The sequence below is a fragment of the Nocardioides sp. P4_G4 genome, from assembly GCF_056401085.1.
On the sequence record NZ_JBFUKA010000031.1, the window covers coordinates 1 to 41318 of the forward strand.

Genomic DNA, 41318 nt, shown 5'->3' on the forward strand with positions numbered 1-41318 from the left:
CGCCCTCCCCGAACTGCAGCGGGTTGACGAAGACGCTCACGACCACGGTGTCGGCGTGCTCGCGCGCCGTGCGCATGAGGCTGGCGTGCCCCTCGTGCAGGGCACCCATGGTGGGCACGAGGGCCACCCGGCCGGGGCGTTGCGCGCGCCAGGACCTCAGCTCCTCGCGGGTGGCCGCGAGGACGGGAGCGGTCGTCATCGAGCCTGGGTCTCCGGGCGGTGCTCCGGCACGGGAGCGGCCGACGCCGCCCGCTCGGCCGCGTCGAGGACCGAGGCCAGCTTGGCCGCCCGGATGGGCAGCACGCGACCGTCCGTGACCACGCGGTCGAGCGTGTCGCGGCCCAGCGCGACGTACGACGGGAGGGTGTGCGGGGCCGTGGCGGCGATCTCGGCCAGATGGGCCCGGACGGTCTCCACGTCGCCGCGCACGATCGGGCCGGTGAGGGCGGAGTCGCCCTGGGCCAGCGCGTTGTCGAGGGCGGCGGTCAGGAGCGGGCGCAGCGTCTCGGCGGGGCTGACGGCGCCACCCCCGGTGGTGTCGAGCCCGGCCTCGGGGCTGGTCTCCATGGCCTGCGACAGCAGCTCCATGGCCTGGGTGACCAGGGTGACCAGGTGGTTGGCGCCGTGCGCGAGACCCGCGTGGTAGAGCGTGCGGCGGTCCTCGGGCACCCACATGGTGCGCCCGCCGAGGTCGGCCACCAGGCGCTCGGTGAGCTCGCGTTCGGCGTCATCCGCGGTGACGCCGAACACGCAGCCGGCCAACCGGGGCAGGTCGACCTCCGTGCCGGTGAAGGTCATCGCGGGGTGCAGGGCGAGCACCCGGGCACCCACGGCGGCCGCCGGCTCGAGGACGGCGAGGCCGTGGCGACCCGAGGTGTGCGCGACGTACTGGCCCTCGCGGATGGCGCCGGAGGCGCTGAGCATCGCCACGACGTTGGGGAGCATGTCGTCGGGGACGGTGAGCAGCAGCAGGTCGCAGGCGCGGGCGACGTCGGACGGCTTCGCGACCGGTACGCCGGGCAGCAGCGCCTCGACGCGTCCGCGGGAGGCGTCGGACTCGCCGGCCACGGCGACGATCTCGTGGCCTGCGCGGCCGAGGGCAGCGGACAGGATCGCGCCGACGCGACCGGCGCCGATGGCGCCGACCCGCAGGCCCGTGCTGGGCTGGGTCATCTGGGGCGAACCTCTCGTTTCAGTCCCTCTGCCCCCGGGAGGCAGGTCGGGTACCGCTCGATGTGCTCGATCATCGAGAGGGTACGCCCCGTGAAACGCGCGTGTGAACAGTCCGTGAACGTGACGTACCCGACACGCGTCGCGGGCGGCGTCAGGCGCGCAGGTGCAGCTTGGCGTGGTCGGGGTCGTCGACGGCGAAGGGGCGCGGCGCCCGGGGCAGCCACGCGTGCGTCACGTGGTCGACCACGTGCACGCCCTCCGGTGCCACGATCTCGGTGACTCCCTCGGGGACCTCGCCGTGGTTGAGGGCGTTGAAGACGGTCCACTCGCGCCGCTTGCGTCGGTTGCGGATGCTCGTGGCGAACGACGCGGGGTCGGTCCAGTGCGCGAACTCGTCACCGTCGAGGTACTTGAGCTCGACGACGAGGCCCTGCGGGAGCGCGAACATCCGGAACGTCGGGGGCGTCGTACGGATCTCCCACTCCGGGGCCTTGGAGTAGACGAAGTCCGGGCTCATCGGGAAGCCCCACTCCTCGATGTTGCGCAGGCCGAGGTCGAGGTAGGCGGTGGTCTCGTCCTTGATGTAGAGGCCGTGGCGCGGGATGCGGATCACCGCGTCCGTCATCCCGACCTGCCAGGACAGGTCGGCCAGCGAGACCTCGCCCTCGGTGGTCAGCACCATGTCGCCGTCCCACTTCCACGAGTAGCGGGTCCGCACGTGGCTGAAGCACCAGTTGTAGAAGTAGGCGAGCGAGTGCACCGACCGCTCGTTGACGGCCAGGTGCTCGGCGCCGGCGCGCGCGACGGAGAACGGGTACTCCGCGAGCGTGAGCCTGTCGCCCAGCCCGGCCCCGGCCGCTGCGGCCCGGGCCGCCTCGCCGGTGCCGTCGTCGGAGCCGTTGTCCACGACCAGCACGTGGTCGCAGGCCCGGAGCAGCGGCGGCAGCACGAAGCGCATCGACGGCGCCTCGTTCTTGACGCGCAGCACCGCCGTGGCGCCGCGCCGCAGGCCGCCCTCACGGTTCCAGGGCCAGACGATGTCGTAGTCGGTGTGCCCCTCGATGTTGCTCAGGCCGTGGCCCGAGCCGATCGGGATGCTCATCCCTGCGTCCGCTCCCGGCCGAGCGCCTTGCGTACGCCGCGTCGTACGGACGGGGGGATCTTGGCGCGCACGTCGTGCGGGATCCGGTCGGTGAGGCCTCCGGTCGCGGGCGGCGCGTCGGCGGCGGCCACCTGGGCGCCGGCGATGCGGGCCGCGACGACCGAGGACCTGCTGATCGCCTCGGCCTCCTCGTAGAGGTCGGTGTAGGCGTCGCGCAGCTCGTCCAGGGTCGCGTGCACCTCGGTGGTGTCGCCGTCCGGCTCGGCGAGCTTGTTGAGCTCCTCCCACGTGGTCGCGGTGAGCTCGTGCAGGCGGGGCGGCAGGCCGAGGTCGTCGAGGGTCTGGCTCACGCGGCGCAGGTTGGGGTCGATGAAGCGGTGCACCTCGCGGATCTGGTCGCTACGGGTGTGGATGATCGTCTGGAGGTCCAGCTCCCGGCCGACGCGCATCGTGGTCTTGACCCAGTCGGTGAGCAGGTCGTCGTACCGCACGAAGACCCGCGCCCCGCCCGCGCTCTCGCGGGTGGCCCGCTCGGTGTGGAGCAGCATGTTGAGCCAGCTGGCCGCGAGGTGGGACGCGCCTAGCTTGTTGGCGTAGTACTTCTGCTTGCTGCCCACCACCTCGGCGGGCGGGCGCAGCATCGTCGCGAAGACCGGCGTCGCGCCGGTACGGATGGCCGCGACCCGCCACAGGCCCAGGAACCAGCTCAGCCGCGGGTCCTTGACCACGAGCTCGGGGTGCACGTCGAAGTGCGGCTCGAGCCACTCCGTCACCCGGATCCGGGCCGGCTCGCGCGTCGAGATCCGACCGGTCTCGAACCACGCGCTCGGCCGGCTGTCGCTCACCTGGACGCCGGCCTCCTTGAGGAAGCGGTCGTGCAGGTCGACGACCCACTGCGGCTCGCTGAAGCCGCGCGGGTTGGAGGCGTCGGGGGGGACCTCGGGCAGCGGGACGTGCATGCCGAGCAGGCTGGAGATGCCGGCCATCGTCGAGGTGCCGCTACGACCGGCACCGGCCACGAAGAGCACCTTGCGGGGCACCCCGTCGGGGTTCATCTCGTCGATGGCCCGAGCCTGCCGCTCGGTCGTCGATCGGGCCGTCGCCCCGGTGGTCCCGCTCGCCTCAGTCACGGTCGGTGAGCCTACAACTCGCTACTGTCCCCACCTGTGAAGTGGTTTGGTCGACGACAACCCCTCGTCAGCGTGGTGGTGCCCGTGTACGCCGTCGAGGAGTGGCTGCCCACCTGCCTGGCCTCCCTGGTGGCCCAGACGCACACCCGCTGGGAAGCCGTGGTCGTGGACGACGGCACCCCGGACCGGTCCGGCGCGATCGCCGACGAGTGGGCCTCCCGCGAGCCGCGCATCCGCGTCGTGCACACCCACAACGGCGGCCTGGGCGCGGCCCGCAACGAGGGGCAGCGCCACGTGCGCGGCGACTACCTGGCCTTCCTGGACTCCGACGACGTGCTGCCGCCGACCGCGCTGGCCTCCCTGGTGGCCTCGCTGCAGTCCTCGGGCTCGGACTTCGCCACCGGCTCGGTGCTGCGCTGGGAGGACGGCTCGCTCTCCGAGCCGCCGTGGATGCGGCGCCTGCACCGGCCCGCCCTGACCGGGGTGCGGGTCCACGACCACCCCGAGATCCTCGGCGACGTCTTCGCCTGGAACAAGCTCTTCCGGCGCTCCTTCTGGAAGTCGGCCGGCCTGTCGTGGCCCGAGCGGATCCGCTACGAGGACCAGCCGACCACCACGCGGGCCTACCTGGCCGGCACCTTCGACGTGCTCGACGAGCCGGTCTACCACTGGCGCATCCGCACCGACGGCACCTCCATCACCCAGCAGCGGGCCTCCGTGCCGGATCTCGTCGACCGCTGGGAGACCAAGCGGATGACCCTCGCCTCCGTCACCGAGCACGGGGACCCGGTGGTGACGTCGTACGTCGTGGACCGGGTGCTCGCCGGCGACCTGTGGCGCTACTTCCTGCTCATCCCCGGGGCGAGCGACGAGTGGTGGCGGCTGCTGCGCGCGGGGGTGCTCGAGCTGTGGGGGCAGCGCTCGCTGGTGCACAGCGGCCTGCCGCCGGTGCACCGGCTCTGCGGGTGGCTGGTCGAGCAGGACCGCCGTCCCGAGGCCGCGGAGCTGATGACGTGGGTGGCCGATCTCGACGGGCCCGCGGACCGGGTGCAGGACGTCGCCAGCGGCACGTGGCGGCTCGCCGTACCGCACCGGGTGCTCGACACCTCGACGGTCGATCCGGCGGCGCTGGCCCTGCGCCCCCACGAGAGCTGACCTCCCCCGTTTCCTGGCCGTACGCGCGTGCTGACCGGGCACCGCCGGACGTGAGAAGGGCCCCCCGCCGAGGCGGGAGGCCCTTCGTTCCACGCGGTGCGACTGTCAGGTCAGAGCAGGCCCTGGTCGGACAGGAAGGCGGCGGCGACGTCCTCGGGCTTCTCCCGGTCGACGGCCATCCGGCCGTTGAGCTCGGTGAGCCCCTCGGTCGTCAGCGCGGCCATCAGCGGGTTGAGGATGTCGGCGACGTCCGGGTTGTCGGCCAGGAAGTCGGCGGACACGGCCGGCACGAGGTTCTGGGCCGGCTGGATCTGCTTGTCGTCCTCGAGGATGACGAGGCCCTGCGACTCCAGGGTGCCGTCGGTGGTCGAGGTCTCGCCGAGCTCGGACTCGCCGTCGAGCACCGACTGGTAGGTCTGGTCGGAGGCGTAGCCCAGACCGAGCACCTTGGTGATGTCGATGCCGTACTCGTCGGTGAGGCCGCCCGCGCAGTCGAGCCGGCCCTCGCAGTCGGGGGCCGCCGCGAGCGTGACCGACTGGCCCTCGAGGTCCGAGAGCGTGGTGACGCCCTCGGCGTCGCTGAACTCCTGGGTCACGAAGAACGCGTTGGTGTCGGTCGCGGGCGAGATGTCGAGGAGCTCGATGCCGGCGTCCTCGAGCAGGGAGGCTCCGTCGGTGGCGAGCTGCTCGCCGTCACCGGCCTCGAAGGGCTTGGCCTTGGCGCCGTTGGCCTGGGTGTTGAGGAAGTTGACGATGCCGCCGACGTACTCCGGGACGATGTCGACGTCGCCGGGGAAGGTCGGCATGTAGGCGTCGCGGGAGTCGACGAGCTTGGTCTCGACGGTGTAGCCCGCGTCCTCGAGGAGCTGCTCGTACATCGAGGCGACGAGGGTCGCCTCGGGGAAGTTCTGTCCGGCGAGGGTGATCGACCCCTTGTCGGCGGAGGCGGAGGACGAGTCGTCGGAGGCCGAGTCGTCGGAGAGGTCGTCGCCGGCACAGCCGGTGAGGGTGAGGGCGCCGGCGGCGAGGACGGCGGCCAGCGTGCGAGCGAGGTGCATGGTGTTCCTTCTGTGTCCCGCATCCCAGGGGGTGCGCGTGTCCGGATGCTGCGCTCAGCCGACGGGTTCGGCGGAGGGCTCAACGGTAGCCCCGCTCACCGACAGCGCATCGTCGCGCCCACCTCCCGGGGTGGCCGCCCCGGTACGACGCGTGGGGTCGACGGCGCGCTGCGCCATCGCCGCCAGCAGCTCGAGCACGAGCGCCACCGCGGCCACCACGACCGCGCCGGCGATGCCCTTGCCGTAGTTGGAGCGGAAGAACCCGTCGGTGATGATCTGCCCCAATCCGGGGCCGGCCACCAGCGCGGCGATCGTGGCCGTCGCCCAGACCTGCACCAGCGCGAGCCGCAGGCCCGACATCACCAGTGGCAGGCCGAGCGGCAGCTCCACCCGCCAGAACTGCTGGCGGCCGGTCATGCCCATCCCCCGCGCCGCCTCACGGACGTCGGGCGCGACCTCGCGCATCGCGACGTACGAGTTGGTGATGATCGGCGGCAGCGCGAAGAGGGTGAGCGCGATCAGGGTCGCCAGGCCGGCGCGGCCGTAGGGGCCCAGGGAGTCGGTGCCCGGCCACGGGGCCACCACCAGGAGCGCCAGCAGCGCGAAGGTCGGGACGGCGCGGCCGATGTTGGAGATGTTGATCGCCAGGAACCCGCCGCGGCCGAGGTGTCCGAGCCACAGCGCGAGCGGCAGGCCGATGGCCATCGCCATCAGGAGCGCGGTGACGGTCAGCAGCAGCTGTTGACCGAGGAGGGCCGCGATGCCGTCGCTGCCCGACCAGTTGCCCGGGTCGCTGAGGTAGTCCCACATGTCGCCGAAGACGGTCATGCCCGCACCCCCCTGGTCCACGGGGTGAGCGCCCGTTGGGCGAGCACCAGAAGCACGTCGAGGACCACGGCCAGCAGCACGCAGAGCACCGAGGCGGTGAAGAGCTCGGCACGGAAGTTGGTGAGCACGCCGTCCTTGATGAGGTTGCCCAGGCCGCCGTAGGCCACGAGCGAGCCGACCGTGGTCAGCGCGACGGTGGACACCGTGGCGACCCGCAGTCCGGCCATGACCACCGGGAGGGCCAGGGGCAGCTCGATCCTCATGAGTAGTCCACCGCGGCCGTAGCCCAGCCCGATGGCGGACTCGCGCACCTCGTCGGGCACCGAGCGCAGTCCCTCGAGCAGGCTGCGCACCAGGATGGTGAGGGCGTAGAGGGCGAGCCCGATCACCACCGTCGTGGCGCTCAGCCCGGTGAAGGGCACCAGCAGCGGGAACAGCGCGAGGGAGGGCACCGTGTAGATGCCCGTGGTGACCGCCAGGATCGTCGACTCGAGCCGTGGGATGCGGCGGGCCACCAGCGCCAGGGGGAACGCGATGAGCAGGCCCAGCACGACCGCCACGACCGTGATGCCGATGTGCTGGACGGTGGCGTCGACGATCTCGGACCGGCGATCGGTGACGTAGGCGCCGCACACCCAGTCGTTGACCAGGCGGCTGTAGCAGCTCGGCTCGTCGGCGCTCGGGAGCCGTAGCTGCGCGGCCTGCACCAGTAGGGTCACCGCATGGACGCTACCGCCTCCGACCACGGATCCCCCTCAGCCGAGGCGAGCCACGACGCGATGCCCGACACGGACGCGGACACCATGATCCGACTCTCGGGAGTCGGCAAGACCTACCCCGACGGCACGGTCGCGGTGCACGAGCTCGATCTCGACGTACGCCGTGGCGAGATGGTCTGCCTCGTCGGCCCGTCGGGCTGCGGCAAGTCCACGACGCTGAAGATGATCAACCGGCTCATCGAGCCCACCACGGGCCGCATCTGGCTCGACGGCACCGACGTGACCGACGTCGACCCGGTGCAGCTGCGCCGCGGGATCGGCTACGTCATCCAGCAGATCGGCCTCTTCCCGCACCAGAAGATCATCACCAACGTGATGACCGTGCCGCTGCTGTACGGCGAGTCGAAGTCGACCGCGCGCGAGCGGGCCCGCGAGCTCATGGACACCGTGGGGCTCGACCCCGACCAGTACGCCGACCGCTACCCGCACCAGCTCTCCGGCGGTCAACGCCAGCGCGTCGGCGTGGCCCGCGCCCTGGCCGCCAACCCGCCGGTGCTGCTGATGGACGAGCCCTTCGGGGCCGTCGACCCCGTGGTGCGCACCAAGCTCCAGGACGAGTTCCTGCGGCTGCAGCGCGAGCTGGGCAAGACGGTCGTCCTGGTCACCCACGACATCGATGAGGCCGTCCGGATGGGCGACCGGGTCGCGGTGTTCGCGACCGGGGGCCGCCTGGCCCAGTTCGCCACGCCGATGGAGCTGCTCGCGCACCCGGCCGACGACTTCGTGGCCGACTTCGTGGGCTCGACCCGCGGGTTGCGCCGGCTCGCGGTGACGCCGCTGCGCGAGGAGCACCTCGAGCCCCTCGACGGCGTGCAGGGCGGTCAGCTGGGCGCGGCGATCGACATCGACTCGACGCTGGAGGAGGCCCTGGCCGCGCTGTTGCGCGACGACCGGCCGATGATCGGCGTCAAGCGGGGTGCTGCCTTCGTGGGCGTGCTCACCCCCGCCGGGGTGCACCGCGCCCTGCGCGAGTCACTGCGCTGAGGAGACCTGCACGTCCCGATGCCAGGACTCGGTGACGTAGCGCGTGGCCCAGCCCATCGCGACGTACAGGCCGTCGGCGCCGGTCGGGGAGTCGGCGTCGACCTCGAGCCCCACACGGTCGCGCCCACGGGCCGCCGCGTCGGCGATGATGGTGCGCAGCAGGCCGGTGGCGACGCCCCGCCCGCGGGCGGAGCCCAGGACGCCGAGGTAGGACACGTAGGACCCGTCGGGTCCCTCGCCGCCCTCGGACACGGTGCCGACCAGGGCCCCGACCGGCTCGGGGGCCTCGGGGTCGTCGAGGAGCTCGGCGAGCCACCAGTGGTCCCACCGGTGCCCGGGGTCCTCACGCACGCGGTGGATGAACTCGTCGAAGGTCTCCTCCGCCGAGTTGAAGTGGTCGGTGAACGCGCCCTCGAGGACGTCGTGCACGGCGCGCAGGCACGACTCGTCGGGCATCCCGTCGTCCTCGCGGCCGACGAGGCGGAACCGCACGCCGCGTCGCTCCCACGCCTCCGGGGCGGGCACCAGGCCGGCCTCGTCGGCGGTGACGGCGCGACTCATCTGCCACCACGTGCGGACCTTGGTGAAGCCGGCGCCCTCGAGGAACCGGTGCTGGCGCTCGTCCCCGGCGAAGGACCCCGTGTCGATCTGCTGGACGTCGAGCCCACGCCCCTCGCCGACGGAGCGGGCCTGGGCCTCCGCCCACTCGACGAGGACGTCGGAGCAGGCCAGCGCGGTGGCGTCGTCGAGGTCGCGGTCGACGACGTGGACGAAGAGCATCCGCCCCTCGGCCCGGTCGTGGACGCTGCCCCAGGCCCGGATCGTGCCGTCGGCGTCGCGGACGGCGACGTTCTCGCGGGTGGCGAGGCCGTGCTCGGAGACCTCGACGCGCACGTCGTCCTCGGAGGCGCTCGCCCAGCCCCGTCCGGCGGCCTCGTGGCCCCGCAGCAGCTCGGTCAGGCGGGCGACCGTGGCGGCGTCCTCACCATCGACCGGGCCGGGCTCCCAGCCCTCGGGCAGCGGGTGATCGCCGGGGATGACGTTGGCGGGGTCGCTCTCGAACCGGTTGTCCTCAGGGATCACATCGGTTGATTGTGCCGTACGCCGACCGGGTCACCGCGAGGAGCGTCCCGCCGTCTCGCCACCGCGCGGCCGGGGACGCGAACGGCCGGCCGCTCGAGCGAGGGGCCGGCCGGTCAGGTGAGCGAGGTTCAGGCGGACTCGGCGCGCCTCGCGGCTGCCGCGGCCTTCCAGGAGGTCAGCTCGGACCGCAGCACGTCGAGCTCGGCCTCGAGCTCGGCGACCAGGACGATCGCCTCGGCGGCGCGGTCCTCGGAGGAGTCGAGCAGGCGGGCGGACTCGGCGACCTCGCGCTCGGCGACGTCGGCCCGACGGGCCTCGGCGTTGAGCTTGCGAGTCTGGTCGGCGGCGTGGCGCTGGGCCTTGCTGAGTGCCACCTCGAGGCCGTCGATGACCTCCTCGCGGTCCGCGATCTTGCGGCGCATGTCCGTGGCGAAGGCGGCGTTCTCGGCGGTGCGCTCGGCGGTCAGGGCGGCGTACTCGGCGGCCTGCTCGGCCCGGTCGCGGGCGGCGTCACGGCGGGCCTGCATCACCTCGCTGTGGGTGATGCGGGTGGCCGCGGCACCGAGGACCAGCGCAGCGACGGCGACGAGCGAGGTCAGCCAGCCGATGCCGGCGACCAGGGCCCACCCGACCAGCACGGTCGCCACCACGAGCAGGGCGACGGCCACGGTCAGCCGCGTGCTGCGCTGGCGACGGCGGGCGGCGCTGCGCGCCTGTGACTGCTGAGGCTGGAGGGAAGGCATACCAGCAGGTTAGGGCCCCTTCTTCTGCGAGGGCAGCCGACACGCACGCTCGAGCAGCAGCGACGAGATGACGATCGCCACTCCCCCGAGGGCCGCGACGCCCGAGCGCAGGACCCGCTGGCCGGCCAGCTGGGAGGGATCACCGATCCAGGTCACGGCGTACGCCGCGTACCCGGCGGCCACGAGGGCGCCCACCAGGGCGCAGGCGCGGGCCAGCACCAGTCGGTTGACCGCGCGGTGGGGCTCGAGCCGCTCGTGGCGCACGTGCAGCGTCCGCCAGGTGTCCCAGGCCAGCGCGCCGACGAAGCAGGCGACGAAGACCAGGGCCAGGGCCTGGATCCAGGTGACGATCGGCGCGGTCCCGTCGATCGCGACGGAGACGGTGCGCAGCAGCCCTCCCCCGACGAGACCGATCGCCGCCGCGACGGCCAGCGACGTGGCCGACGTGGGGCGCAGCCGCCCCTCAGGCTCCTGGTCGGGCTCGGGCTCGCCCCCCGGGCCCGACTCGTCGTCGGGCGCGCGGCCGCCGGGGTCCCCCTCAGGAGGGACTCCGGTCACTGGACCTCGAGGGCCAGGTCGTCGCGGCGCGCGACGCCCGAGACGTCCGTCCGACCGAGCAGGTCGGCGATCGGACCGTGGTCGGGCAGCTCCGCGTCGGGCTCGAGGTCGTGCCAGGGCTGCAGCACGAAGGCGCGCTCGTGGGCCCGCGGGTGCGGCAGGCGCAGGAAGTCGTCGTCGGCGCGGCGGTCGCCCACCACGATCAGGTCGACGTCGAGGGTCCGGGGCGCGTTGCGCAGGTCGCTGCGCTCGCGGTCGAAGGCGTCCTCGATGGCCAGGGCCCGCTCCATGAGGCGGGCCGCCGGGAGCGTGGTGTCGGCGAGCACGACCGCGTTGAGGAACGGGGGCGCGTCCTCGACGGGCGAGTCCACCGGCTCCGACTCGTAGACCGGCGAGACGCCGGTCAGGAACAGGTCGGGGGTGTCGGCCAGGGCGTCCACCGCCCCCTGCAGGGTCGCGAAGCGCTCTCCGAGGTTGGAGCCCAGCGCGACCACGATCCGACGGATGGGGTGCATCTCCCCGGTGAGGGAGTCCGCATCCACGATGTACGGGTTGGGGGTCTCGGTCATCGGCTGGCCTCAGTCCTGGTGATCGTCAGCGCGACATCCCGAAATGTCGCGTCAATGGGTGCATCGGGCTTGTGGATCGTGACGCGGGCCCATTCAACACGACGTTCGGTCAGGCACACGTCGGCGATGCGTTGGGCCACGGTCTCGATCAGGTCGACCGGGTCGGACTCGACTGCAGCCTTGACCCGGTCCACGAGAGTCCCGTAGTGGACCGTCTCCTGCAAGTCGTCGGACGCGGCAGCCGAGCGCGTGTCGATCCCCAGCGTGAGATCGATCACGAAGGTCTGTCCCTCGCGCCGCTCGAAGTCGAAGACCCCGTGGTGCGCGAAGCACTCGAGGCCGGTGATGGTCAGCTCGTCGGTCACGCGGGTCACCCCTGGTGGATGGTGGTCGAGCGGAAGGCCTGCCAGGCCGCGAGGGCGTCGTCGGTCGCGCGGACGTCGTGCACCCGCAGGCACCACACGCCCTGGTCGGCCAGCAGCGGCACCAGGGCCGCGTGGGCGTGCTCGCGCTCGCCGGGCGGGCGGGGGATGCCGTCGGGGCCGGCCAGCAGGGTGCCGAGGAAGCTCTTGCGGCTCGCGCCGACGAGCAGCGGTCGACCCAGGGCCGCGACCGCGTCGAGGTGGGCGAGCAGCTGCCAGTTGTGGGATCCCCGCTTGGCGAACCCCAGGCCCGGGTCGAGGACGATCCGGTCGGCGTCGATGCCGGCGCCCAGCGCCGCCTCCAGCCGCTCGCCGAGCTCGGCCACCACGGCGCCGACGACCCCGCCGGGACCGTCGTACGTCGCGAAGTCGGCCATCCGGTCGCTGTGGGCGCGCCAGTGCATGGCGACGTACGTCGCGTCCGAGGCGGCGACCACGTCGAGGACGGCGGGGTCGGCCAGACCGCCGGACACGTCGTTGACGATCCGCGCCCCGGCGTCGAGGGCCGCAGCGGCCACCTCCGAGCGCATGGTGTCGACGGAGACCACGGCACCGAGGGCGGCCAGGCCGGAGATGACCGGCACGACCCGGTCGAGCTCCTCGGCCACCACCGGGCGGGTGGCCCCGGGCCGGGTCGACTCCCCGCCGACGTCGAGGATGTCCGCGCCCTGGTCGAGCAGCACCCGCCCGTGGGCGAGCGCCGAGTCGGTGTCGGCGTACAGGCCGCCGTCACTGAAGGAGTCGGGGGTGACGTTGACGATCCCCATCACCAGGGGTCGCGCGGGCCGGCTCATCGGCGGGAGTGGATCAACGCCATCGCCTCGGAGCGCGTGGCCGCGTTGTGCATGATGCCCCGCACCGCCGACGTGATGGTGCGGGCTCCGGCCTTGCGCACGCCGCGCATGGTCATGCACAGGTGCTCGGCCTCGATCACCACGATCACGCCGCGGGGCTCGAGGATTTCCATGAGGGAGTCGGCCACCTGGGTGGTGAGCCGCTCCTGCACCTGCGGGCGCTTGGCGAAGACGTCGACGACGCGCGCCAGCTTGGACAGGCCGGTGATCTTGCCGGTCTCGGCGGGGATGTAGCCGACGTGGGCGACGCCGGTGAAGGGGACCAGGTGGTGCTCGCACATCGACCACAGCTCGATGTCGCGCACCAGCACCATCTCGTCGTGGCCGATGTCGAAGGTGGTGGTGAGGACGTCCTCCGGCCGCTGGCGCAGGCCGGCGGTCAGCTCGGCGTAGGCCCGCGCCACCCGGGCCGGGGTGTCGACCAGGCCCTCACGGTCCGGGTCCTCACCGATGGCGTGCAGCAGCTCGCGGACGGCCGCCTCCGCCCGGGCGTGGTCGAAGTCGGGCAGCTCGCGCTCGTCGAGGCTGATCGGGTCCGTCATCGGGTGCGTCCGTTCAGCTGGAGGGCGGGGTGGGCGGCCTGGGGGTGTCGGTACCGCCGCCCAGTGAGTCGCCGTGGGTGTCGCCACCGGCGCCGGGAGGGGTGAGGACGATGCCGCCCTCCTCCTGCTCGGGCGCCGTGCCGTTGATGTCGCGGACGCGGTCGCGGATCTCCTGGGGGATCTCGACGGGCGGGATCTCCGACGGGTTGCGGTCGGGCGACCCGGTCCATGCCGGACGCGTGGGGTGCAGGCGCAGAGGCTCGAAGACCCGCGCGATCTGGGCCTTGTCGAGCGTCTCCTTGTCGAGGAGCTCGAGCACCAGGGCGTCGAGGACGTCGCGGTTGCGCTCGAGGATCTCGAAGGCCTCCTGGTGCGCGGTGCCGAGCAGCTTCTTGGTCTCCGAGTCGACGACCGCGGCGACCTCCTCGGAGTAGTTGCGCTGGTGGCCCATGTCGCGGCCCAGGAACGGCTCGGAGGTGCTGTCACCGAGCTTGATCGCGCCGAGGCGCTCGCTCATGCCGTACTGGGTGACCATCGCGCGGGCGAGGTTGGTCGCCTTCTCGATGTCGTTGCCGGCGCCGCTGGTGACGTCGTGGAAGATCAGCGCCTCGGCGGCCATGCCGCCCAGCATGTAGGCGAGGCTGTCGAGCATCTCCGAGCGCGTCTGGCTGTACTTGTCCGAGTCGGGCAGGACCATCGTGTAGCCCAGGGCGCGCCCGCGCGGCAGGATCGTGACCTTGTGAACCGGGTCGGTGCCCGGCAGCGCCGCGGCGACGAGGGCGTGGCCGCCCTCGTGGTAGGCGGTGATGAGCTTCTCCTTCTCGCTCATCAGGCGCGTACGACGCTGCGGACCGGCGATCACGCGGTCGATCGCCTCGTCGAGGGCCGAGTCGTTGATGAGCTTGGCGTTGCCGCGCGCGGTGAGGAGGGCGGCCTCGTTGAGGACGTTGGCCAGGTCGGCGCCGGTGAAGCCCGGCGTACGACGAGCCACGCCGAGCAGGTCGATCTCCGGGGCCATCGGCTTGCCGCGGGAGTGGACCTTGAGGATCTGGTGGCGACCGTTGAGGTCGGGGGCGTCGACCTGGATCTGGCGGTCGAAGCGACCCGGGCGCAGCAGCGCCGGGTCGAGGACGTCGGGGCGGTTGGTGGCCGCGATGAGGATGACCCCGCCGCGGACGTCGAAGCCGTCCATCTCGACCAGAAGCTGGTTGAGGGTCTGCTCGCGCTCGTCGTGGCCACCGCCCATGCCGGCACCACGGTGACGACCTACCGCGTCGATCTCGTCGATGAAGACGATCGCTGGAGCGTTCTCCTTGGCCTGCTCGAACAGGTCGCGGACGCGGCTGGCACCCACACCGACGAACATCTCGACGAAGTCGGAGCCGGAGATCGAGTAGAACGGCACCCCGGCCTCGCCGGCGACCGCGCGGGCGAGCAATGTCTTGCCGGTGCCGGGCGGGCCGTAGAGCAGCACACCCTTGGGGATCTTGGCGCCCACGGCCTGGAACTTCGCGGGCTCCTGGAGGAACTCCTTGATCTCGCCGAGCTCCTCGACCGCCTCCTCGGACCCGGCGACGTCGGAGAACGTCGTCTTCGGCATGTCCTTGGTGATGAGCTTGGCCTTGCTCTTGGCGAACTGCATGACGCCGCGGCCGCCGCCCTGGGCCTGGTTCATCAAGAAGATGAACAGCAGCACGATGAGCGCGAAGGGCAGCAGGGTCACCAGCAGCGACCCGATGACGCTCGGCTTGGGCACCTCGGAGGTGTACTCGTCGATGGTGCCGGCGTCGGCCTGTTCCTTGACCGCCGCGAGGATCGACTCCTGCTGACCCTGGATGTAGTAGGTGACGACCTTGTCGCTGCCGTCGCGCACACCCTTGTCCAGGGTGGCCCGGATCTCCTGGTCGCCCTCGACGAAGGTGACGTCCTTGACCTCGCCGTCGGCGATCCAGGCGTTGAGCTCGGAGGTCTTGACCTCGTCGTACCCGCCGTTGGGGATGAGGAACTGGATGGCGAAGAGGGCGGCGACACCCGCCACGAGTGCCACCAGCCAGGGGCCCTTGAAAATACGCTTCACAAGCATCTTTCGCGACGAGGGGTTCGGGGGTTGTGACCGTACAGCGTCACGCCCACCCGCGGGTCTGGCGTCATTCTTTCAGGCGGGGTGAAGCGGACGGGTGTTTCAGGAGTAGACGTGCGGTGCCAGCGTGCCGATGTCGCGCAGGTTTCGGTAGCGCTCCTGGTAGTCGAGGCCGTAGCCCACGACGAACTCGTTGGGGATGTCCCAGCCGACGTACTTGGGCTCCACCGGCATGCTCAGCGCCTCCGGCTTGCGCAGCAGGGTCGCGATCTCGACGCTGGCCGGACCGCGGCTGCCGAGGCTGTTGACCAGCCAGCTGAGGGTGAGCCCGGTGTCGATGATCTCGTCGACGATGAGCACGTGACGCCCGGTGATGTCGGTGTCGAGGTCCTTGAGGATCCGCACCACACCGCTCGACTTGGTGCCCGAGCCGTAGGAGCTGATGGCCATCCAGTCCATCTCGACGTGGCGACCCAGCGCGCGGGAGAGGTCGGCCATCACCATCACGGCACCACGCAGCACACCGACCATCAGCAGGTCGTGGCCCTCGTAGTCCGCGGTGATCTGCTCGCCCATCTCCCCCAGCCGGGCTTGGATCTGCTCCTCGGTGAAGAGCACGTTGACCAGGTCAGACTCCACATGGGACGCGTCCATGCCGAGCAGCCTAGGTGCACCCGGCTGCGGGGGCGCCGAGTGGTCGCCGAGTGGTCCCCGGCGATCCGTGGACGCGCGGACACAACCCGGGTCCCGGGCACGGTTCCCCGCCCGGCGAGACGGTCGCCGAAGACCAATGTCCGCGCGCCTACGCCGGTCGGTCCCGGTCCCCGCCGGGGGCCGAGGGCGCGCGCTCGAGCACGACGAGGCCGCCGCGGCGTACGGCGCGCAGGTGGCCGGGGAGGTCGATCCACTTCTGGCCCCGCCAGTCGGTGAGCAGGGCATCGACGGCCAGGACGTGCTCGTGGCGCACCTCGGAGGCGGGGGCGCCGGCGGCCAGGACGGCGTTGCGGAGCACGCGACGGCGCAGGGCGGGGTGCTGGCCGGCGAGGGCGTCGACCGTGAGGCCGTCCTCGGTGGTGACGGCCTCCGCCACCTCGGCGGCGAACTCGTCGAGCAGGCCCATGTCGTCGCGCAGCTGGTCGGCCGTGCGGGCCAGGGTGGCGGCGATGCCGGGACCGAGCTCGTCCTCCAGCAGCGGCAGCACCCGGCGGCGCACGCGGACCCTCGTGTACGCCGGGTCGGTGTTGTGCGGGTCCTCCCAGACCTGCRGCCCCTCGACCTGGCAGGCGGTGACGGTGTCGTCGCGGCGCACGTCGAGCAGGGGGCGCGCGAAGACGTCGAAGCCCCTCCGCATCCCCGCCAGGGAGCGCCCGCCGGATCCGCGGGCCAGGCCGAGCAGCACCGTCTCGGCCTGGTCGTCGAGGGTGTGGCCCAGCAGCACCACCGCGGCCGAGGTGCGGGCGGCCACCTCCTCGAGGACGGCGTACCGGGCCTCGCGGGCGGCCGCCTCGGGGCCCAGGCCTGCGGCGTCGACGACCACCGTGGCCGTCATCGTCTCGTCGGCCCTGAGCCCGGCCATCTGCTCGACCACCCGGGCCGCCTGGTCGGCCGACCCGGCCTGCAGCCCGTGGTCGACGGTCACGCCGATGACCCGCTGGGCCCGCTTGTGGCCCTCGAAGACGGCGGCGCTCAGCAGGGCCAGCGAGTCGGCGCCACCGCTGCAGGCCACCACCACCGTGGCCCCGGCCGGCAGGTCGTCGAGGACTCCGCGCACGCCGCGGCGTACGGCAGCGATCGCGGGGTGCAGGCTCACGGCACCCTCAGAGGACCCGGGTGATCCAGGCGTCCGGGTCGCCGATCTCGGACTTGCTCGGGAGGTGGGCGGGCTCGGCCCAGACGGCGTTGAAGTCCTCCATGCCGACCTTGTCGACGACGTGGCGCACGAAGGCCGCGCCGTCGCGGTACTGCGCCATCTTGGCGTCGAGGCCGAGCAGCCGGCGCAGGATGCGGTCCAGGGTGCCGACGCCCTTGCGCCGCTCGTCGAAGCGCGCGCGGATCCGGTCGACGCTGGGGATCACGCTGGGGCCGACGCCGTCCATCACCACGTCGGCGTGGCCCTCGAGCAGGGACATGACGCCGGTGATCCGGTCGAGGATCTCCTTCTGCTCCGGGGTCCCCATGACGTCGAGCAGGCTGCCGCCACCACCGCGGACGGCCTCGGAGACCCGGCGTACGACGTCGTCCATCATGCGCGTGGGCTCCACCGTGCTGGTGAGGGCGAGCATCTCGGAGTAGAGGTGGTCGCGCATCCACGGCACCGCGGTGAACTGCACGCGGTGCGTCTCCTCGTGGAGGCAGACCCACAGCCGGAAGTCGGTCGGGTCGACGCCGAGCTCCCGCTCGACGTGGACGATGTTGGGGGCCACCAGGAGCAGGCGACCGGTGTCGGTCGCGCCGGCGGGGTCCCCGTCGTCGCCGAGGCCGTGGAAGGGGTCGAACTGCCCGAGGACCTTGGTGCCCAGGAAGCCGAGCATCAGGCCCACCTCGGCCCCGGTGACGCGGGACCCGATGGCCAGCGACAGGCCGTTCGGGGTGCCCTTCTTCTCCGTCAGGCGGGTGACGAGCGGGTCGAGGATGCGGGCGAAGCCGTCGGCGTTGGCCTGCACCCAGCCCCGCCGGTCGACGACGAGCACGGGCGCGGAGTACTCCTGCGCCACCAGGCCGGTGAAGTCGCGCACCAGCGCGGTGGAGCGACCGGCGTCGTCGCGCAGCTCGGTCACCGCGGCGGCCGCGGCCTCCGGCGTCACCTCGGGGCCGTCACCGGCCACCTTGGCGCCGAGGTTCACGGCGAAGTCCCAGTCGACCATTGACGTCATGGGGCGACCCTAGCCGGGCGATCCATCCGGACCCCGCGTGCTCAGCCGGCGCTGCAGCGACAGCCCGCCAGGTCCCCGGCGAGGCGGTCGACGGCCTGCTGGGCGTCGAGCTTGTCCTCCTCCTTGGCCCGGTCCACCGCCACCACGAAGGCCATCGCGTTGCCCTCGCGGTCGGTGGCCACCCCGGCCAGGGAGTGGACGTTGCTCAGCGTCCCGGTCTTGGCGCGCACGTGGCCCGGCCCCTCGGGCGATCCGGTGTCGAAGCGGTAGGCCAGCGAGCCGGTGAAGCCGGCGACGGGGAGGCCGGTGAGGACCGACCGCAGCTCGGGGTGGGCCGGTGCGGCGGCCGTCTGGAGCACCTGGAGCAGCGTCGTCGGGGACACCCGGTTGAGGCGTGAGAGCCCCGATCCGTCGTTGACGACGTCGGCACCGGTGTCGATGCCGAGGCCCCGGAGGGTCTCGAGCACGGCGGCCGAACCGCCCTCGAACGAGCCGAGCCCGCTCACCGCCAGCCCGACGTGGCGCGCGAGGACCTCGGCGGCCTCGTTGTCGCTGACCTCGAGGAGGTGCTCCACGATGTCCCCGACCGGGGCGCTGCTGACGCTGGCGACCTCGGTCGCGCCGGCCGGGGCCGTCGTCGCGGCCGGAGTGCCGACCACACGGACCCCCGCGTCGCGCAGGGCGGCGGCGAAGGTCTCCGCCGCGGTGGCGCTCGGGTCGTCGGAGTAGCCGTAGCCGGTCGGTGACGCACCGCGGTCGACCCACAGCGCGGTGATGGGGCTGACGATGTCGTCGGGCACGTAGTCGGCCCGCCACTTCGGGTTGTCGCTCGGGCCTGTGAAGAGGCCGTCGTCGTACTGCACCCGCACCCGCTGTCGCGGGGCGAGCGTGGCGGCGACGTCGCGGGCCAGCGTGACGACGTCCGCCCGCTCGGGGTACGCCGCCTGCTCCTCCTCGGGGGTGAGCGGACGGCTCGCGAGGTAGGGGTCTCCCCCACCGACGAGCACCAGGTCGCGGGGGGTGGCCCCGGTGACGACCCGGGTCTCGAGGCGCGCGTCGGGGCCCAGGACCTCGAGCGCCGCGGCGCTGGTGAGCAGCTTGGTCGTCGAGGCCGGGATGACCGCGCCCTCGCCGTACGTCCAGACGGGACCGTCGCCGTTGAGGTCCCCCACCGCGGCGACCACGTGCCGGCCGAGGTCCTTGTCACGCAGCCCCGGGGCGAGCGCGGCGGCGACGGCGACCGGGTCCACGTGGCCGCGCTCGGCGGGCGGGACGACCGGCGAGACCGGCGCCGGATCGGCCCACTCGGGCAGTGCGACACCCGCCGGCGGGGCGATCGCGGCCGGCTCCGCCACCGGGTCCACGGAGAGCCACGGCAGGTAGCGGGGTCCGAGGTCGAGCCGGTACGACGCGAACGCCGCGGCCACCAGGGCCAGCACCAGAAGGGTGGGGACCCAGTGGGCGACTCGCCCCGGACCGGTCGGTGAGGGAGAGTGGCGTCGGTCACGTCCCACGCGAATTGCCCCCTCACTTTGGCCGTCGGGGGCCATTGTGCGCGACACTGGCCGCCGATCACCCAACGCCCCAGGAGAGAACCGTGCCCGACGAGCAGGTAGCCGACGACGTCCGTGACGAGATCACCGAGAGCGACGTCCGCCCGTCCGACGCTTCACAGCTGCTCTTCGACGTGCTGATCGAGATCCCCAAGGGGTCGCGCAACAAGTACGAGGTCGACCACAAGACCGGGCGTCTGCGGCTGGACCGCATGCTGTTCACGTCCACGGCCTACCCCGAGGACTACGGCTACATCGAGAACACCCTCGGCCAGGACGGCGACCCGCTCGACGCGCTCGTGCTCCTCCAGGCGCCGACCTTCCCCGGGTGCCTCATCGAGTGCCGCGCGATCGGCATGTTCCGCATGACCGACGAGGCCGGCGGCGACGACAAGGTGCTGTGCGTCCCCTCGCACGACCCGCGTCTCCAGCACCTCCAGGACATCGGCGACGTCTCCAAGTTCGACCGTCTCGAGATCCAGCACTTCTTCGAGGTCTACAAGGACCTCGAGCCCGGCAAGTCGGTCGAGGGCGCCAACTGGGTCGGCCGCGCCGAGGCCGAGGCCGAGGTCCGCGCGTCGTTCGACCGCGCCAAGGCCGAGGGCTACTGAGCCACCGTCTTCCCGCTCTCCCCGCGGCCCGGCCCGGGCCGGCCGCGCTCAGCGGGTGAGCGGGACGGGCTCGGCGACCGAGCCCAGCTTGTCGGGGTTGCGCACCAGGTAGAGCCGGGTGACGACGCCGTCCTCGACGAGCATCGTCCCCACTCCGTCGCGCTCACCGCCGATGAGGAACTGGACCGCCGGCGCGCCGTTGAGCCACACCGGCACCAGCTCGAGCGCCTCGGGGGCGATCCCGGCCAGGAAGCGCAGCACCTTGTCGCGCCCCAGGATCGGCTTGAGCGCCGCCGTGACCTTGCCGCCGCCGTCGGACATCAGCACCACGTCGGGGGCGAGCACGTCCATCAGTGCCTGGAGGTCGCCCGTCTCGGTGGCCAGCCGGAAGCGAGCGATGACCGCGTCCTGCTCCGCGACGGTGACCGTCGAGCGCGGCCGGCGCGCGTGCACGTGGGCGCGGGCCCGGTGCGCCACTTGGCGCACCGCCGCCTCCGACTTGTCCACCGCGGCCGCTATCTCGTCGTACGGCACGTCGAAGACCTCGCGCAGCACGAAGACCGCCCGCTCGGTCGGCGGCAGGGTCTCGAGCACCAGCAACATGGCGGTCGAGATGCCCTCGGCCAGCTCGACGTCCTCGGCGACGTCCGGGGTGGTGAGCAGCGGCTCCGGCAGCCACGGACCGACGTACTCCTCGCGCCGACGCGTGCTGGTGCGCAGCTGGTTGAGCGCCAGCCGGGTCGTGATGCGCACGAGGTAGGCCCGCGGGTCGCGGACCTCGTCGAGCTCGACGCCCGACCAGCGCAGCCAGACCTCCTGCAGGACGTCCTCGGCGTCGGCCGCCGACCCGAGCATCTCGTAGGCGACGGTGAAGAGCAGGTTGCGGTGGGCCACGAACGCCTCCGTGGCGGGCCCGCTCACGTGGTCCCGTTCATGGCCTGCCGCTCATGCGTGGAGGGTACGGCGAGCGGCGCCAGCTCGCAGCGGTCGGCGTACCCCTGGCTGGCCAGTCCGAGGGCCGCGTTGAAGCGGGAGCGCTCGTTCTCGACCGCCACCATCATGGTCAGCTCCACCATTGCCTCGTGGCCCAGCGCCGCGTCGAGCGCGGCCACCATCTCGTCGGTGACCGTCGGCGGGGTCACGGTCATCGCCTCCGCGTAGGCCATCACGTCGCGCTCGAGGTCGGTGAAGACGTCCGCCTCGCGCCAGCGCGGCACCTCGCGCACCTTCTCCAGGGTGAGGCCCTCCTCGTGGGCCAGGAAGTAGCCGAAGTCCAGGCACCACGAGCAGCCGATGAGCGCGGCACTCGCCAGCTGGGCGTAGGTCTTGAGGTGCGGGTCGAGGGCCTTCCAGCGAGCGACCTTCTGCTCGAAGGAGAAGACCGCCCGGGTGACCGGCCTGTGGTGGAACAGGACGTAGGCGTTGTCGGGCACCTCGCCCCACATGCGGCGGGCGACCGTGGTCATGACGCGGCCGTAGACGCCGTCGGGGTGGGCCTTCGGGATGCGGAACGTGCTGGGCATGGGTGCCTCCGGTTCGGTGGGTCTGTGACGTGTACGTCATCAAGACACCGGCCGGGGGCGCGCTGTGACAGGACCGGTCAGCCGGCGACGGCGCGGAAGTAGCCGAGCCCGCCGCTGAGGTGCAGGTCGATGTCCCGGCAGCCGGCCTCGGCGAGCCAGGTCACCGCCTCACGGGTGGTGCACATGGGCCCGAGGACGCCGGCCAGGGCGCCCATCCGGCGGGCCGGTTCGTGGACCATCCCCGTGTCGAGGAACATCGCGCTGCCGGTGATGACGCCACCGGGGCGCAGCACGCGCACCATCTCCAGGACCGCGCGGTGCGGGTCGGGGAAGCAGTGCAGCCCGGTGAAGGTGGCCACCAGGTCGACCGACGCGTCGTCGAGCGGCAGGTCGCCCACGTCCGCGACGAGGGGCGCCACCTGGTCCTCGACGTGGAGGCGGCGCGCGGTGGCCAGCGCCCGGTCGATCATGGCGGCCGAGATGTCGGCGGCGACGTAGTCCAGGCCCTGGCCCGGCACGATGCCGCGGAGCGCGATGCCGTTGCCGGTGGGCACGTCGAGCACGCGCGAGCCGGCGGGCAGGCGGCCGACCTCGCGCACGGCGTCGTACAGCAGGCCGAGGTCGCTGCCCAGACCGACCCGCCACGCCAGGCCGCCGACCCGGCGGTGCTCGACCAGCCACCCGTAGACGCTGGCCCACAGCGGGTCCTCGTGCCAGCCACCCAGGAGTCTCATGCGCCCAGGATCTCCTCCGACCGCAGCATCTCCCGCGGTACGCCGAGGGCGTCCACGAGGTCGACCGCCAGCGGCCGGATCTTGCGGCACAGGTCGTTGACCTCCCGGCTGATCGCCTTGGATCGGGCGGCGGTGAGCCGGCCGTGCTCCATGAACCAGGCCCGGTCGGCCTCGATGGTGGTGAGGGCGTGCAGGTCGCACAGCAGGTTGAGGGCCACCTTGGTGTCCCCGGCGGGCAATGCGTGGGCCTTGGCCACGAAGGCGTCCAGCACGAGCCGCTCGACGTGGGCGCGGGCGGCGGCGATCACGTGGTCCTGGACCCGGGAGAAGGCCTCCCCCGGGTTCATCCCGCCGTCGATGCCGCGCTTGAGCCGGCGGGCGACGCCGCCCAGCATGTGCTCCTCGCGGAAGCGCAGCATCGCCTGCTGGTACGCCGGGTCGAGCAGGCCGGCCTCCTGGTCCCACTCGTCGCCGCCGGGCAGCACGTCCTTGATCGACCAGTCACTGATCGCCGAGAGGAGCTTGCGGGCACTGGTCCTCTCCAGGACGGTCTCGACCGCCAGGCCCGCCACGAAGCGGGCCATGCCGAACTGGTCCATGTCCTCGAACTCGCTGGAGTAGTCGGTCAGCAGCCCCTTGGCGACCAGCTGGAGGAGCACGTGGTTGTCGCCCTCGAAGGTCGTGAACACGTCGGTGTCGGCCCGCAGCGCGTCGAACCGGTTGGCGCTGAGGTAGCCGGCGCCGCCGCACGCCTCGCGGCACTCCTGGATGGTGCGGGTGGCGTGCCAGGTGCCGAGCGCCTTGAGCCCGGCCGCCTCCGACTCGAGCCGGCGACGGTGCTGCTCGCCCTCCTCGCCTCCGGTGGGCGGCGGGCCGGAGAAGACGTCGTGCAGCTGCTGGGCGACCTGCTCCTGGGCGAAGTGCAGCGCATAGGTGCGGGCGAGCAGCGGGAAGAGCCGACGCTGGTGCATGCCGTAGTCGAGGATCAGGTCCTCCACGGGCGGGTTGGTGGCCTCGAACTGGCGGCGACGGACGGCGTACCGCACGGCGATGGTCAGCGCGACCTTCGAGGCGTTGATGCCGGCACCGCCGACGCAGACACGGCCCTGGACGAGGGTGCCGAGCATGGTGAAGAAGCGGCGGTTGGGGTTCTCGATCGGGCTGGAGTACTCGCCGTCGGCGGACACCGTGGCGAACTGGTCGAGCAGGTTGTCGCGCGGGATGCGGACTCCGTCGAACCAGATGCGTCCGTTGTCGACACCGTTGAGCCCGATCTTGGGTCCGCAGTCCTCGATCCGCACGCCGGGGAGCACGTCGCCGTCCTCGCGCAGCGGCACGACGAAGGCATGGACGCCCTGCGACCGGCCGCCGATCTCGAGCTGGGCGAAGACCACGGCCACGTCGGCGTGCGCCGCAGCGTTGCCGATGTAGTCCTTGCGGCTGGCGTCGTCGGGGGTGGTGATGACGAACTCGCCGGTGGCCGCGTCGTACGTCGCGGTGGTGCCGAGGGCCTGGACGTTGGAGCCGTGCCCGGTCTCGGTCATCGCGAAGCAGCCCATCAGCTCGCCGGTGATGAGCCGGGCGAGGTAGGCCTCGTGGTGGCGCTCGGTGCCGAGCTGGAGGATCGCTCCGCCGAAGAGGCCGAACTGGACCCCCACCTTGACCAGCACGCTGAGGTCGCCCAGCCCGAGGGTCTCGAAGGCCGCGATGGAGGCGCCGATGTCACCGCCCCCGCCGTACTCCTCGGGGAAGCCCATGCCCGTCTGGCCCGTCGCGGCCATCTCGACCACGACCTCCTTGACCCGCTCGCGGAACGCGGCCGTGTCGAGGGTCTCGGCCTCGAGGAGGATCCCGGCCTGCTCGACCAGGTTGGTGCGCACCAGCGCGCGCACCTCGGCGTACCGGCCGTCGAGGAGTGCGGTCATCGCGGCGACGTCGACCTCTGGCTGCACGTAGCCGGTGGCGGCCCGGCCGCCGGTCTCCCCTGCAGCTGGCTCCGTGGCGGCTGGCTCCGTGGCGTGCTCCGCGCCCTGCTCGTGGGCTTGCTCGGTGGTCATGGGCACAAGGTAGCGTCGCGCGCGTGAACCGCCCCGGGCCCGACGTCGATCTCGGGCGGATGCCGTACAACTTCTCGATCGTCGGCGTCCAGAAGAGCGGCACCTCCACGCTGTCGGGGACGATCAGCCAGCACCGCCTCGTGTGCCGACCGCCCCGCAAGGAGGCGCACTTCTTCAACGACGAGTCCTACGACTGGCACCACCCCGACTACGAGCGCGACTACACCGCGCCGCGTCGGGCGAAGGTGCACACGATGGTCGGCGACTCCACCCCCGTCTACCTGTTCTGGCCCAACGCGCTGGAGCGGATGCGCGACTACCGGCCGGACATGCCGCTGATCGCGGTGTTCCGCGACCCGCTCGAGCGGCTCTTCTCGCACTGGACCATGCTGCGGACGCGACACCCGGACTGGCCGGACTGGCCCGGGTTCCTCACGGAGTTCCGTCCCACGTCGCTGCCCGACACGGTGCCCACCGACGTCAAGCCGATGCGTTACAAGCACATGTCGGGGATCGCGCGCGGCTTCTACGGCGCTCAGCTCGAGCGCGGCTTCGCGGTCTTCCCCCGCGAGCAGTGGCTGCTGCTGGAGTTCCGCTCCATGCTGGCGTCCTTCGACGCGTCCGTCGACCGGGCGACCGACCACCTCGACCTGCCGCGCTTCGAGAAGCACCCGCCGCTGCGCAACCGGTACGCCGGCGCGGAGCTGGTCGAGGGGACCCCGCCGACGGCGGAGGACCTGCAGTCGCTGGCCGAGCTGTACGCCGCCGACCTCGCCGTCTTCGACCGGCTCTCGGGCCTCGACACCTCGGGTTGGCCGACCACCCGGATCCTCGCGGGGACGCTCGACCCCGGTGAGCTGGCCGTGCGCTTCGCGACGAAGGTCGCTCCGCTCGCCGGTTGAGCGGGGGCGTGCGCCCTGGCGCCCGTCACGAAACCCCCTCAGGGGCGGGCGAAGAAGTTCGGCGTGGTCCAGGAGTAGATCGACTCCTTCACGACCGGCCGACCGGTGCGAGGTGCGTGGATCATCTGGCCGTCGCCCACGTAGAGACCCACGTGGTAGATCGAGCTCGGGTTGCTGCTCGAGCCCCAGAACACCAGGTCCCCGGGAGCCAGCTGGGACGCGGTGATGCGCGTCGAACCGCTGAACTGGGCGACCGAGTAGTGGGGCAGCGACTTGCCGCCCCGGGCCCAGGCACCCGCGGTGAGGCCCGAGCAGTCCCAGGCGTCCGGGCCGGCGGCACCCCACCGGTAGGGGTCGCCGATCTGGGCGGTGGCGAAGGCGATGGCCGCCGCGGCGCCGGTGCTGGCGGGCGGCGGGACGGGGGCCGGCGTCGTGGGGACCGGCGTCGTGGGGACAGGCGTGGTCGGAGCAGGAGTCGTCGGGTCCGGGGTCGTGGGCGCGGGCGTGGTCGGCTCGGGCGTGGTCGGCGCCGGAGTCGACGGAGCGGGCGTCGTGGGAGACGACGTCGTCGAGGGCGAGGGGGACGGGATCGGTGTGGGCGTCGGCGTCGGCGTGGGGGTCGGCGTGGGGGTGCGCGTCGGGCTCTTGGTCGGCGTCGGCGTGGAGGTCGGCGTCGACTGCTGGGCCTTGGTCGCGGCCTCCTGCGCGGCCTGGGCGGCAGCCTCGGCCGCCTCCTGGGCCGCCTTGTCCGCCGCGTCCTGGGCCGCCTGCTCCGCCGCCTGCTGGGCGGCCTCCTGCGCGGCGGCCTGCTCCGCCGCCTGCTGCGCCGCCTTGGCAGCAGCCTCGGCCGCGGCCTTCTCGAGCGCCGACTGGCGCTTCTCGGCGAGGCGGATGCTGATGCCCTGGAGGTCGGCCAGCTCGGCGATCAGCGCGGTCTTGGAGACCGCGACCGACTCGGCGATCGTCCCGGCGGAGGATTCGGCGGCGGCCGCGTCGGCGCGGGCCTGGTCGGCCTGCTCCTCGAGGCTCTCGGCGTCCGCCAGGGCGTCCTCGGCCTGCCGGCTGGCGACATCGGCCAGCGTGGCGGAGGCACGGTAGGCGTCGTACGTCCCGTCGAGGGCGTCCTCGGCGTTCTGCATCGTGGTGGTGCGGTCGATCATCGTCTCGATGCCGTCGGAGCCGACGACGGCGGCGAAACCCTGCAGGACCGGGGCGATCTCGTAGCTGCGAACCAGCGCGTCGCCGTAGTCCGCACGCTGGCGCTCCACGTCGGCCTCGGCCGCCCGGGCCGCGGTCGCGGCGGCCTGCGCCGCGGTCCTGGCCTCGTCAGCCTGCCAGCGCGCCCCGTTGTAGGCCTCGGCGGCCTGGGCCGCGGTGACCGCGGTCTGCCGCAGGCGCTCGTTGGCCAGGACCAGGTCCGCCTGGACGGAGGCCACGTCGCGGGCCTTGTCGCTCGCGTGGCGCTGGGCGGTGGCGATGTCGCCCTCGCTCGGCACCTGGTCGTCGGCCACCGAGGCGGTGGTGACGCCGGCGGAGAGCACGAGGCTCAGGGCAGCGGCGGCCGACCAACGCAGCCGCCGGGTGAGGTCCGGCGTACGACGTGGTGCGGGTGCGGGCAGGGCTGGCACAGGTGTTCCCCTCGGCTCTCGTGGCCACGGGTGACTTCCCTTTCACCCKTGACACTCGCGGCACGCTAGTGCTCACCAGCCCCAAAGGGAACAACTTTCCCAACTTTTTCACAAACCACCGGCGTGTCGACTTGACGAACTACAAGGTTGTAATTCGATTCGCAGCTCGCCACGGCACCCCGACACGCCGCGGGACGGCCGCTTCGTCGGCGAGTCGCGCACTTCGTGACGGTTGCAACGGTCACGAAGTGACGAAGTCCCCGCCTGAGCGGGGACTCTGACATGGGGGGTGCGCAGTCGAGCGCAGACGAGCGCCGTACGCCGCTCAGTCGGCGTCGACCGGCACCTGGGAGGTGGTCGTCGTGGGGTGCGAGGCGAGCCCGCCACGGTCGAACTTCTGGCCGCTGGCCAGTCCGCCGAGCCAGAAGGAGATGAGCGCGATGGCCACGCCGGCGATGTCGTCGGCGACGTAGTGCCAGCCGAAGTAGAGGGTCGCCACGACCGTGATGGAGAAGTTGATCCAGAAGATCCAGTGGATGACCCGGTTGCGCAGCGTGTACTGCACCATCAGCGCCACGAGCAGCGTGATCGCGACGTGCAGGCTCGCGAAGCCGGCCACGGACTGCACCGCTCCTTCGATGCCGTCCCGCAGAACCCCTTTTCGGGCATAGAACAGCGACTCCATCAGCGCCCCGGACCCGGTGTCGGGCAGGTCGTTGTAGAGCCACGAGTAGCGGAAGCCGGGGCCCAGGGTGGGCAGCGCGTAGTACGACGCGGTGCCGAGGGTCCAGGCGAGGCACTGGGAGGTGGCGAACCAGTAGCCGAAGGAGATGTTGCGCGACCACACCAGCCACGCGGCGAGCGCCAGCGGGACGAGGGGCAGGAACCACAGGTAGACCGACGAGAGGACGTGCGCGGTCCAGCCGGTGCCGAAGATCGTGTGGAGGATGGTGGCGGGCTCGTGGCCGAAGAACAGGGCCCGGTCGATGAGGTGCAGCTCGCGGTCGTACTTCTCCTCGCCCATCACGAACGGGAGGAACGACTTGAGGTTCCGGTAGCTGACGTAGGTGATGTAGAAGCAGACCAGGCCCATCACGACGAGCGTCATCCGCTCGCGGGTCCAGTGGTCGCGCACGCGCTCCCGGGCGATCTGCGGCATCAGCGACGGGTTGAAGCGCGAGACCCACAGCGTCCTGGGCAGCAGGTCGAGGAGGAAGGCCCCCAGGACGAGCAGCGGCAGCCGCAGCCACGACGGCCCGAGGAAGCCCTCGGGGTCGACGAGGGGGCGGTCCAGCGTCACCGACGCGACGACGGCGAGCAGACCCATGAGAGCAGCGGTCCCCAGGAGGAGCGCGTAGGCCGGGCGATACACGCAGGCCAGTGTAGGGATGATCGGTGGCCGAGCCCGGATCGTGGCTCAGGTGATGGTGGCCACTCGGGTCGGGTCCACTCCGAGGCGCACCGGCTCCCCCGGTACGACGTGGCTGCCGAGGGGCGCGACGGCGTCCAGCTCGCCCAGCCCCTCCACGACCACGACGAGCCGCACCAGCTCGGGCGTCGCGCGGGCGGAGACGACCGTCGCGGCCAGGCCCCCCTCGCCGGCGACGAGAGCGGAGCGGCGCAGCGCGACGCTGGGCGCCTCGGGCAGGCCGGCCGCGGCGAGCAGGCGCCCGGCCTCGCGACCGACCAGCACGCGGGCGTAGCCGAGGAACAGCGCCGTCGCCTCGTCGACGGGAGCGGCCCACACGGCCTCGATCGGGCCCGTCTGCACCACCTCCCCGCCGCGCATCACGGCCAGCCGGTCGGCCACCGTGAACGCCTCCTCGTGGTCGTGGGTCACCATCAGCGCGGTCGTGCCCGCGGCGCGGAGGATCTCGCGCAGGTCGACGGCGAGCCGCTCGCGCAGCGATGCGTCCAGCGCGGAGAGGGGCTCGTCGAGCAGGAGCAGCCGCGGCTCCACGGCCAGCGCCCGGGCCAGCGCGACCCGCTGGCGCTCGCCGCCCGACAGCGTGGCCGGGAGGCGGTCGTCGTACCCCTCGAGCCCGACCAGGGCGAGCAGCTCGCGGACCCGGTCACCCGCGGGCCGACGGCGCAGCCGCAGGGCGTAGCCGACATTGCGCGCCACGCTCAGGTGCCCGAAGAGCTGGCCGTCCTGGAACATCAGCGCGAAGCCGCGCTTGTGGGTGGGCAGGTGGTCGACCGGCGCCCCGCCGAAGGCGATCCCACCGCCGGTCAGCGGCTCGAGCCCGGCCACCGCGCGCAGCAGGGTGGACTTGCCGCAGCCCGAGGGCCCGAGGACCGCCAGCACCTCGCCGTCGGGGAGGTCGAGGCTGACGTGGCGCACGGCGGGGACGCCGTCGTACGCGGCGGAGACGTCGGTGAGGCTCAGCATCAGAAGGCTCCCAGGCTGGGCACGCGCAGCCGCTCGACGACGAGGACCACCGTCGCGGTGGCGAGGGCGAGGACCACCGAGGCGGCCAGCGCCATGCCGTAGTTGTGCGCGCCCGGGTGGCCGAGGAGACGGAAGATCACGACCGGCACCGTGGGGCGCTCGTCACGGGCCAGGAACGCGGTCGCACCGAACTCCCCCAGCGACACCGCGAAGGCGAAGCCGCTGGCCGCGAGCAACGGCTTCCACACCACGGGCAGGTCGACGGTGAGCAGCGCCCGCCACGGCGGCGCCCCCAGGGACGCCGCGGCCTGGCGCTGGCGGTCGTCGATCCCGCCCAGCACGGGCGCGATGGTGCGTACGACGAGCGGCAGCGCGACCAGCGCCTGCGCGATCGGCACCAGCAGCGGCGAGTCACGCAGGTCCAGCGGCGGCCGGTCCAGGCTGATGAGGAAGCCGAAGCCGATCGTCACCGCACTCACCCCGAGCGGCAGCATGAAGAAGACGTCGAGACCGCCCCGCACCCGGCGCTCGGCCCGCGTCCGCGAGCGCCGGGTCACCAGCAGCGCGACCGACAGCCCCATCAGCAGGGCCATCCAGGTCGCGTCGACGGCGGTCCGCAGCGAGATGACCAGCGCGTCGGTCACCGGCACCAGCAGTGCCTGGTCGTCGCCGGCGGTGGTGAGCCGGCGGTAGTTGTCCAGGCTCCACGCTCCGTCGGAGTGCAGCGACCCGGCGACGAGGGTCAGGATCGGCACCGCCACGGCGGCCAGCAGCAGGGTGGTCGCGAGCAGCACGGGTACGTCGCGTCGCCGGGGCCGCTGCGGGCGCGGCACGGTCCTCGCGGTCGACGGGTCGGGCGTGGCCCGCAGCCGGGCGGCGACCCCGAGGAGGCCGACCACGACGACGAGCTGCACCAGCGACAGCGCCGCCGCCGCGCGCAGGTCGAAGAGCGTGGTGGTGAGCAGGTAGATCTCGGTCTCGACGGTCGCGTGCCGCACCCCGCCCAGGGTCAGCACGACGCCGAAGGCGGTGGCGCAGAAGAGGAAGACCACGCTCGCCGAGCTGACGATCGAGGGCCGCAGCGCGGGCAGGGTGACGGTGCGCAGGACCTGCCAGGGCGAGGCACCGAGGGCGGCGGCCGCCTCGCCGGGTCGGGGGTCGAGCGACTCCCAGGCCGCTCCGACGGCCCGGATCACCAGGGCCACGTTGAAGAAGACCAGGCCCGCGATGATCGCCGTCGGGGTCCCGTCGAGGCCGAGTCCACCGAGCGGGCCGGACTCGCCGAGCAGCTCGCGGAAGGCCACGCCGACCACCACGGTGGGCAGCACGAACGGCACCAGCAGCGCCGCCCGGACCAGCTGTCGCCCCGGCAGCGCCAGCCGGTGCAGGGCGTAGGCCGCCGGCATCCCCAGCAGCACGGCCACGACCGTGGCGACCGACGAGGACCAGACCGTGAACCACGCGACCCGGAGCGTCCGCGGCCGCGCCAGCACGTCCAGCACGCCGCCCACGTCGAGCCGCCCGTCGACCAGGAAGCCTCGCGAGACCATCGCGGACACCGGGAGCACGAAGAAGACGCCCAGCACCAGCACCGGTCCGAGCGCCAGCGCTCCCAGGGCGGCGAGCCGCCTCACCGGCTGATGACGTCCGTCCACTCGGTGAGCCACTGCTCACGGTGGGCGGCGATGTCGGCGGGTGCGACCTCGTAGGGGTCGGTGGGCTGCTCGGCGTACCTCGCCCAGTCGGCCGGCACCTCGACGTCCTTGCTGACGGGGAAGACGTACATGCTGGTCGGCAGGGCGGCCTGCACCTCGTCGGAGAGGAGCCAGTCGACGACCGCCGCACCACCGGCCGGGTTGGCGGCGCCCTCCAGGACACCGGCGTACTCCACCTGCCGGAAGCAGGTGTCGAGCAGCGCGGCCGTCGTCGAGCGGCCGCCCTTGACGGTGTAGGCCGGGGACGAGTCGTAGGACAGCACGATCGGTCGGTCGCCGGTGCCGCCGCCCTGGGTGAAGTCGCCGTAGTAGGCGTCCTCCCAGCCGTCGACGACCTTCGCGCCGTTGGCCAGCAGGTCGGTCCAGTAGTCCTGCCAGCCGTCCTCGCCGTACTCGGCGATCGTGCTCAGCAGGAAGGCCATGCCCGGCGAGCTGGTCGAGGCGCCGGGGGTGACGAAGAGGTCGCGGTACGTCGGGTCGGTGAGGTCGTCGAGCGTCCGCGGAGGGGCGATGCCCTCACGCTCGAACCACGTCGTGTCGACGTTGACGCACACGTTGCCGACATCGATCGGGGCCAGCCGGTCGGCACCCTCGTCGAGGACGTACGCCGCCGCTCCCGGCGGCAGGTCCGCYGTGGAGGGCGCGAACACCCCCTCGTCGAGCGGGCGCGAGGCGAACGTGTTGTCGACCCCGAACGCGACGTCGCCGGTCGGGTTGTCCTTGGTCAGCGACAGCTTGGCGGTGAGCGTGCCGCCGTCGCCGGCCGAACGGGTCTGCAGGTCCATGCCGGTCTCGGACTCGAAGGAGCGCACCAGCTTCTTGGGCAGCGCGAACGACGAGTGCGTGACCAGCACGACGGTGCTGCCCACCAGGCCGTCCTCGCTGGCCGTCTGGGTCTTCCTCGGCTCGACCCCCGAGTCGCCGCCCATGGTGCTGCAGCCGGTGACGGCGAGCATCAGGGCCGCGGTGCCGCCGGCGAGCGTGCTGAGGGCGCGTGCGCGCGCGATCTTCATGTGGACTCCCTATCGCCGGTGCTAACCGGATCAGGTTCGGAGGGTCTGCGGTCTCCCGCACTCTCAGCACGCTCGCGTGCTCCCCTGTCTGTGTGCTTCTCACTCTACGCTGGCCGCCATGCCGAGCCGACGCCATCAGCTGCTCGCGGTGACGATCCCGCGCCTGCGTGCGAGCAGCGACCTCGACTCCGAGCCCGAGGAGCGCGCCCGCGTCCTCGCCCGGCACGAGTCCCGCGACCACTCCCTGCCCACCCGGGTCGTGCGCGGCTTCGACCGGCGGTGGACGGTGCGGACCGAGGAGCTCGACGGCTTCCCGGCCCACGTGGTCACGCCGCTCCACGAGGAGCCGGTGCGCACCCTGTACTACCTCCACGGTGGCGGCTTCATGTCCGGCATCGACGCCTTCCACGTCCGCTACGCCATCCGGCTGGCCCGCGCGCTGGGGGCGCGGGTCGTGCTGCCCGACTACCCGCTGGCGCCCGAGCACTCCTGGCGCGACTCCCACGACGCGCTGGTCGCGCATGCCGCCCGCTGGGCCGACGAGCCCGGCGGGATCGTGCTCGCCGGGGACTCCGCCGGCGGCGGGCTCGCCCTGGCGGTCGCGCTCTCGATGCGCGACCGCGGGCACACCCCCGCGACCCACCTCGTGCTGCACGCCCCGTGGGTCGACCTGACGACGAGCACGCCCGAGACCGTGGAGTTCGCGAAGCGGGACACGTGGCTGTTCCTCGGCAAGCTGCACGCCTACGCCGGCTGGTGGGCCGGCTCCCCCGAGGACCTGGGCCGACCCGAGGTCTCCCCCGGCCTGGCCGACCTGTCCGGGCTGCCGCCCGCCCTGATGCTCTACGGCACCCGCGACCTGCTGGCCCCCGGGTGCAGGCTGCTCGCCACGCGGGCCGCCGAGGCCGGCTGGGACCTCACCTGGGTGGAGGAGCCGGACCTCATCCACGTCTACGGGATCCTGCCGTTCCTGCCGGAGGCCCGGCGCGCGTTCGGCCAGGTCGTGGAGTTCCTGTCGTGAGGATCTCGGTGCTGGCCTTCGACGACCTCGACGCCCGTACGGCGTACACGCTGTGGCGGCTGCGCCAGCAGGTGTTCGTGGTCGAGCAGGCCTCGCCCTACCCCGACCTCGACGGCCGCGACCTCGAACCGGCGACGCGGCACGTGCTGGCCCACGACGGCGAGCTGCTCGTCGGATGCCTGCGGGTGCTCGACGACGGCTTCCACGCCCGGGTCGGACGGGTCGTGGTCGCCCCGTCAGCGCGCGGTCGCGGGCTGGCGCGCGAGCTGATGGACGCCGCGATGGCCGGGATCGGCGAGCGCGAGGTGCGGCTCGACGCCCAGACCCAGCTGACCGCGTTCTACGCGTCGTACGGCTTCGAGGTGAGCGGTCCGGAGTTCGTCGAGGACGGGGTCGCTCACGTGCCGATGGTGCGCCGGTAGACGACGACCCCGTCCTGCTCGGCGTGCGCGAGGCCGCCACGGGCGACCAGCAGCTCGAGGTGGGCGCGCGTCTCCAGCGTGGCGAGCGCCGAGTTGAAGACGTCGAGGGAGGCCAGCGTCCGCTCGTGGCGCGTCCACGGCAGCGCGCCCGCGACGTCGTACGACGACAGCGCACCGTCGCCGACGGCCTCCAGGCACCGGGCGAGCCGCTCCTCGTGGTGGGCGAGCAGCTCGTCGACCCGGGCGTGCGAGGACGGGGCGACCGGACCGTGGGCCGGGAGCAGGGTCAGGTCGGGGAGTCCGCGGACCCGGGTCAGGGAGCCCATGAAGTCGCCCAACGGTGAGTCCGCGATCGCCGGCTCGAAGCCGATCGACGGCGTGATCGTCGGCAGCACGTGGTCGCCGGCGAACAGCAGCGAGGCGTCGCGGTCGGCGAAGACGTAGTGGCCGCGGGTGTGGCCGGGCGTGTGGACCGCGTCGAGCTCGCGGTGTCCGACCTGGAGGCTCAGGTCGCCCTCCAGCCACGTGTCGGGGTAGTCCCACTGGGACAGGTCGGGCGTGTGGTTGCGCGTGAACTCGCCCCAGGCGCGCGCGATCTCGAGGGCGCCCGCGCGCTCGAGCAGCACGACGTGCGGGTCGGCGCCGTCCGTGTCCCGGTCGTGGATGAGGTCGAGGGTCGCCTTGTCGCCGAGGCCCAGGCTCACGTGCGACCCGACCTCGCGCCGGATGGTGACGGCCTGCGTGTAGTGGTCACGGTGCACGTGGGTGACCAGGAAGCGCCGGATGTCGCCGACCTGCCGGTCGATCTCCTTGAGCGACTGCTCGAGCTGCGTGCGGGACACCTCGATGGCCCACCCGCCGTCGATGAGCGTGAGCCCGTCGTCGGTCTCCAGGACGTAGACGTTGACCGCGCGCAGGCCGTCCATGGGCAGCGGCAGCGGGATCCGGTGCACCCCCGGCGCGACGGCCCAGGCGCCCGGCTCGGTCCAGTGCGTGCCGGAGTCGGGCGAGATCGCCCTCGCGGTCGAGGTCACCCGCAGGACTCTAGGCGTCAGCCGAGCCAGGCGCGGTAGGCGGTCACGTCAGGGGTGACGACGCCGTCGGCGCCCACCTCGGCGAGCGTGCGCCACTCGGCGCGGGTGAGGGCGTAGCCGCCGACCACCAGGTCGCCCTGGCGGTGCAGGCGGCGGACCCGCTGCTCGGTGAGCAGCCGGGCGGGGACGTTGTAGCCGCCGACCGCGCCCTTGGTCTGCCGGACCTTGCGCCAGCCGCTGACGATCAGCTGGTTGCCCAGGCGTGGCGAGAGGCGACGTACGCGCTCGAGGACGGTGGCGCGCAGGGACGAGACGGCGGTGAGCTCGACGAGCCCGGCGTCCTTGAGGAGGTTGACGACCCGGCGGACCTGGGTGGTGGACCAGTTGCTGCCCTTGAGCTCGAGCATCAGCGAGAACGGCCGGCCCCGCTCGGCCCGCGCCCCGGCGAACGCCAGCAGCTCCTCCAGGTGCGGGATCGGCTTGCGGCCGGTGCGCTCGAGGCACCGGCGGTCGAGCTGGCGACGCGTGTAGGCGCCGATCGGACCCGTGCAGGTGGTGGTGCGGCCGAGACCGCTGTCGTGGAGCACCACGAGCTCGTCGTCGGCCGTACGACGTACGTCGGTCTCGATCGCGGTCGCGCCCGAGCGCAGCGAGTGCTTGAACGCCGCGAGAGTGTTCTCCCCGAGGCCTCGCGTCGGACCGCCGCGGTGGGCGGTGACCGAGAAGTCGCGCGCGGCCACCGGCCCCTCGGTCGCCGTCGCCGTCGCGGGGGCGGCGGACAGCGGGAGCGCGAGGAGGACGAGCACCGGGGTCAGGAACAGGGCGAGGGCACGGGACACGGCGCACATCATGCCTGCAGCGGGCCCGTGGGACGGGTTCGGCGCAGGACGAACGTCCCTTGTCCCCACTCCCACCGCGACGCAGACTGGAGGACGGGCCGGGCGCCCGACCGGCCCGTCGGGAGTTCACGATGGACACGCTCGTCCCCGGTCTCCGGGTCACCCACCACATGCTCGGCGAGCGCCTCGACCTCGCCGCCGTCGCCCGACCGACGAGCGACCCCGAGCACCCGCGCGACCAGTACCCCGCCATCGACACCTTCCTGGCCAGCGCCAGCCGGCACAACGCCGCCACCCTCGCCGTCCTCGTCCCCGCCGTCCGCGGCCACCTGCAGGACGGACCCGAGCGTGCCCATGAGTACGTCGCCCAGAGCCGTCGCTTCGAGATCGCCCTGTCGCAGGTCAAGGCCAAGCTCTACGGATCGACGTACGCCGTCCGCCGCCCGTGGTCGTCCATCTGGAGCGACGTCCGCCACGAGCTCACCGAGACCTGCACGCTGGAGAGCGCGCTGGCGGCCGACCTCGCCGCGGCCCGGCGCGACGGCGATCCGGACTGGGGCGAGCGGCTCTACCGGGGCGAGCTGGCGGCCCCGACCCGACCGCACCCCTACATCCCCCACCAGGGGATGCCTGGCCGGGTGGCCCGCACGGTGGCCCGGCGCATCGACGGCTTCTGGGACGCCGCCGAGGGCCGGATGGTGCCCGAGCCGCTGCGCCACCACGAGCGCGGCGACGACGGCGCGTTCACGCAGTACTTCCTCGCCGACCCGCACCTCCCCGACGAGGACGGCGTCGACGGCGACGGCGACGGCGCGAGCAGGCCCGCCCCGGCCGAGGACGACGAGGCCTGACGGGGGGACCGGGTCAGGTCACAGCGAGTCGGGCACCTGCAGCGTGTCCGGGTCGCTGCGCGGGGGCAGCCCGGCCAGTGCGGCGCGGACCAGGGCCACCCGGGCGGCCACGACGACCTTGCGGCGCATCCGGCCGCCGGGGGCGTCGCCCAGGGTCTCCTCCACGGCGGCCTGGACCTGCGCGTCGGTGAAGGCGGGCCGTGCACCGGTCTCGACCTCCACGTCCGGGAGGGCGACCAGGGTCGGCAGCAGCTGGCTGCCGAGGGCGTCGAGCACCTGGTAGCGCTCGTATCCGGTCATCGCGGTCCACACGACGTCCGGGTCCTGGCGCCCCTTGCGCAGGCCGCGCTGCTGGGCCGCGGCGACGGGCTTCGCCGCGGCGGTCAGGGCGAGGGTCAGCTCGTGCTCGGTGAAGCGCATGGGCCCAGCATGCCGCCCGGGGCCGGCCTGCGCCTCACCGGCCGGCCTCACCAGTCGAGCTCGTGGCACTCCCGCGACGCGGCCGACTCGACCTGCAGGGTGGCGTGCGAGATCTCGTGCTCGCGGCGCAGCAGGCCCCGCGCGTCGTCGAGCACCCGCTGGGCCTGCCCGTCCTCGGCGACCAGGTGCGCGGTCGCGACGTGCATGCCCGACGTCAGCGTCCAGACGTGCACGTCGTGCACGTCGGCGACCCCCTGGAGCGCGCCGAGGTCGGCGGCGATCACGTCGACCTCCATCCCGGCGGGCACGTGCTGGCCCAGGACGGCCAGGACCTGGCGCCCGAGCAGGACCGCGCGCACGGCCACGAAGATCCCGATGGCCAGTGCCACCACGGTGTCCCACACCCCGTCGCCGGTGGTGGCGACCAGCCAGCCCGCGACCAGCACGCCCACCGAGCCGAGGGTGTCGGCGACGACCTCGAGGTAGGCGCCCTTGACGTTGAGCGACTCGTCGGCGCCGCCGCGCAGCAGGAGCAGCGCCACGAGGTTGACGACGAGGCCCAGGGCCCCGACGACCAGCATGGGCGTGGAGGCGACCGCCACGTCGCTGTCCCGGCGTGCCAGAGCCTCGATCACGACGTACGCCGAGACCCCGAGCATCAACAGCACCGCGAGCCCGGACGCGAAGACCTCGGCCCGGTAGGAGCCGTACGTGCGGCGGCCGGTGGTGTCGGGCCGTGACGCGAGGCGGGTGGCCACCAGGGCGGCGCCGAGCGCCACGACGTCGGCGGCCATGTGACCCGCGTCCGACAGCAGGGCCAGCGAGCCCGACGTGAGCCCGACGACGAGCTCCACGGCGAAGAACGCGGCGATCAGCCCGAAGGAGACCGCCAGCCGCCAGCGGTGCCGCTCCCCGGCGTGGCCGTGACCGTGCCCTGCCCCCACGCCCGTCTCCGATCCTCCGGTGTCGCCACCTCCCCGGGGTGCTCCCGGCCTCCGGGGCCACCGTAGCCAGCGGACCTACCCCGAGCGACGCCCCCACCGGGACCGGCGTGGCTGCACGGCGCGGTAGCGCATCCCGGTCGGCGGCAGCGGCGAGCCCGCCCGGGCCGCGGGCGGTCCCGGCTCCGGCTCCCGCAGCAGCGACGCGACCTGCGTGTCCCCGGTCGTGATGGCATCGGCGCGGGCGACGTCGTCGGGCGAGAGGATCGCGCGGACCTCGTCGACGATCTCGGCCACCACCCGGGTGTCGAGCTTGTCGGCGAAGGCGAAGAGCGCATGGTCGCCGATCGCGGCGACCAGCATCGTGCCGTGCGCGTAGTCCAGCAGCACGGCGGTCTCCCGGTAGCGCTCCTCGAGCGCACCGAGGACGGCCAGGGCGCGCACCCCCACCTCGGGCAGGGCCGCCATCGAGTCGAGCACCCCGCTGCCGGACTGCGGCACGGCGGCCCCGACGACCCGCTTGTCGCCCGTGATGACCGCGCTCCAGTGCGTGCCGAGCATCTGCCGCACCCGCTGCATGCAGTGTCCCAGGGCGGCGTGCACGTCGGCGCCACCGACCACGGTGAAGTCCTTCGCCGCACGCGCCTCCCCGGCCTCCACCTCGGCCGACAGGGTGACCTCGCGGGCCAGGGTCCAGCCGACCCGCGCGGTGACCGTGGTGCTGCTGATCGTGCTGACCCACTCCAGGTCACCGGCGCCGGTGAGGAACTCGAGCTGTCCGGCGATCCGGCAGGCGTACCGCATCGAGACGGCGAGCCGACCGGAGTCCCCGTCGTCCCCGGCGATCGCGCCGTCCGCCGCGACGGTGAAGCGGCGGGCAGGCGGGACGGGCGGGCTGGCGTCGTACTCGGTCATCGGGACCTCCACACACGGCGTTGCGGCAGCGTCCGGCGGTCCCGAGACCTCTTCACCCGCGCGGACACACTGCCCTCAGGACAGCAGCATGGAGGACGTCGCGTGGGGACTTCGCCGCATCGCCCCACCTTTCACACGACCGTCACACGGTCCTCGGATCGGTAACCGGCGCGAAACGCCGGCGGGCGTCAGGGACAACACGACACCCCGATCGTGGTGCCCACGGTGCGGCTCGGGGCCCGGCCACCTCTCCACCCCTGTCTCTCCACGACCTCAGGAGGTCACCATGGTCAACACCGGCGACACCGCCTGGATCCTCACCAGCGCAAGTCTCGTGCTGCTGATGACGCCCGGCCTCGCGCTCTTCTACGGCGGCATGGTCCGGGTCCGGAGCGTGCTCAACATGATGATGATGTCGTTCGGCGCGCTCGGCCTGGTCAGCGTCCTGTGGGTGCTCTACGGCTACTCGCTGGCCTTCGGCGACGACGTGGGCGGCGGCCTGCTCGGCGACCCGTTCCAGTACGCCGGCCTGCGTGGCCTCATGGAGGACCTCACCTCCACCCAGGGCGGGCTCCCGGCGATGGCCTTCGTCGGCTTCCAGGCGGTCTTCGCGATCATCACCGTCGCCCTGGTGTCGGGCGCCGTGGCCGAGCGGATGAAGTTCGGCGGCTGGATGGTCTTCGCCGGCATCTGGGCGACGCTGGTCTACTTCCCGGTCGCGCACTGGGTCTTCGACTTCTCCCTCGGCGACCACGTGGGCGGCTGGATCGCCAACGACCTGTCGGCCATCGACTTCGCGGGCGGCACGGCGGTGCACATCAACGCCGGCGCCGCGGCGCTGGCCCTGGCCATCGTGCTCGGCACCCGCCACGGCTTCGGTGCCGAGCCGATGCGCCCGCACAACCTGCCGCTGGTGATGCTCGGGGCCGGGCTGCTGTGGTTCGGCTGGTTCGGCTTCAACGCCGGCTCGGCCGTCGCCGCCGACAACACCGCCGCCGTGGCCTGGGTCAACACCCTGGTCGCCGCCGCGGCCGCCAGCCTGGCCTGGCTGGCCACCGAGAAGGTCGTCGGCGGCTACGCCACCTCCCTGGGCGCCGCCTCCGGGGTCGTCGCAGGCCTCGTCGCCATCACCCCGGCCTGCTCGTCGGTGTCCCCGCTCGGCGCGATCGTCGTCGGTGCCGTCGCAGGCGTCCTGTGCTCCCTGGCGATCGGCGCGAAGTTCCGCTTCGGGTACGACGACTCGCTCGACGTCGTGGCCGTCCACCTGGTCGGCGGCCTGTGGGGCACCGTGTCGGTCGGCTTCCTCGCCACCGCGGCCGCCCCGGCCGGTGTCGACGGCCTCCTCTACGGCGGCGGGGTCGACCAGCTCGGCCGCCAGGTCATCGGCGCCCTCGCGGTGCTGGTCTTCTCCTTCGTGGTCACCTTCGCCATCGCCACGGTGCTCGACTCCGTGATGGGCCTGCGGGTCGTCGAGGAGCACGAGGTCGCAGGCATCGACGTCGCGGTGCACGCGGAGCAGAGCTACGAGCTCGGTGTGTTCGGCGGTGGGACGACCACGCACTGAGCCTCCGGGGTGTCGGCGCCACGGTCCACTGCAGGGCCGTGGCGCCGATCGCCTGTCCGGGTCAGCCCGGACGCCGGTCGCGCACCGGTCAGTCGACCCCGGGCACGATCCTCATGTCGCGCACAGCGCCACCGTCCAGCGCGGCCAGCGCCTCCTGGTAGGGCGCGCTGTCGTGGGCGGCGCGGGCCGCCTCGAGCGACGCGAAGACGATGACCACCGTGCGCGTCGACTCCCCGGCCTCGTAGGTCTGCTCCGGGAACCCGCGGACCACGAAGGTGCCCCCGGCCTCCCGCAGGGCCGGGCCGGCCAGCTCGGCGTACGCCGCGACCTTCGCCTCGTCGGTGATCTCTCGGTAGATGCTGATCCAGTAGGCGCTCATGCGCCCATCCTGTCGGGTGCGGGGTGACAGCATGGACCGGTGGACGAGGCACGGACACGGCTGGCGGCCGAGCGGTCGCGGGTCCTCGCGCGGCTCGGCGCCCTCACCGGCGACTACGAGTCCGTGGTCGCCGCATCGCTCGACACCAACGCCGACGACGAGCACGACCCGGAGGGCGCCACCATCGCCTTCGAACGCTCCCAGATCGGCGCCCTGGTCGCCCAGGCCCGCGAGCACCTCGCCGAGATCGATCGGGCCGAGGCGCGGCTCGGCGACGCGACGTACGGGACCTGCGAGCGCTGCGGCGGACCGATCCCGGCCGGGCGTCTCGAGGCCCGGCCCACCGCCCGCCGGTGCGTGGGGTGCGCGGCACTGCCCTGAGGTGTGCGCCCGCTCGACCCCGGACGGGAGGCAGGCTGGCCCGCCGACCGGTCGAGGACCGAGTATCGCCGTCGCGGGCGGTCACCAGGTGGCACGATGCCCGGGTGGATCTCGGGAGCAGGCAGTGACGGACGTCGACGGGGTGAAGCTCCCCCGGCCGACCTGGCAGATGTCGTGGCCCTTCGCCGCGGTGGCCCTCATCGGCGCGGCCAGCTTCGCCGCGGCGCCCACCGCGTCGGCCACGGTGGAGCCCTGGGTGGCGCTGCTCCTCCTGGCCGGCGTCCTGGTCCTGCTGACGCTCGGCCTGCGCCGCCCGCGGCGTTCGTGGCTGGACGCCGCGCCCGCCTACCTCTTCTTCGTGGTCTTCGCCCTCGGCCGCGACGCCAGCGGGGGCTCGACCTCCGGGCTGGCCCCGCTCGTCGTGCTGCCGATCCTGTGGCTCGCCCTCACCGGCACCCGGCGCGACCTCGTCGTCGGCGCCGTCCTGACC

The 41318-nt window shown here is 72.9% G+C and carries 44 protein-coding genes and 1 riboswitch; of the genes, 10 read left to right on the top strand and 34 right to left on the bottom strand.

All coding sequences use genetic code 11. The features are described from left to right. The 4 genes from AC1DQF_RS09130 to AC1DQF_RS09145 all read right to left on the bottom strand — a co-directional run. The coding region (locus AC1DQF_RS09130; RefSeq protein ID WP_477524906.1) for a pantoate--beta-alanine ligase at positions 1-199 on the bottom strand (199 nt) is incomplete at its 3' end. Continuing rightward, positions 196-1173 (bottom strand): Rossmann-like and DUF2520 domain-containing protein, encoded by a 978-nt coding sequence (locus tag AC1DQF_RS09135; RefSeq protein ID WP_477524907.1) that lies wholly within the window; start codon positions 1171-1173, stop codon positions 196-198. The genes AC1DQF_RS09135 and AC1DQF_RS09130, both read right to left, overlap by 4 nt. Positions 1174-1324: 151 nt before the next feature. Next, positions 1325-2275 carry a hypothetical protein gene (locus AC1DQF_RS09140; RefSeq protein ID WP_477524908.1) on the bottom strand — a complete coding sequence of 317 codons (951 nt, stop codon included), beginning with the start codon at positions 2273-2275 and terminating at the stop codon, positions 1325-1327. Continuing rightward, positions 2272-3405, bottom strand: coding sequence for a sulfotransferase family protein (locus AC1DQF_RS09145; RefSeq protein WP_477524909.1), 1134 nt, complete (start codon positions 3403-3405; stop codon positions 2272-2274). The genes AC1DQF_RS09140 and AC1DQF_RS09145 overlap by 4 nt, the downstream gene beginning before the upstream one ends. Before the next feature lie 36 nt (positions 3406-3441). Between AC1DQF_RS09145 and AC1DQF_RS09150 the strand changes: the two genes are divergently transcribed. Next, complete coding sequence (locus AC1DQF_RS09150; RefSeq protein ID WP_477524910.1) at positions 3442-4560, top strand: glycosyltransferase family 2 protein; 1119 nt, start codon at positions 3442-3444, stop codon at positions 4558-4560. Positions 4561-4670: 110 nt separating this feature from the next. Here AC1DQF_RS09150 and AC1DQF_RS09155 read toward each other — a convergent pair whose 3' ends face one another. Genes AC1DQF_RS09155 through AC1DQF_RS09165 form a run of 3 tightly spaced genes read right to left on the bottom strand, consistent with a single transcriptional unit; the run spans position 4671 to position 7165 of the window. Beyond that, positions 4671-5618 carry an ABC transporter substrate-binding protein gene (locus AC1DQF_RS09155; protein WP_477524911.1) on the bottom strand — a complete coding sequence of 316 codons (948 nt, stop codon included), beginning with the start codon at positions 5616-5618 and terminating at the stop codon, positions 4671-4673. Positions 5619-5672: 54 nt separating this feature from the next. After that, positions 5673-6446 carry an ABC transporter permease gene (locus tag AC1DQF_RS09160; protein WP_477524912.1) on the bottom strand — a complete coding sequence of 258 codons (774 nt, stop codon included), beginning with the start codon at positions 6444-6446 and terminating at the stop codon, positions 5673-5675. After that, the gene (locus AC1DQF_RS09165; RefSeq protein ID WP_477524913.1) at positions 6443-7165 is read right to left on the bottom strand and encodes an ABC transporter permease; all 723 of its coding nucleotides are present in this window, start codon (positions 7163-7165) and stop codon (positions 6443-6445) included. The genes AC1DQF_RS09160 and AC1DQF_RS09165 overlap by 4 nt, the downstream gene beginning before the upstream one ends. 3 nt (positions 7166-7168) lie before the next feature. Between AC1DQF_RS09165 and AC1DQF_RS09170 the strand changes: the two genes are divergently transcribed. After that, a complete protein-coding gene (locus AC1DQF_RS09170) occupies positions 7169-8209 on the top strand; it encodes an ABC transporter ATP-binding protein (RefSeq protein WP_477524914.1) in 1041 nt (346 codons plus the stop codon). Here AC1DQF_RS09170 and AC1DQF_RS09175 read toward each other — a convergent pair. The 12 genes from AC1DQF_RS09175 to dacB all read right to left on the bottom strand — a co-directional run bounded on the left by AC1DQF_RS09175 (position 8198) and on the right by dacB (position 19372). Then, positions 8198-9292, bottom strand: a complete 1095-nt coding sequence (locus tag AC1DQF_RS09175) for a GNAT family N-acetyltransferase (protein WP_477524915.1) — start codon at positions 9290-9292, stop codon at positions 8198-8200. The two genes, AC1DQF_RS09170 and AC1DQF_RS09175, sit on opposite strands and share 12 nt — an antisense overlap. Positions 9293-9420: 128 nt before the next feature. Next, on the bottom strand, positions 9421-10035 hold the full coding sequence (locus AC1DQF_RS09180) for a hypothetical protein (protein ID WP_477524916.1): 615 nt from the start codon (positions 10033-10035) through the stop codon (positions 9421-9423). A 9-nt stretch (positions 10036-10044) separates the two neighbouring features. Then, positions 10045-10593 carry a DUF3180 domain-containing protein gene (locus AC1DQF_RS09185; RefSeq protein WP_477524917.1) on the bottom strand — a complete coding sequence of 183 codons (549 nt, stop codon included), beginning with the start codon at positions 10591-10593 and terminating at the stop codon, positions 10045-10047. After that, positions 10590-11162: a 2-amino-4-hydroxy-6-hydroxymethyldihydropteridine diphosphokinase gene (folK, locus tag AC1DQF_RS09190; protein ID WP_477524918.1), complete on the bottom strand. Its 573-nt coding sequence runs from the start codon at positions 11160-11162 to the stop codon at positions 10590-10592. The genes AC1DQF_RS09185 and folK overlap by 4 nt, the downstream gene beginning before the upstream one ends. Further along, a complete protein-coding gene (gene folB / locus AC1DQF_RS09195; RefSeq protein WP_477524919.1) occupies positions 11159-11527 on the bottom strand; it encodes a dihydroneopterin aldolase in 369 nt (122 codons plus the stop codon). Before folB ends, folK begins: the two co-directional genes overlap by 4 nt. Before the next feature lie 5 nt (positions 11528-11532). Then, positions 11533-12378 carry a dihydropteroate synthase gene (gene folP, locus AC1DQF_RS09200; RefSeq protein WP_477524920.1) on the bottom strand — a complete coding sequence of 282 codons (846 nt, stop codon included), beginning with the start codon at positions 12376-12378 and terminating at the stop codon, positions 11533-11535. Further along, complete coding sequence (gene folE, locus AC1DQF_RS09205) at positions 12375-12980, bottom strand: GTP cyclohydrolase I FolE (RefSeq protein WP_477524921.1); 606 nt, start codon at positions 12978-12980, stop codon at positions 12375-12377. The genes folP and folE overlap by 4 nt, the downstream gene beginning before the upstream one ends. A gap of 13 nt (positions 12981-12993) precedes the next feature. After that, positions 12994-15063 carry an ATP-dependent zinc metalloprotease FtsH gene (gene ftsH / locus AC1DQF_RS09210; RefSeq protein WP_477524922.1) on the bottom strand — a complete coding sequence of 690 codons (2070 nt, stop codon included), beginning with the start codon at positions 15061-15063 and terminating at the stop codon, positions 12994-12996. Positions 15064-15162: 99 nt separating this feature from the next. Then, positions 15163-15714: a hypoxanthine phosphoribosyltransferase gene (hpt, locus tag AC1DQF_RS09215; protein WP_477524923.1), complete on the bottom strand. Its 552-nt coding sequence runs from the start codon at positions 15712-15714 to the stop codon at positions 15163-15165. Between the two features lie 148 nt (positions 15715-15862). After that, positions 15863-16870 carry a tRNA lysidine(34) synthetase TilS gene (gene tilS, locus AC1DQF_RS09220; RefSeq protein ID WP_477524924.1) on the bottom strand — a complete coding sequence of 336 codons (1008 nt, stop codon included), beginning with the start codon at positions 16868-16870 and terminating at the stop codon, positions 15863-15865. A gap of 7 nt (positions 16871-16877) precedes the next feature. Further along, positions 16878-17933 carry a zinc-dependent metalloprotease gene (locus tag AC1DQF_RS09225; RefSeq protein ID WP_477524925.1) on the bottom strand — a complete coding sequence of 352 codons (1056 nt, stop codon included), beginning with the start codon at positions 17931-17933 and terminating at the stop codon, positions 16878-16880. 41 nt (positions 17934-17974) lie between these two features. After that, positions 17975-19372: a D-alanyl-D-alanine carboxypeptidase/D-alanyl-D-alanine endopeptidase gene (gene dacB, locus AC1DQF_RS09230; protein WP_477524926.1), complete on the bottom strand. Its 1398-nt coding sequence runs from the start codon at positions 19370-19372 to the stop codon at positions 17975-17977. Positions 19373-19569: 197 nt separating this feature from the next. On the opposite strand from dacB, the gene AC1DQF_RS09235 reads away from it, so the two are divergent. After that, positions 19570-20097: an inorganic diphosphatase gene (locus tag AC1DQF_RS09235; RefSeq protein ID WP_477524948.1), complete on the top strand. Its 528-nt coding sequence runs from the start codon at positions 19570-19572 to the stop codon at positions 20095-20097. 48 nt (positions 20098-20145) lie between these two features. Here the strand turns inward: AC1DQF_RS09235 and sigJ are convergent, their stop codons facing one another. From sigJ to AC1DQF_RS09255, 4 genes are all read right to left on the bottom strand, one after another. After that, positions 20146-20952: an RNA polymerase sigma factor SigJ gene (gene sigJ, locus AC1DQF_RS09240; protein WP_477524949.1), complete on the bottom strand. Its 807-nt coding sequence runs from the start codon at positions 20950-20952 to the stop codon at positions 20146-20148. A gap of 62 nt (positions 20953-21014) precedes the next feature. Continuing rightward, complete coding sequence (locus AC1DQF_RS09245) at positions 21015-21620, bottom strand: carboxymuconolactone decarboxylase family protein (RefSeq protein ID WP_477524927.1); 606 nt, start codon at positions 21618-21620, stop codon at positions 21015-21017. Between the two features lie 77 nt (positions 21621-21697). Continuing rightward, positions 21698-22354: a class I SAM-dependent methyltransferase gene (locus tag AC1DQF_RS09250; RefSeq protein ID WP_477524928.1), complete on the bottom strand. Its 657-nt coding sequence runs from the start codon at positions 22352-22354 to the stop codon at positions 21698-21700. Further along, complete coding sequence (locus AC1DQF_RS09255) at positions 22351-24411, bottom strand: acyl-CoA dehydrogenase family protein (protein WP_477524929.1); 2061 nt, start codon at positions 24409-24411, stop codon at positions 22351-22353. Before AC1DQF_RS09255 ends, AC1DQF_RS09250 begins: the two co-directional genes overlap by 4 nt. 23 nt (positions 24412-24434) lie before the next feature. On the opposite strand from AC1DQF_RS09255, the gene AC1DQF_RS09260 reads away from it, so the two are divergent. Next, positions 24435-25313: a hypothetical protein gene (locus tag AC1DQF_RS09260; RefSeq protein WP_477524930.1), complete on the top strand. Its 879-nt coding sequence runs from the start codon at positions 24435-24437 to the stop codon at positions 25311-25313. 38 nt (positions 25314-25351) lie between these two features. On the opposite strand, the gene AC1DQF_RS09265 is transcribed toward AC1DQF_RS09260, so the two are convergent. The 5 genes from AC1DQF_RS09265 to AC1DQF_RS09285 form a co-directional block, all read right to left on the bottom strand. Further along, positions 25352-26941 (bottom strand): C40 family peptidase, encoded by a 1590-nt coding sequence (locus AC1DQF_RS09265; RefSeq protein ID WP_477524931.1) that lies wholly within the window; start codon positions 26939-26941, stop codon positions 25352-25354. Positions 26942-27266: 325 nt separating this feature from the next. Next, complete coding sequence (locus AC1DQF_RS09270) at positions 27267-28313, bottom strand: phosphatase PAP2 family protein (RefSeq protein WP_477524932.1); 1047 nt, start codon at positions 28311-28313, stop codon at positions 27267-27269. A gap of 45 nt (positions 28314-28358) precedes the next feature. After that, positions 28359-29333, bottom strand: a complete 975-nt coding sequence (locus AC1DQF_RS09275; RefSeq protein WP_477524933.1) for an ABC transporter ATP-binding protein — start codon at positions 29331-29333, stop codon at positions 28359-28361. Continuing rightward, on the bottom strand, positions 29333-30967 hold the full coding sequence (locus AC1DQF_RS09280) for an ABC transporter permease (RefSeq protein WP_477524934.1): 1635 nt from the start codon (positions 30965-30967) through the stop codon (positions 29333-29335). Before AC1DQF_RS09280 ends, AC1DQF_RS09275 begins: the two co-directional genes overlap by 1 nt. Continuing rightward, positions 30964-32061, bottom strand: a complete 1098-nt coding sequence (locus tag AC1DQF_RS09285; RefSeq protein ID WP_477524935.1) for a thiamine ABC transporter substrate-binding protein — start codon at positions 32059-32061, stop codon at positions 30964-30966. The genes AC1DQF_RS09280 and AC1DQF_RS09285 overlap by 4 nt, the downstream gene beginning before the upstream one ends. Further along, positions 32051-32157: riboswitch (TPP riboswitch) on the bottom strand. It overlaps the preceding gene by 11 nt. A 22-nt stretch (positions 32158-32179) precedes the next feature. Between AC1DQF_RS09285 and AC1DQF_RS09290 the strand changes: the two genes are divergently transcribed. Further along, the gene (locus AC1DQF_RS09290; protein WP_477524936.1) at positions 32180-33082 is read left to right on the top strand and encodes an alpha/beta hydrolase; all 903 of its coding nucleotides are present in this window, start codon (positions 32180-32182) and stop codon (positions 33080-33082) included. Further along, positions 33079-33504 carry a GNAT family N-acetyltransferase gene (locus AC1DQF_RS09295; RefSeq protein WP_477524937.1) on the top strand — a complete coding sequence of 142 codons (426 nt, stop codon included), beginning with the start codon at positions 33079-33081 and terminating at the stop codon, positions 33502-33504. Before AC1DQF_RS09290 ends, AC1DQF_RS09295 begins: the two co-directional genes overlap by 4 nt. Here the strand turns inward: AC1DQF_RS09295 and AC1DQF_RS09300 are convergent. Together AC1DQF_RS09300 and AC1DQF_RS09305 are read right to left on the bottom strand one after the other, a co-directional pair. Further along, positions 33480-34538, bottom strand: a complete 1059-nt coding sequence (locus AC1DQF_RS09300) for an MBL fold metallo-hydrolase (RefSeq protein WP_477524938.1) — start codon at positions 34536-34538, stop codon at positions 33480-33482. The genes AC1DQF_RS09295 and AC1DQF_RS09300 overlap by 25 nt on opposite strands. A 17-nt stretch (positions 34539-34555) precedes the next feature. Beyond that, positions 34556-35377, bottom strand: coding sequence for a glycerophosphodiester phosphodiesterase (locus AC1DQF_RS09305; protein WP_477524939.1), 822 nt, complete (start codon positions 35375-35377; stop codon positions 34556-34558). A gap of 131 nt (positions 35378-35508) precedes the next feature. Between AC1DQF_RS09305 and AC1DQF_RS09310 the strand changes: the two genes are divergently transcribed. Next, positions 35509-36228, top strand: coding sequence for a hypothetical protein (locus tag AC1DQF_RS09310; protein WP_477524940.1), 720 nt, complete (start codon positions 35509-35511; stop codon positions 36226-36228). A gap of 18 nt (positions 36229-36246) precedes the next feature. Here the strand turns inward: AC1DQF_RS09310 and AC1DQF_RS09315 are convergent, their stop codons facing one another. The 3 genes from AC1DQF_RS09315 to AC1DQF_RS09325 form a co-directional block, all read right to left on the bottom strand. Next, a complete protein-coding gene (locus AC1DQF_RS09315) occupies positions 36247-36648 on the bottom strand; it encodes a hypothetical protein (RefSeq protein WP_477524941.1) in 402 nt (133 codons plus the stop codon). A 47-nt stretch (positions 36649-36695) separates the two neighbouring features. After that, positions 36696-37592, bottom strand: coding sequence for a cation diffusion facilitator family transporter (locus AC1DQF_RS09320; protein ID WP_477524942.1), 897 nt, complete (start codon positions 37590-37592; stop codon positions 36696-36698). 75 nt (positions 37593-37667) lie between these two features. Then, entirely contained in the window at positions 37668-38504 is an 837-nt protein-coding gene (locus tag AC1DQF_RS09325; RefSeq protein ID WP_477524943.1) for a hypothetical protein, read from the bottom strand. A gap of 286 nt (positions 38505-38790) precedes the next feature. Here AC1DQF_RS09325 and AC1DQF_RS09330 point away from each other — a divergent pair, with 286 nt between their 5' ends. Beyond that, positions 38791-40068 (top strand): ammonium transporter, encoded by a 1278-nt coding sequence (locus AC1DQF_RS09330; RefSeq protein WP_477524944.1) that lies wholly within the window; start codon positions 38791-38793, stop codon positions 40066-40068. Between the two features lie 88 nt (positions 40069-40156). Here the strand turns inward: AC1DQF_RS09330 and AC1DQF_RS09335 are convergent, their stop codons facing one another. After that, positions 40157-40447, bottom strand: coding sequence for a DUF1330 domain-containing protein (locus AC1DQF_RS09335; RefSeq protein ID WP_477524945.1), 291 nt, complete (start codon positions 40445-40447; stop codon positions 40157-40159). A 39-nt stretch (positions 40448-40486) separates the two neighbouring features. Here AC1DQF_RS09335 and AC1DQF_RS09340 point away from each other — a divergent pair, with 39 nt between their 5' ends. Then, positions 40487-40828, top strand: a complete 342-nt coding sequence (locus AC1DQF_RS09340; RefSeq protein WP_477524946.1) for a TraR/DksA family transcriptional regulator — start codon at positions 40487-40489, stop codon at positions 40826-40828. Positions 40829-40952: 124 nt separating this feature from the next. Then, a partial coding sequence (locus tag AC1DQF_RS09345) for a hypothetical protein (RefSeq protein WP_477524947.1) occupies positions 40953-41318 on the top strand: 366 nt, incomplete at its 3' end.

Coding starts and splice junctions, on each gene's coding strand:
- AC1DQF_RS09170 (WP_477524914.1), top strand. CDS start 7,169: ATGGACGCTACCGCCTCCGACCACGGATCCCCCTCAGCCGAGGCGAGC.
- AC1DQF_RS09155 (WP_477524911.1), bottom strand. CDS start 5,618: ATGCACCTCGCTCGCACGCTGGCCGCCGTCCTCGCCGCCGGCGCCCTC.
- AC1DQF_RS09250 (WP_477524928.1), bottom strand. CDS start 22,354: ATGAGACTCCTGGGTGGCTGGCACGAGGACCCGCTGTGGGCCAGCGTC.
- hpt (WP_477524923.1), bottom strand. CDS start 15,714: ATGGACGCGTCCCATGTGGAGTCTGACCTGGTCAACGTGCTCTTCACC.
- AC1DQF_RS09180 (WP_477524916.1), bottom strand. CDS start 10,035: ATGCCTTCCCTCCAGCCTCAGCAGTCACAGGCGCGCAGCGCCGCCCGC.
- AC1DQF_RS09135 (WP_477524907.1), bottom strand. CDS start 1,173: ATGACCCAGCCCAGCACGGGCCTGCGGGTCGGCGCCATCGGCGCCGGT.
- AC1DQF_RS09325 (WP_477524943.1), bottom strand. CDS start 38,504: ATGACCGAGTACGACGCCAGCCCGCCCGTCCCGCCTGCCCGCCGCTTC.
- AC1DQF_RS09160 (WP_477524912.1), bottom strand. CDS start 6,446: ATGACCGTCTTCGGCGACATGTGGGACTACCTCAGCGACCCGGGCAAC.
- AC1DQF_RS09245 (WP_477524927.1), bottom strand. CDS start 21,620: ATGCCCAGCACGTTCCGCATCCCGAAGGCCCACCCCGACGGCGTCTAC.
- AC1DQF_RS09140 (WP_477524908.1), bottom strand. CDS start 2,275: ATGAGCATCCCGATCGGCTCGGGCCACGGCCTGAGCAACATCGAGGGG.
- AC1DQF_RS09225 (WP_477524925.1), bottom strand. CDS start 17,933: ATGACGTCAATGGTCGACTGGGACTTCGCCGTGAACCTCGGCGCCAAG.
- AC1DQF_RS09290 (WP_477524936.1), top strand. CDS start 32,180: ATGCCGAGCCGACGCCATCAGCTGCTCGCGGTGACGATCCCGCGCCTG.
- AC1DQF_RS09310 (WP_477524940.1), top strand. CDS start 35,509: ATGGACACGCTCGTCCCCGGTCTCCGGGTCACCCACCACATGCTCGGC.
- AC1DQF_RS09335 (WP_477524945.1), bottom strand. CDS start 40,447: ATGAGCGCCTACTGGATCAGCATCTACCGAGAGATCACCGACGAGGCG.
- folK (WP_477524918.1), bottom strand. CDS start 11,162: ATGACCGAGACCCCCAACCCGTACATCGTGGATGCGGACTCCCTCACC.
- sigJ (WP_477524949.1), bottom strand. CDS start 20,952: ATGCTCGGGTCGGCGGCCGACGCCGAGGACGTCCTGCAGGAGGTCTGG.
- AC1DQF_RS09315 (WP_477524941.1), bottom strand. CDS start 36,648: ATGCGCTTCACCGAGCACGAGCTGACCCTCGCCCTGACCGCCGCGGCG.
- folE (WP_477524921.1), bottom strand. CDS start 12,980: ATGACGGACCCGATCAGCCTCGACGAGCGCGAGCTGCCCGACTTCGAC.
- folP (WP_477524920.1), bottom strand. CDS start 12,378: ATGAGCCGGCCCGCGCGACCCCTGGTGATGGGGATCGTCAACGTCACC.
- AC1DQF_RS09330 (WP_477524944.1), top strand. CDS start 38,791: ATGGTCAACACCGGCGACACCGCCTGGATCCTCACCAGCGCAAGTCTC.
- AC1DQF_RS09275 (WP_477524933.1), bottom strand. CDS start 29,333: ATGCTGAGCCTCACCGACGTCTCCGCCGCGTACGACGGCGTCCCCGCC.
- AC1DQF_RS09255 (WP_477524929.1), bottom strand. CDS start 24,411: ATGACCACCGAGCAAGCCCACGAGCAGGGCGCGGAGCACGCCACGGAG.
- ftsH (WP_477524922.1), bottom strand. CDS start 15,063: ATGCTTGTGAAGCGTATTTTCAAGGGCCCCTGGCTGGTGGCACTCGTG.